The organism is Haliscomenobacter sp. (assembly GCF_965225875.1).
Classification (GTDB): domain Bacteria; phylum Bacteroidota; class Bacteroidia; order Chitinophagales; family Saprospiraceae; genus Haliscomenobacter.
In genome coordinates this window covers 979,422-1,037,092 of the sequence record NZ_CBDDBS010000002.1, presented here as the reverse complement: position 1 = coordinate 1,037,092, position 57,671 = coordinate 979,422, and the positions used below count along the sequence as shown (strand labels likewise).

General features: G+C 47.7%; 45 protein-coding genes (2 of these 45 cut by a window edge). 31 read left to right on the top strand and 14 right to left on the bottom strand.

Annotated features, from left to right (window positions below; translation table 11 throughout):
• The 3 genes from ACO08K_RS07135 to ACO08K_RS07125 all read right to left on the bottom strand — a co-directional run.
• Nucleotides 1–340, bottom strand: partial view of a Rid family detoxifying hydrolase gene (locus ACO08K_RS07135; RefSeq protein WP_421798297.1) — the 5' portion only. The gene continues 44 nt to the left of window position 1, outside the view; the window shows 340 of its 384 coding nt (coding positions 1–340); its start codon is at nucleotides 338–340; its stop codon lies off the left edge, out of view.
• Between the two features lie 291 nt (nucleotides 341–631).
• Entirely contained in the window at nucleotides 632–844 is a 213-nt protein-coding gene (gene rpmF / locus ACO08K_RS07130) for a 50S ribosomal protein L32 (protein ID WP_320030924.1), read from the bottom strand.
• 21 nt (nucleotides 845–865) lie between these two features.
• Nucleotides 866–1,429: a YceD family protein gene (locus ACO08K_RS07125; protein WP_421795700.1), complete on the bottom strand. Its 564-nt coding sequence runs from the start codon at nucleotides 1,427–1,429 to the stop codon at nucleotides 866–868.
• Nucleotides 1,430–1,757: 328 nt separating this feature from the next.
• Between ACO08K_RS07125 and ACO08K_RS07120 the strand changes: the two genes are divergently transcribed.
• Entirely contained in the window at nucleotides 1,758–4,778 is a 3,021-nt protein-coding gene (locus tag ACO08K_RS07120) for a gliding motility-associated C-terminal domain-containing protein (RefSeq protein ID WP_421795699.1), read from the top strand.
• Nucleotides 4,779–4,816: 38 nt separating this feature from the next.
• Nucleotides 4,817–5,671 (top strand): methyltransferase domain-containing protein, encoded by an 855-nt coding sequence (locus ACO08K_RS07115; RefSeq protein WP_421795698.1) that lies wholly within the window; start codon nucleotides 4,817–4,819, stop codon nucleotides 5,669–5,671.
• On the opposite strand, the gene ACO08K_RS07110 is transcribed toward ACO08K_RS07115, so the two are convergent.
• Nucleotides 5,668–6,618, bottom strand: coding sequence for a sterol desaturase family protein (locus ACO08K_RS07110; RefSeq protein ID WP_421795697.1), 951 nt, complete (start codon nucleotides 6,616–6,618; stop codon nucleotides 5,668–5,670). The genes ACO08K_RS07115 and ACO08K_RS07110 overlap by 4 nt on opposite strands.
• 311 nt (nucleotides 6,619–6,929) lie before the next feature.
• On the opposite strand from ACO08K_RS07110, the gene ACO08K_RS07105 reads away from it, so the two are divergent.
• Both ACO08K_RS07105 and ACO08K_RS07100 read left to right on the top strand, forming a co-directional pair.
• On the top strand, nucleotides 6,930–9,038 hold the full coding sequence (locus ACO08K_RS07105; RefSeq protein ID WP_421795696.1) for a hypothetical protein: 2,109 nt from the start codon (nucleotides 6,930–6,932) through the stop codon (nucleotides 9,036–9,038).
• A 113-nt stretch (nucleotides 9,039–9,151) separates the two neighbouring features.
• Nucleotides 9,152–10,477, top strand: a complete 1,326-nt coding sequence (locus tag ACO08K_RS07100; RefSeq protein ID WP_421795695.1) for a Gfo/Idh/MocA family protein — start codon at nucleotides 9,152–9,154, stop codon at nucleotides 10,475–10,477.
• A 73-nt stretch (nucleotides 10,478–10,550) separates the two neighbouring features.
• On the opposite strand, the gene ACO08K_RS07095 is transcribed toward ACO08K_RS07100, so the two are convergent.
• The 3 genes from ACO08K_RS07095 to ACO08K_RS07085 all read right to left on the bottom strand — a co-directional run bounded on the left by ACO08K_RS07095 (nucleotide 10,551) and on the right by ACO08K_RS07085 (nucleotide 13,270).
• Nucleotides 10,551–10,802, bottom strand: a complete 252-nt coding sequence (locus ACO08K_RS07095; RefSeq protein ID WP_320031001.1) for an acyl carrier protein — start codon at nucleotides 10,800–10,802, stop codon at nucleotides 10,551–10,553.
• 352 nt (nucleotides 10,803–11,154) lie between these two features.
• On the bottom strand, nucleotides 11,155–12,495 hold the full coding sequence (locus tag ACO08K_RS07090) for a lanthionine synthetase LanC family protein (RefSeq protein WP_421795694.1): 1,341 nt from the start codon (nucleotides 12,493–12,495) through the stop codon (nucleotides 11,155–11,157).
• A gap of 49 nt (nucleotides 12,496–12,544) precedes the next feature.
• A complete protein-coding gene (locus tag ACO08K_RS07085; protein ID WP_421795693.1) occupies nucleotides 12,545–13,270 on the bottom strand; it encodes a TIGR00730 family Rossman fold protein in 726 nt (241 codons plus the stop codon).
• A gap of 235 nt (nucleotides 13,271–13,505) precedes the next feature.
• On the opposite strand from ACO08K_RS07085, the gene ACO08K_RS07080 reads away from it, so the two are divergent.
• Together ACO08K_RS07080 and ACO08K_RS07075 are read left to right on the top strand one after the other, a co-directional pair.
• Nucleotides 13,506–14,483 (top strand): T9SS type A sorting domain-containing protein, encoded by a 978-nt coding sequence (locus ACO08K_RS07080; RefSeq protein ID WP_421795692.1) that lies wholly within the window; start codon nucleotides 13,506–13,508, stop codon nucleotides 14,481–14,483.
• A 69-nt stretch (nucleotides 14,484–14,552) separates the two neighbouring features.
• On the top strand, nucleotides 14,553–15,224 hold the full coding sequence (locus ACO08K_RS07075; RefSeq protein ID WP_421795691.1) for a hypothetical protein: 672 nt from the start codon (nucleotides 14,553–14,555) through the stop codon (nucleotides 15,222–15,224).
• 4 nt (nucleotides 15,225–15,228) lie between these two features.
• Here the strand turns inward: ACO08K_RS07075 and ACO08K_RS07070 are convergent, their stop codons facing one another.
• From ACO08K_RS07070 to ACO08K_RS07060, 3 genes are all read right to left on the bottom strand, one after another.
• Entirely contained in the window at nucleotides 15,229–15,516 is a 288-nt protein-coding gene (locus ACO08K_RS07070; protein ID WP_421795690.1) for a hypothetical protein, read from the bottom strand.
• A 178-nt stretch (nucleotides 15,517–15,694) separates the two neighbouring features.
• Nucleotides 15,695–17,206, bottom strand: a complete 1,512-nt coding sequence (locus ACO08K_RS07065) for a gluconokinase (protein ID WP_421795689.1) — start codon at nucleotides 17,204–17,206, stop codon at nucleotides 15,695–15,697.
• A gap of 31 nt (nucleotides 17,207–17,237) precedes the next feature.
• Complete coding sequence (locus ACO08K_RS07060) at nucleotides 17,238–18,119, bottom strand: helix-turn-helix transcriptional regulator (RefSeq protein WP_421795688.1); 882 nt, start codon at nucleotides 18,117–18,119, stop codon at nucleotides 17,238–17,240.
• 212 nt (nucleotides 18,120–18,331) lie between these two features.
• Between ACO08K_RS07060 and ACO08K_RS07055 the strand changes: the two genes are divergently transcribed.
• From ACO08K_RS07055 to ACO08K_RS07045, 3 genes are all read left to right on the top strand, one after another.
• Complete coding sequence (locus tag ACO08K_RS07055; RefSeq protein ID WP_421795687.1) at nucleotides 18,332–21,526, top strand: SusC/RagA family TonB-linked outer membrane protein; 3,195 nt, start codon at nucleotides 18,332–18,334, stop codon at nucleotides 21,524–21,526.
• A gap of 12 nt (nucleotides 21,527–21,538) precedes the next feature.
• Nucleotides 21,539–23,059 (top strand): SusD/RagB family nutrient-binding outer membrane lipoprotein, encoded by a 1,521-nt coding sequence (locus ACO08K_RS07050; RefSeq protein ID WP_421795686.1) that lies wholly within the window; start codon nucleotides 21,539–21,541, stop codon nucleotides 23,057–23,059.
• Between the two features lie 259 nt (nucleotides 23,060–23,318).
• On the top strand, nucleotides 23,319–24,773 hold the full coding sequence (locus ACO08K_RS07045) for a gluconokinase (protein WP_421795685.1): 1,455 nt from the start codon (nucleotides 23,319–23,321) through the stop codon (nucleotides 24,771–24,773).
• A 31-nt stretch (nucleotides 24,774–24,804) separates the two neighbouring features.
• Here the strand turns inward: ACO08K_RS07045 and ACO08K_RS07040 are convergent, their stop codons facing one another.
• Both ACO08K_RS07040 and ACO08K_RS07035 read right to left on the bottom strand, forming a co-directional pair.
• On the bottom strand, nucleotides 24,805–25,527 hold the full coding sequence (locus ACO08K_RS07040; protein WP_421795684.1) for a hypothetical protein: 723 nt from the start codon (nucleotides 25,525–25,527) through the stop codon (nucleotides 24,805–24,807).
• A gap of 199 nt (nucleotides 25,528–25,726) precedes the next feature.
• Nucleotides 25,727–26,635 carry a hypothetical protein gene (locus tag ACO08K_RS07035; protein ID WP_421795683.1) on the bottom strand — a complete coding sequence of 303 codons (909 nt, stop codon included), beginning with the start codon at nucleotides 26,633–26,635 and terminating at the stop codon, nucleotides 25,727–25,729.
• A 175-nt stretch (nucleotides 26,636–26,810) separates the two neighbouring features.
• On the opposite strand from ACO08K_RS07035, the gene ACO08K_RS07030 reads away from it, so the two are divergent.
• Together ACO08K_RS07030 and ACO08K_RS07025 are read left to right on the top strand one after the other, a co-directional pair.
• Nucleotides 26,811–28,604, top strand: a complete 1,794-nt coding sequence (locus ACO08K_RS07030; protein ID WP_421795682.1) for an ABC transporter ATP-binding protein — start codon at nucleotides 26,811–26,813, stop codon at nucleotides 28,602–28,604.
• 198 nt (nucleotides 28,605–28,802) lie between these two features.
• Complete coding sequence (locus ACO08K_RS07025; protein WP_421795681.1) at nucleotides 28,803–29,258, top strand: DUF3276 family protein; 456 nt, start codon at nucleotides 28,803–28,805, stop codon at nucleotides 29,256–29,258.
• Between the two features lie 217 nt (nucleotides 29,259–29,475).
• Here ACO08K_RS07025 and ACO08K_RS07020 read toward each other — a convergent pair whose 3' ends face one another.
• Nucleotides 29,476–31,572 (bottom strand): hypothetical protein, encoded by a 2,097-nt coding sequence (locus ACO08K_RS07020; RefSeq protein ID WP_421795680.1) that lies wholly within the window; start codon nucleotides 31,570–31,572, stop codon nucleotides 29,476–29,478.
• A 170-nt stretch (nucleotides 31,573–31,742) separates the two neighbouring features.
• Here ACO08K_RS07020 and ACO08K_RS07015 point away from each other — a divergent pair, with 170 nt between their 5' ends.
• The 3 genes from ACO08K_RS07015 to ACO08K_RS07005 all read left to right on the top strand — a co-directional run bounded on the left by ACO08K_RS07015 (nucleotide 31,743) and on the right by ACO08K_RS07005 (nucleotide 35,757).
• A complete protein-coding gene (locus tag ACO08K_RS07015) occupies nucleotides 31,743–33,032 on the top strand; it encodes an asparagine synthetase B (RefSeq protein ID WP_421795679.1) in 1,290 nt (429 codons plus the stop codon).
• 151 nt (nucleotides 33,033–33,183) lie between these two features.
• Nucleotides 33,184–34,470, top strand: coding sequence for an asparagine synthetase B (locus ACO08K_RS07010; RefSeq protein ID WP_421795678.1), 1,287 nt, complete (start codon nucleotides 33,184–33,186; stop codon nucleotides 34,468–34,470).
• Between the two features lie 141 nt (nucleotides 34,471–34,611).
• Entirely contained in the window at nucleotides 34,612–35,757 is a 1,146-nt protein-coding gene (locus ACO08K_RS07005) for a S1C family serine protease (RefSeq protein WP_421795676.1), read from the top strand.
• 85 nt (nucleotides 35,758–35,842) lie between these two features.
• Here ACO08K_RS07005 and ACO08K_RS07000 read toward each other — a convergent pair whose 3' ends face one another.
• A complete protein-coding gene (locus ACO08K_RS07000) occupies nucleotides 35,843–37,648 on the bottom strand; it encodes a M61 family metallopeptidase (RefSeq protein WP_421795675.1) in 1,806 nt (601 codons plus the stop codon).
• A 261-nt stretch (nucleotides 37,649–37,909) separates the two neighbouring features.
• Here ACO08K_RS07000 and ACO08K_RS06995 point away from each other — a divergent pair, with 261 nt between their 5' ends.
• From ACO08K_RS06995 to ACO08K_RS06915, 17 genes are all read left to right on the top strand, one after another.
• Complete coding sequence (locus ACO08K_RS06995) at nucleotides 37,910–39,508, top strand: gliding motility-associated C-terminal domain-containing protein (RefSeq protein ID WP_421795674.1); 1,599 nt, start codon at nucleotides 37,910–37,912, stop codon at nucleotides 39,506–39,508.
• A gap of 327 nt (nucleotides 39,509–39,835) precedes the next feature.
• On the top strand, nucleotides 39,836–40,282 hold the full coding sequence (gene mraZ / locus ACO08K_RS06990) for a division/cell wall cluster transcriptional repressor MraZ (RefSeq protein WP_421795673.1): 447 nt from the start codon (nucleotides 39,836–39,838) through the stop codon (nucleotides 40,280–40,282).
• Between the two features lie 108 nt (nucleotides 40,283–40,390).
• Complete coding sequence (gene rsmH, locus ACO08K_RS06985) at nucleotides 40,391–41,326, top strand: 16S rRNA (cytosine(1402)-N(4))-methyltransferase RsmH (RefSeq protein ID WP_421795672.1); 936 nt, start codon at nucleotides 40,391–40,393, stop codon at nucleotides 41,324–41,326.
• 66 nt (nucleotides 41,327–41,392) lie between these two features.
• Nucleotides 41,393–41,722: an FtsL-like putative cell division protein gene (locus ACO08K_RS06980; RefSeq protein WP_421795671.1), complete on the top strand. Its 330-nt coding sequence runs from the start codon at nucleotides 41,393–41,395 to the stop codon at nucleotides 41,720–41,722.
• A 43-nt stretch (nucleotides 41,723–41,765) separates the two neighbouring features.
• Nucleotides 41,766–43,895, top strand: coding sequence for a penicillin-binding protein (locus ACO08K_RS06975; protein WP_421795670.1), 2,130 nt, complete (start codon nucleotides 41,766–41,768; stop codon nucleotides 43,893–43,895).
• Complete coding sequence (locus ACO08K_RS06970; RefSeq protein ID WP_421795669.1) at nucleotides 43,892–45,373, top strand: UDP-N-acetylmuramoyl-L-alanyl-D-glutamate--2,6-diaminopimelate ligase; 1,482 nt, start codon at nucleotides 43,892–43,894, stop codon at nucleotides 45,371–45,373. The genes ACO08K_RS06975 and ACO08K_RS06970 overlap by 4 nt, the downstream gene beginning before the upstream one ends.
• Before the next feature lie 161 nt (nucleotides 45,374–45,534).
• Nucleotides 45,535–46,803: a phospho-N-acetylmuramoyl-pentapeptide-transferase gene (gene mraY, locus ACO08K_RS06965; protein ID WP_421795668.1), complete on the top strand. Its 1,269-nt coding sequence runs from the start codon at nucleotides 45,535–45,537 to the stop codon at nucleotides 46,801–46,803.
• A gap of 4 nt (nucleotides 46,804–46,807) precedes the next feature.
• Nucleotides 46,808–48,136 (top strand): UDP-N-acetylmuramoyl-L-alanine--D-glutamate ligase, encoded by a 1,329-nt coding sequence (gene murD, locus ACO08K_RS06960; protein WP_421795667.1) that lies wholly within the window; start codon nucleotides 46,808–46,810, stop codon nucleotides 48,134–48,136.
• Between the two features lie 72 nt (nucleotides 48,137–48,208).
• Complete coding sequence (locus tag ACO08K_RS06955; RefSeq protein ID WP_421795666.1) at nucleotides 48,209–49,348, top strand: FtsW/RodA/SpoVE family cell cycle protein; 1,140 nt, start codon at nucleotides 48,209–48,211, stop codon at nucleotides 49,346–49,348.
• Entirely contained in the window at nucleotides 49,349–50,455 is a 1,107-nt protein-coding gene (gene murG / locus ACO08K_RS06950) for an undecaprenyldiphospho-muramoylpentapeptide beta-N-acetylglucosaminyltransferase (protein ID WP_421795665.1), read from the top strand.
• 9 nt (nucleotides 50,456–50,464) lie between these two features.
• Nucleotides 50,465–51,838 (top strand): UDP-N-acetylmuramate--L-alanine ligase, encoded by a 1,374-nt coding sequence (gene murC, locus ACO08K_RS06945; protein ID WP_421795664.1) that lies wholly within the window; start codon nucleotides 50,465–50,467, stop codon nucleotides 51,836–51,838.
• Between the two features lies 1 nt (nucleotide 51,839).
• Nucleotides 51,840–52,628 carry a cell division protein FtsQ/DivIB gene (locus ACO08K_RS06940; protein ID WP_421795663.1) on the top strand — a complete coding sequence of 263 codons (789 nt, stop codon included), beginning with the start codon at nucleotides 51,840–51,842 and terminating at the stop codon, nucleotides 52,626–52,628.
• Nucleotides 52,629–52,849: 221 nt separating this feature from the next.
• Complete coding sequence (gene ftsA, locus ACO08K_RS06935; RefSeq protein WP_421795662.1) at nucleotides 52,850–54,214, top strand: cell division protein FtsA; 1,365 nt, start codon at nucleotides 52,850–52,852, stop codon at nucleotides 54,212–54,214.
• Between the two features lie 42 nt (nucleotides 54,215–54,256).
• The gene (gene ftsZ / locus ACO08K_RS06930; RefSeq protein WP_421795661.1) at nucleotides 54,257–55,717 is read left to right on the top strand and encodes a cell division protein FtsZ; all 1,461 of its coding nucleotides are present in this window, start codon (nucleotides 54,257–54,259) and stop codon (nucleotides 55,715–55,717) included.
• Between the two features lie 207 nt (nucleotides 55,718–55,924).
• The gene (locus ACO08K_RS06925) at nucleotides 55,925–56,467 is read left to right on the top strand and encodes a hypothetical protein (protein ID WP_421795660.1); all 543 of its coding nucleotides are present in this window, start codon (nucleotides 55,925–55,927) and stop codon (nucleotides 56,465–56,467) included.
• Nucleotides 56,464–57,045, top strand: a complete 582-nt coding sequence (locus ACO08K_RS06920; RefSeq protein WP_421795659.1) for a hypothetical protein — start codon at nucleotides 56,464–56,466, stop codon at nucleotides 57,043–57,045. The genes ACO08K_RS06925 and ACO08K_RS06920 overlap by 4 nt, the downstream gene beginning before the upstream one ends.
• Nucleotides 57,046–57,096: 51 nt before the next feature.
• A protein-coding gene (locus tag ACO08K_RS06915; protein ID WP_421795658.1) for a hypothetical protein crosses the window boundary here: on the top strand, nucleotides 57,097–57,671 show its 5' portion. 1 nt of this gene lie beyond the right edge of the window; only the first 575 of its 576 coding nucleotides appear in the window; the start codon lies at nucleotides 57,097–57,099; its stop codon straddles the right edge of the window (only 2 of its three bases are visible, at nucleotides 57,670–57,671).

The following is a 57,671-nucleotide window of genomic DNA, read 5'->3' as shown; positions in this document are numbered from 1 at the left end:
TGGGTAATGCGCTCACCTGCACCAACTCCCGGGCCGGGGCAGTAGCTTCATCAAAATAGGTGGCATATACCGCATTGATGCGGGCAAAATTATTGATGTCGGTTACAAAAACCGATGCTTTGACGATGTCCTTGAACGAAAGCCCTGCTTCTTCCAGAATGGCCTGGATGTTCAGCATTACCCGGGTGGTTTCTGCCTCAATACTATCAGTGATGAGGACACCCGTAGCTGGATCCAGGGCGATTTGGCCAGAGGCGTACAAGGTGTCATTGTGGATGATGGCCTGGCTGTAAGGGCCAACCGGATCGGGAGCCTTGTCGGTTTTGATGATTTTTTTCATGGACGTTAGTACTTCCACGGGCACATCCGTGAGGCCCACGGCTAAAGCCATGGGTTGGGTTATGTGATGGCCTCCCACGGATGTAACCCACGATTTAAATCGTGGGATTCCCGTGGGGTGGCGGGGATCGCGTGCGCTGCCGTACGCAACCCATGGATTTATCCGTGGGGGCGCACACATGGGATAGCCCATGGATTCATCCATGGGGATACAAGAAAAGCCCCACATCAAATCAACTGATGGGAGCTATTTTCTTATGGTCTCCATGGACGCGTCAGGTTGTTGAGCGACTTATTGTTGCTCTTCTTCCTGTTCTTGTTCTTTTGACTGGATAAACATCTTGCCGCGGTAGAACATGTTACCTTCCGCGTCGAAATAAGCGCGGTGCATCAGGTGCTTCTCACCAGTGGTTTTACAAGTAGCTACGGTTGGCGCAACCGTTTTAAAGTGCGTTCTACGCTTATGCTTTCTCTGCTTCGATCCTCTACTCTTGGGATGTGCCATCGTTCCAAAATTTATCGGGAATCAATCCCGTTCGTTAGTGTTATTAATATTCAAATCTTTGAGGGCGCTCCAAATCGGATTTTCACCGGCTTCTGGATTGTCCTGGGCATCGGTACTGTCGACCAGGTTTTTGCTCAACAAGTCGAGCATTTCCCGGTTGCATTGCCGGTAATTATCCGCTCCACAATCGTACGTTCGGGTCATGGGGATTGCCAGAATGATGAATTCGTAGGCAAACGTTCCAATGTTCAACTCCGAAGATTCAGGGTGGATATAAACCACTTCATCGTCTTCTACTTCGTTTTCTTCACTGAGTTTGACGATCAATTGTTGGTGATCGGCAATCGGAAGATCAATTTCGGCCAGGCAACGGTCACAATCCGTACGGACGGTTCCAGCGAAGTCAAAATCGAGCACAAAGAGCGTTGGTTGTTTATCCAGTATAACTTTTAAAGAAAGTTTTCCATCTTGCACCGGCGATTCCGGAAACTCGGCAAAAAACTCAGCCCCTACCTCATACTGGAACTCGTGTACCCCATTACGCAAACCCTTGATTGGTAAGGAAAAAGGTATGAGCCCGTTCATTGTTAAAGAACTTTTGTCAAAAGTGTCCGCAAAGATAAGTGTTTTTAGGAAAAAAAAAACTGAAAATAAACTTAATCTAAGCTTAACACTTTGAAAGTCGAGTTCAACGTTGGAAAGGGAGCCTGAGCGCATGCCTAAAATATTTTGTTTTGCTACAAATGGCCCGATTTAGGGTGAATTTCGTTCTGAAAATGCTCATGTAGCGCTGCTACACTCCGCTTTTCGTGCCTCATTCACCCTAAATCAGCCTCATTTTCGCTTAAAACAAAAATACTTAGACCTGCGCTAAAACTTCCAGTCTCCCAAATCCTATAAACTATTTTGTTCCATGAAACCATTAGCCGTACGGCCACTCCTAGTCACTGCACTATTTTGTATACAAGTGTTTTGGATCAAAGCACAAACCCGTCTGGAACCAGGCGACCTGGCCATTATAGAGGTCAACGCCAACAACGCTGCTTGCAGTGGAACTCCGGTTGATCGCATTAGTTTTATTTGTTTCAAAGACATAACTGCCGGTACCAGTATCGACATTACGGACAATGGCTGGGAGCGTTTAACCACAGGCCGCTGGGGAAATTCGGAAGGTTTTGTTCGAGCAACCCGCAGCGGGAACACCATTCCGGCAGGTACTGTGATCACTTTTGAATTCCCTCCGGTAGGTAGTACAACTTACCGCGCAATTCTACCGGATGACACCTGGAATTTTAGTGCTCAGGGGAGTACGAATGCGGCCAATCTCAATTCGGGCGGTGACCAGTTTTACTTTATGCAAGGGGGAATCTGGAACCAGGGAACCGGGACAGCGGGTAATTTTAACCACGACGCAACGTATACTGGTGGGCGGATTCTGTTTGGCTTCAACACCAAAACACAATGGCTCAACACCAACACCTCGCAAGATTCCAAATTACACCCCGATGTAGCCAGCTGCTTCAATATGGCTCCAACGGGCAATGGGACCGACTTCATCGCCTACAATGGCCTTACTACGGCAACTACTCAGTTGGAATGGATTTCGCGGATTGCCAATCCTGCCAATTGGCAGACGGCAAGCTCCTGCACAAATTTGCCCCCCATTCCCCTGCGTTTTGCGATTGCCAATAGCGGCATTGAGTTAAAATGTACCACTTGCCAGGGTTGTGACACCATTGATGAAGTGCTGCGGTTGACCCTGCCAAGTACAGGGGGCCCTTTCATCCTGGAATACAGTGATGGTTTGGATACCTTTCAGGTTGCACAAGCTCAAAACAATGATTCGATCTCCATCAGGGTAGGGGAGACCACCACCTTTTTTATTGTTTCGGTCACCGATGCCAATGCTTGTCCAATTTATTCCAATTTTGGCCGACCTACTACCGTAACCGTTACTCCAGGGGTAAGCATTCAACCCATTGTTGATCCAGTGGTGGCTTGTACCAATGGCAATGCCCAGGCCACCTTCGCGCTGAGCGCCCTGGATGGCCAGATTCGGGGCAATACGGGATTGGTGGTGCAATGGTACCAAGATCAAAATCTGCGCGATACCATCGTCGACCCCGATCAATTCAGCTCTGGTGCTACAACTGTTTATGCGATTACTACCGATGGGGTATGCCGCAGCCGGGCCATACCAGTAGTGCTGCAATTGGCCAACCCGCCTAGCCTGGTGGTGCCAGCAGGGGATACCCTCTGTGGCGGGACTTGTACTCGCTTGCCGCTTTCTTTTCAGGGCAAAGCACCATTTATTTTGGGTTTTATTGTCAATGAGGGGGGGAACATTCAACCGGATGGTCTCGTAGCCAATACCAACCAGGATTCGCTGGTGTTTTGCCCTTCACGTACCGGGACAGCAAGTATCCTTTTTTCTTCCATCATCGATGGCAATGGCTGCCCGGCACTCATTGATGAAATGGTCAATATTTTGAATCAGGAAAGTGATACTACTCTGATTCGCCGAGACCTGTGCCAGGGAGAACAACTCGTCATCAATGGCCAAGTGTACAATGAAAGCCGCCCACGTGGGATCGAATTTTTATCCACTACCGCGGGTTGCGATAGCATCATCTCAGTGGATTTGCGCTTTTCTCCCCGACCAAATGGTACATTGAGTGGCGATACGACCATTTGTGGCGGAGGAGCTGGCAATTTGCGCTTTCAATTGAGCGGAGGCAGCCTTTTTAATCTGATCATTACCAATGGGAGGGATACCATTCCTTTTAACAATGTAAGAAATGGGACGGTACTGCCCGTTATTTTGTCTAAAACTTCAACTTTTACCCTACTGTCTGTAAAAACAAGCACAGGTTCTTGCGAGGCGACCCCCAACAGTTCAGCAACCATTACCATCAGCGAACCCATCGCTACGGCACGCGCTACCACTAACTTTGGCCGGTACAACATCAGTTGTTTTGGCGCGGCTGACGGCGCGGCAATTGCAGAAGTAAAGGGCGGTAAAGCACCTTATCAGTATACCTGGAACAACAACCAGAATACCCAGAGCATCAGCAACCTTGGGCCGGGAACCTATCAGGTGGTGGCCAGAGATAGTGCTGGTTGTGAGGCGCTACCCGTAAGTGTTACCCTAATCGAACCCGATTCATTGCGCTTTCAATTTGCTTTGGATACAGCAGTTTGTCCCGGGCAAAAAAATCAATTGCGGATTCTGAACATCACAGGAGCAGGTGGGCCATATGCGTATTCTTTGGATGGGGCTGCTTTTGCTCCTTTTAGAGGGCCGCTCACCATTTCTGACCTGGCTTCGGGCAATCGGACCTTGCGAGTCAGTGATGGCAACAATTGTATTGCTACCAGAAATGTCCGGGTGCCCAATTCTTCGGAATTGAGCCTGGATCTTGGCCCCGATCGCAGTATTTTTGCGGGGGATAGTGTTTTGATCAAACCTCAAATCAATTTTATACCCAGTTCGATCACCTGGCAACCTGGCACCGGATTTCAAAGTCTGGATTCAGCTGGCATCATCGCTCGACCGACTGCTACGACTGTTTTTCAGTTGACGGTAAGGAGTGCCAATGGCTGTGTGCTGCGCGATAACTTATTGGTTTTGGTGGAAAAGCGCCTGCGCATTTATGCCCCCAATGCCTTCAGTCCCAATGGTGACAACCAAAATGATTACTTCACCTTGTACTACGCTCAGGAAGTTGAAAAAATCAATGTGTTGAGGATTTTTGACCGCTGGGGCAATCAGGTATTTGCTGCCGAGAATTTGAGCAACACCCCCGAGAGCGGTTGGGACGGAATGGTCAATGGCGAAAAAGCTTCGGTCGGCGTGTATGTTTTTGTAGCCGAAGCACTGTTGCGTACTGGGAAAACGGAAATTGTTCGAGGTTCCTTGACCTTGCTGCGTTGAGATGTACTATTTTTACCCTATCAAGCAGAGTAGTGATTATGGCCAAATCAATTTTCCCTACACTTCAATCCTATTACGAGGGTACCCGCTGGGACTACCGCTGGGTATGGGGCGTTCGCAGTACTTATGCGCTGCATTTTGGATATTACGATGAGCAGGCCACCCACCACAAGGCGGCGGTAGCCAACATGAATAAGGTGATGGCCGATTTGGCGGCCATTAAAGCAGGCGAAAAAGTGCTGGATGCGGGTTGTGGGGTAGGGGGCTCAAGTATTTGGTTGGCCCAAAACCGCAATTGTACCACAGTGGGCGTTACGCCCATTGAAAGCCAGGTGAAAGATGCCGTGCGCAATGCCCGTAGGCAAAGCGTTTCCGCACGAACCTCATTTTTGCTGGCTGATTACCGCAAGATCCCTTTTGAAGATGGCAGTTTTGACGTGGTCTGGGCCCTGGAAAGTGTTTGTCACGCAGAGCGAAAATTGGATTTTTATCGGGAAGCAGCCCGTTTGTTGCGCCCCGGTGGTCGCTTGGTTATCGCCGAGTATGTCCGAAAGCAGCGGCCTTATTCTGAAGAAAATGAATTTCAGTTGCGGCGTTGGCTAAACAATTGGGCTATTCCCGATTTAGATACGGTATCCGAACATGCAGCGCATGCCCAAAAAACTGGGTTGGTCGACTTTACTTTTCGCGACATTACGCAGCATACGATGCGTTCGATCCTCAACATCAAAGAGCATGGGTACAAATGGTTGCCAATGGCTCTGTCCCTGAATAAATGGGGTATTGTGTCGGATGTACAAATCAGTAATGTCTGGGGCTCCATTCATCAATACCACGCTTTGGAGAAAAAATTGTGGGGCTATGGTTTGTTGAGTGCGCGCAAACCCAATTAAGGTTGAAGGACTGCATTTTCCCCAAAACCTGCCCTGTTTTCTTCCTTATCCGCCAATCCTTCTTGCAGCTGCCGAGAGGTTTTGGTACTTCCATCATGGCTCCAACCTGGAGGACCAAATACATATCCGAGGCGTAAGCGCCAGGGCAAGTCGCGGTGTTTGACAAAAACATCATTCCAAATGGCGATGTACTCGTGGAAAATAACTTTAAACCAACCACTGTTGTCAGGGGGGGTAACCAGACCATAATGGATAGGCTCGTCGGTTCTTTCGGCTTCATAAGTGCCAAACATTTTATCCCAAATGATCAGTAACATCCCAATGTTTTTGTCCAGATAACGCACATTGGAAGCATGATGGACCCGATGATGGGAAGGGGTCACAAACAACCATTCATATATAGGAATACTTTTCACCGCATGGGTGTGTACCAAAATGCCATAAATCTGGGTAATGGAGAAAGCCAAAAACAAATCTTTGGCTTCAAAACCCAACAAGGGCAGCGGCAAATAAAAAACAAAGCGGTAAATGGGTTCCAGTACCGAAGAACGAAAACCTACCGAAAAATTGAATTGCTCCGAGGAATGGTGGGTCACATGTACTGCCCAGAAAAAACGACAGGTATGCTCGATTCGATGTATCCAGTAAAAGCAAAAATCCTGCCCGATCATCAACCAAATCCAGTACCAAACCGGGTTCTGAATTTGGAATACCTGGTGCTGGTACACATAGTCCAGCGCAAAATAGGTAGGGATTCTCCGGGTCAGGGCATCCACGCCCATTTGACAAATCGTGAGGTAAACATTGGTGAAAGTGTCGCGCCAGGTGTAGACAGGCCTTTCCTGACGATTGCTCAGGTACATTTCGAGCAAGATCAAAAAAGCACATACCGGGGCCGTGAGGGCCACCAGGCCCAATTCCTTAAAGCTACTGCTTAGCTGCTCCATAACAACAACGGGTAATAATCGAGTAATAAAGAGGGACAAAGGTAAAGGTTCCGATTTTGTTGTGCAAATGCGTAGAATGGATAGGCCAATATTAGCGATGTTTTCGTTGAAACATCTGATTATCAGTTATTAGAAAAAAAAATATTGAAATAAAACATTCGATGCCCTTATCTTTAAGGATCGAAAAGTTCCTTCTGAAACATAGTTCCACCTCTATTCTTGAAAGTACCCTTCATACTGGTTTCGCTCAAATCATATTGACCTTATTGAACCATAAGCGATTGTGGTTAATTAGTTAATTGCTGCATACGATGAGAAAACTACTAACAACATCCCTGGGTGGCCTATGGGCTTCTGTGTCATTGGCCTTATTTTGTTGTGGAATCACCCAACTGCACGCCCAACAGAACCACACGATCAATCCTGTACTTCTGGATTTTTTTAGCATCAATGATGATCGAGTTTGTGAAAAAGTGAGACCAAGTGAGGCCACGCATGCTTTATTTCAACAAGCTTACCTATTGAATGCCCAAGGCGGAGCAAACACTCATTTTAATGTAGTCAAAAAACTGATCGTTCCATTTGGTGAAAACCTGATCTTGGAAGAGGACTATGTCGTTTATTCCGAAGGAGACGTACGCATTGATGGCAATATCTTTGGAAAATCCATTGTACAAAGCAATAGATCAGGGCAAAACCTGATCATTTGTGCAGCAGGAACCATTGAAATCAATGGCAACATTCAGTTGAGTGATGGCGGTCCTGGCTATTTATCGGATAAAAACTTCGTTGCCCAAATCGCTCCGTTACGTGGTCAGCTGGCTCAAATTGGGGCAGTTACCTTGGGGTTTTCTGTGACCAATCAAGTGGCTCAATCCATCAATGGAGGCCGCGGGGGAAGCCTATTTTTACAAGCCCCACGAATCATTATCAATGGCCAGGTTAAAGTGGGTAAAGGAGGTAATGGAATTGCTGGTGGCCGGGGCGGCGAGGGAGGATCAATGATCATTTTATACAAACAATTCCAGGCGGGCAGGAAAACTAACCGCTTTGTTGCTGGGAACGGCGGCCAGGGCGGCAACGGTGAAGCCTGGTTCAATATCGATGGTGGTGCAGGTGGGAAAGGTGGTGAAACTTACTTTTTTGCTTGCTCCAATGGCAGTAATGGCAGCAATGGTGCTGGTTCCCCTACCACAGTTGGCGAAAATGGTGGAAATGGTGGCCAGGGGGGCAACAGTAGCGATGGCATAGCTTGCGGTGGCGGCAATGGCGGCAATGGTGGTAGTGGTGGCGTGAATTTGACGACTGGCAACGGTCGTCGAGGTGGTAGTGGTGGCAATGGTGGTGACGGTGGAGTTGCTTTTAATACGGTTCCGGGAGGCTCTGCATTTGCTGGCAATGGTGGTCAGGGTGGCAACGGAGCACAAGGCGGCAACGGCTTTGGTGCGGATAAAAATGGCGGCAATGGCGGCCAGGGCGGAGATGGTGGTGCAGGTGGTTTTGCCATTGGTGCAGATGGATCCACAGGTGGAAGCTGTGCAACAACCACGGGCGGTGACGCTACTGGTGGCAATGGTGGTGATGGAGGACCTGGCGGTGCTGGGGGCTTCGGAACGGGTGCTGGCATCGGTGGAAATGGTGGCCGTGGCGGTGCACGAGGCGCAGGGGGAGATGGAACGGGCGGTAGTGCAGGTTCTTGTACCGCAGTTGCTTGCTCTACCCCACAAGGTGGTACTGGTATTGGTGGCACCAGAGGTGCACGTGGAGCAGGTGGCCCGGGCGGAACGAGTGGGGTAGGTGGGACGACTGGCGCCAATGGGAACCAAGGCTCTAATGTGCCCACCAATGGAACCGGCACCGACGGCAACGATGGCGTATGTATCCTGCCCATCGAACTAACCCAATTCGAGGCCAAACTTCAGGATCAAGGCATTATGGTGACCTGGACAACCGCTACTGAACTCAACAACGACTACATGGCGCTGGAGCGCAGCGCCAATGGCCAAAACTTCCTGGAAATCACCCGCGTCAAAGGCAAAGGAACGACTCAGGAAACCCAGCATTACCAATATTTTGATCCCAATCCGCTAGCTGGCATCAACTACTACCGCTTGAGGCAAGTGGATTTTAATGGCACTACGGATCATTCCAAAGTAGTGGCGGTAACGCTGGATAAAGGTGAATTGATGTCCATATTCCCCAACCCAGCTAAAGACCGCATCAACATCCAAACTTCTTTGACCTTGCTGGCGGAGGAAGTCTTTTTGTTGGATGCCCTGGGCCGGAAGATAAGCCTGAACCTGCAGGGCAGCCCCGGGTGGTACGAGATCAAACTGCCAGCAGAACTACCAGCCGGAAATTATTGGTTGCGGCTACAAGATCGGGCGCAAATCCATCGTATGGTAGTGGTTAGAGAATAAACCCGGTTTTTTCGGGGGGGTAATCTTAAAAAAACGTCAAAGCTTAAGATAAGTGAACTATAACTTATCTTAAGCTTCGTTTTTTAGGGTAAAGGCATATTAAAACATCGATTATGCAACACTCGCGGAGAAAATTCATACAGCAGACTGGTCAATTTGCCCTCGCGGCAGGATTATTCGGCACTTTGCCATTAGAACTCATTGCTGCCCAACGTAACTATATTAGCCCAAATGATCGCATCGGAGTAGGCCTGATCGGCTGCAACGGAATGGGTTTTGTCGATTTGCAATCTTTCCTGAAAAATGACCAATGCTTTTGTGCTGCCCTCTGCGATGTGGACAATAATGTACTTACCCGCCGCAAGGCTGATTTGGAAAAAGCAGGTTTGCCAGCACCAAAATTGTACAAAGCCTATCAGGATTTGTTGGCCGATCCTGCTGTCGACCTCGTAATCATTGGCACGCCCGATCATTGGCATTGTTTGATGTTTTTGGATGCTTTATCTGCAGGCAAGGACGTGTACGTGGAAAAACCCATTGGCAACTCCATCGTTGAAGCCCAAACCATGGAACTGGCCGCAGCGCGCTCGGGACGGGTGATTCAGGTAGGTCAATGGCAGCGCAGTCAACCCCACCTGGAAGAGGCACAACAATTCCTGAGTTCCGGCAAATTGGGTCGTGTGCGCAGTACCAAAGCTTGGGCTTATGTAGGCTGGAAATCCAGTATACCCAAGGCCCCTGACGGCCCTGTACCTGCCGGGGTAGATTACGAACTGTGGCTAGGCCCTGCGCCTAAACGGCCTTTTAATCCCAACCGCTTTCATGGCAATTTTCGTTGGTATTGGGACTATGCCGGAGGGGTGATGACCGATTGGGGCGTGCACATGATCGATACCGTTTTGCAATTTATGGAGCCTGAGATGCCCCATACCATCATGGCTACAGGGGGAAAACTGGGTTATCCCGACGATGCTCAGGAAACCCCCGATACGCTAACCACTGTTTACAATTTTCGCGATTTTACCCTGACCTGGGAACACATGATGGGCATCGGCCTGGGCAACTACAATCGAGGGCAAGGAGCTGCATTCATCGGGGAAAATGGCACTTTGGTGATCAGCCGGGAGGACTGGGAGGTCATTCCGCACAACAAGGCCATTGAAGCAGTACCTTCCCAAAAAGCAAAAAATTCTTTCGGTCTTGACTTACACGTTCAAAATTTCCTGGAGGCGGTAAAAGTGAAAGAGCCCGAGGCCGCAAAAGCCACCATTGGCATTGGTTCCAGGGCCTGTATCGTCAGCCAAATGGGCAATATTGCTTATCGTAGTGGACAAGCCCTGCACTGGATTGCTGAAAAAGGAAAATTTGAGGAGAAAGAAGCGAATGGATATTTGAAGAAGAAGTATGAGAATGGGTATAAATTAATAAGTGAAAAGTGAAAAGTGAAAAGTGAAAAGTGAAAAATTGGCTAGGTGATCATGCTTTTCACTTTCCACTATTCACTTTTCACTCTCAAGCTGCATTTTGCTGCAGGAAAAAACTAGCATCTCGTACCGTATCAATTTTTGCGGCTTGTTCTTGGTTGAGAAAAACGCCAAATTGAGATTCTAATTTTGCAATCAATAAGTCTTTGTCAACCGAGTCTAGGTACAAATCGTCAACGAGGTCAGTGTGGGGGTTAATGCGCGAGGAGGGGATGTTGAGTTCCCATGCTATCAATTCAATGATACGGTCCTCGGCGGTCCATTTACTCTTTTTAGCCATTACCACAGTTTCACAGTTTAGGTGATGAAATATTTGGGTTAACAGGATCTTTAGTAGTTGGGCAAAAACAAGTGATCATTTTTTCTGAGCCAGAGGATTAGATAAGACACTTGAAATGAAACGTTTCCTTATCTAATCCTCTTGCAAAATGATCACTTATTTTTTTTGTCGCCCCTTAGTAAGACAACAGTCTGTAGAATTTGGTTTCTTTATTCATCCAAAATCGAATAAAGAACGAATCCAGATAGCGATAGGTTGCCTGGAAGTGACAATATTTTTGACAAAACCCAACGAAGTGACGCTAAAGCGCGCTGAAATGGCGATTTTCTGCTCTGAATTGTAAACCTAATTTTCAAAAATTGCGGTACGGTTCGTCTGGTAAACGGATGAGTTGTTTTTTACCTTGTTCCAATTCCAACCAATGACAAAGCAGGATGCCAATACCCGCAGCGCCCTGCATGTATCCTGTTTGGGCAGCCAATGCTTCAGGCTCTGTACGGTTTTCGGCCTGTATCCAGCGTAGGCCCTGAGCATCGGAGGTAGCGCGTTTGAGTAAGTCCTGGGTGTGGAGCCAGGCGTAATTGCGGTATTTCTTTTTGCCTTCCATGCGGTACAAAGTCAAAAAGAATTCGGCGACCCCGGCATTGCCACAACACTGGCTTACATTGTTCCAAAAACCTGGCGTGCGCTCTTGTGGGATGGGCGATTTTAAGAGGGTTGTTATCGCAGCCTCCCAAGGTTTTTCCCAGGTTTTGCGCTCCTTTTTATAGGAGTTGTACAACACGTAGTACAAGCGCGCCGTACCCACCGGCCCGTGGCAATACCCATAATAAAACAGTTGTTTGCCATCGCCCTCCTCGTGGTGGGGAATCAGGCCTTCGGCGTTTTTTAAGGTTTGCAAGTACCGGGCGCCGTTCAGTGCCACCCGCAAATACCGACCCTCCTCCAAAATAGCAAACACCTCCGCTGCAAAATAGGCAACCCCGGCGGTACCGTGGGAGAAATTGGGCATGGTTACTTCCGCTCCAGGCCACATGCGCCATTTCCATTGCTCGGTACTGATGCGTTGGGCGGCATTGATGAGCCAGTTGCAGGTATTGGCAGCCAGTTCGAGGTAGGTGAAGTTTTTGGTTTCGCGGTAAGCGTAAAGCAGGAACAGACCAATGCCGGAATTACCCGCAATGATATCGGTGACGTAGCCCCAGTGGGTCGTTTCACCCCGGGTATCGGCGGCATTGAGCAGCAATTTGAGCACCCGTTGGAAACCTTCGTTGTATTTTTTGTCCTTCGTTGCTTTGTAAACCTCCTGCAAAGTAAATCCTACCCCACATATCCCGGAGAAAAGCCCGGTTTTGCCTTGTGTATCCATCTCACTCAGCTGCTCAGGCAAGCGGGCGAGCAAAAAATTGGCTCCGTTTTTGGCTTCCTCCAGGTATTCCGGCCGATTGGTGGCGTGATGGGCTTCCAGGTAAAACAACACAATACCCGGGATACCACTGTACAAATCCAAACCGATCCGCCCACCACTATCGCCGGGAATTACGGGCCAATTGCTTCCTTCAGCACTGGTTTTGACGTGTTGGTGCAACCACAAATGGATGCGTTGGATGCTATCGGCCAGGCCACTTTGGGCCTGAAGCTGAACGACAAAAAAAAGCAAAGACAGGCCGATGATACTGCTGCGAAGGCGCATTGGCAATTGGTTTTTAGAAATACAATCAAGAGGCTAAACTTTCCCCCGCTTATAACAGCTCAAAGTTCGGCTTTAGTTTATTGGTATGCCCATAAAAGTCATTGATGATTTTGATGACCTCTTCGGGATCGTCGGTGAGGGGCAACAAATCCAGATCGCCGGGCGAGATGTTGTGCTCCTGTTCCTGCATCACTTCGAACATCCATTCTTTTAATCCCGACCAATACTTGGTGCCCACCAGGATCACCGGCACTTTGTTGATTTTTTTGGTTTGAATCAAAGTGAGCACCTCAAATACCTCATCGATGGTGCCAAAACCACCCGGTAGAGCTACAAAAGCCTGGGCGTACTTGACAAACATGACCTTGCGAATGAAAAAATAGCGGAAGTGCAGGTTTTTATCGTTGTCGATGTAGGGATTGTTGTTTTGTTCAAAAGGCAGGCTGATGTTCAAACCCACCGATTTGCCACCATACAAGGTTGCACCCTTGTTGCCTGCTTCCATGATCCCCGGGCCGCCGCCAGTGATGACACCGTAGCCTTCGATGGTCAAACGCCGGGCAATGTCTATGGCGAGTTTGTAATAATTATTGTCGGGTTTGGTCCGCGCAGATCCGAAGATGGACACGCAGGGGCCAATGACGTTCAAGGTCTCGAAGCCCTCCACAAATTCTGATATCACCTTGAACATGGTCCAGGAATTCTGGCCCTTCAGTTCCTGCGACCACTCCTTCATGTGGGGGTGCGCTTGGGTTGTTGGTTTGTTTTCCGACATACGTTTCTGGTCGTTTTTGAAAAGAAAAAGGACGGAAATATAGTTTTTTTTGGGAAATGTAGGTGGGGAAAAGTGGGGAAAGTTTGTATTGAATGTTAAATACCTAGCATTGTCGGCTAGTGGCTTTTAAAGCTTTGCTTCGCTCTTGCACTTACGCGGAATAGTGTTCATTTTGCATTTTAATTGTTATTTAGTTTCACTAATCAACAGCCGGGATCATTTAAAATGAGTTGCTATGCGAAAAATGATTCAACTATTATGCTGTATGGTAGGTGGCTGTTTATTGCTCTTAGCTGAGTTGTCAGCCCAAAATTACTTGCCTTTTCCCACTAAGAATGCGGAATGGAGTAGAGTAGTTACGGTAGTCGGTGACTATGATCCAGTTTATATCACTTCTCACTATGCTCCCAAAGGAGACACTACTATACAAAACAAGATTTTTACAAAGCTATATGTCAGCATAGGTAAAGCATTTAGGATTGACTCTGCACAATATATTGGTGCTTACATCAATGAATCAAACCGCGTATTTTTTATAGACAAAGGTGAGTTCAGCCCAAGGTTATTGTATGACTTCAATCTCCCTGTTGGTTGGGTTGGTGAATCATCACCGAATTGTAACCCCAACGCTCTGAGATGTGTGCTTTTTCGGCTTGCTTCCATAGACACGGTTGTGTATGATGATCAGGTCAGGCGAGCAAGATTTAATTTTGAAATAGGTAGAAAGCCAGACAACGGTGTTTTTATGGGGAGGTACGCCTATTCCTGGGTAGAAGGCATTGGAAGTACGCTCGGCTTTTTTCCTGATATAAGCAATACTATGTTTGTGCCAGTTACCCCTCAAGTCTTTCTAGACTTACTTTGTTTCAAGCAGAATGACACTTTACTTTATACACATCCTCGTTTGTACAAAGGCAACTGTTTTGTGGATATTGTCGATGACGTGAAGACCATAGAAGATCCCAGAGCGATAAACATTTACCCCAATCCTGCCATTGACCAAATTTTTATTCAACATGATTTAAATGTGAGTAAAAGTACTGCAAGTATTCTGCTGATGGATATGATGGGGCGGGTGGTTTTGAAAAGAACGCTGGATGCTTCTCTAGTTCAATTGGATGTTTCGACTATATCTCCTGGTATTTATTTTGTTCAAATTCTTTCAAAAGAAGGGGAGGGGAGCGTTTGCAAAAAGATTATCAAGGTACATTGAGCGTTGCCTTTAGTTAAGCACTCTTCAGCAACTCCTTGTAGACATCAGTTCCATTATCAAATTTCAAGTATGAAAATTGGAATACTTTTATTACTGGTTGATTTGTCAATGAGCAATTTTATATTGGCTCAGTCCGACTCAACATGTGAGGTGACAATAGAGCAGCAGTTCTATTCAGCACAAGATTCTATAGTTGGAACAGAGCTTGGAATTACCAAGATAGGGGAGAATTTCTTCAATTGGGATGGCGTTGCTGCTGTAGTTTCTTTAGATAGTACGCATAAAAAAATCTATTGTATGATGATGGATTTTGTCCTGAATGCTGCGGATACGATTGAATTTCGCGAGATTTGTATAGCCAACATCTACATGAATATGCATACTTGCGAGATCAAAAAAGAGATATTCGCCCAAAATTTTTTGACTAAACCAGTACAAAAATTGATAGCAGAATACCCAGATTATAAAAGAAAGATACGTGGCTTTAGCCATAAAAGAAAGCACCCGTATGAAAATCATTTGCGTCGATATGCTTATGATTTGACCCATGTAGCCCTATCGGGAGACTCATTAGGCATAGAACTACTTTTGTCGCTTAATAAAGACTTTAAACTTTTTCGAACAGGTTTGGATTTGGAAGATTTGATGTGGAACAGAAATATTGTTTATGAACTGGTCATAAGAGAAAAGCCTAAAGACTATGCTAAGCGGTATTGGATATTGAGTCGTATGTGGTATTAGATCACTAAGCAAACTTGCTTTTGTATCGGTCCAAAACAGCGAGTGCTTCTACTTCATTCAAACCCTCAGTTTTTAATAAGCTCACAATTACCTCAGTCACTTTTTCCACCGGACTCTTGACCATCATGGCCATTTTTTCCAATGAAAATTCCTGGAGAGACCAAAGCGTTTGAATGAACTCTTGCTTTTCAAGCTCAATTCCTTCCTCAAGCCCTTGCAAGTAAAGTCCATCTGTTTCGATGTCATAATGAATAGTCATGGCTTCAACTTGAGTTTTTACAATGAGTTCCATCTTTCTTAAACGTGATAAAATTAACAATTGTTTTCCTTAAAAATCCGATCGTAGTTGTTTGCCATAATTCACATTGAGGGCTATTTCAATGCAAATTAGATCATCTCGATTTCCGAGTCACGTCACTTTTTACAACTTTTGACCAGGGCAAATTTCCGCAATTGACCCTACTGATCCATCACTGCAAGCCCACAATCATTTCAAACTCCTCCTCTAACTTCCCACTCAATCGTTCAAAAACCTCAAAATACCGCATGTACAAGTCGTGATTTTGGGCATCAGGAGTATACGCCCCCGTAAAATGAGTACTGGCCGAAGCCTCCTCCAAACCACTAAAATAGCCCATCTGGGTAAAGGCAATCAAAGCTGTGCCTTGCGCAATGCTGTCCACCTGGGTATTCACCTGCACTGGCAAACCATAAATATCGGTCAGGATTTGTGCAAACAACGGCACACTGGCATAAGACCCCGTCATGCTGATGCTGTCGAAAGAACGCTGCGTACTCAGCAGTTTGCCAATGCTGTACATTTCTAACAAAATCCCTTCAACACAGGCCCGCAACAGGTGTTTGGGTTCGTGGGTGATGTTGAGGCCAAAAAATACACCCCGGGCATTGGCATTCCAAATCGGGGCCCGTTCGCCCAATAAATAAGGCAAAAACAACAGCCCCTTGGCCCCGGCGGGTACATACACCGCATCCCGAATCAACTCTTCCCGCACCTGTTCAAATTCCTGCCCCTGATGAAAATTGCCAAATTGCTGGGTGAACCAGTCAAAAGCAACCCCAACGTTGTTGCTGGGCCCGCCTGAAATAAAGTAGTCGTCGGCAAGCAGGTAGTTGAAAAAGCGCTGTTGCTCGTCTACCAAAAACTCTTTGCCCGCTACCCGCACGGCACCACTGGAAGCAATAGTAACGGTTGCCCTTTTGTGGCGGATGTCTCCCGAACCCAAAGTAGCCGAACAGCCATCACTGGAGCCCAAAATTACTTTGGTTGTACTCGCCAGGTGCAAGGATTTGCAGTACTCTTTTTTTAAGCCAACTTCATCAAAATAGATCGAAACGGGGGTGGATAAACGCTCCTTGTCGATACCCGCAAAATTCAGGGATTGTTCATTCCACTTCAATTGATGGATGTCAAAAAGCCCGGTAGAAGAAGCGATGCTGTGATCCACGAGGTATTCCCCCGTCAATTGCAGGATGATGTATTCTTTGAGGGAGATGAACTTATATGCTTGATTGAATCTTTCTGGGTCTTGTTGCTGCATCCAGGCAATTTTGGCCAGCGGCGACATGGGGTGGATCGGCGTTCCAGTAGCGTTGTAAATGCTGTGGCATTCGGGGCTACTTTTTACCATTTTGGACTGCTTGATAGCTCGGTTGTCGGCCCAAATGACGGCGTTCCCCAAAGGGCGGCCATTTTTATCCACCGCCAACACACTATGCATGGCTGCACAAAAGCAGATGGCTTGGACCTTGTATTTTTGCGGGTGAATCTGCTCGTTCAGGAAGTTTTTCAATACGTACAAGGTCGTGATGAATACCTGTTCAGGGTCTTGCTCGCTGTAATCTGCTTGGGGGTGAAAAGTGGGATACGAACCTTTACGCATGCCCAATACTTTTCCACTGAGGTCAAATGCATGGATTCGAACTGCCGAAGTATTGATGTCAATGGTAAGAATACAATCCATGATCGTCGGTTATAACATTAGGCAAAATAGTTCACTGGCTCTTCCGGTACGCACGCGGCGTATAACCCGTCAGTTTTTTAAAAGTTGAAGAAAAGTGCTGTGAGGAGTAAAACCCCGTTTCGAGCGCAATCCGCGTCAAACTGTGGTTGCTCTGCCGCAATAACTTGATGGCTTCTGCAATCCGCAGATTGATGAGGTAATGCAAGGGGGAGAATCCTGTAAACACTTTTACTTTTTCCGTAAATGCGGTAGTGCCCAAACCCACCAGGCCCGCCATTTCTTCCACGGTCCAGGGATGAGCGAGGTTACTGCGCAAGGTTTGCTCCAGCTTCATGAAAATTTGCGGGAAATCTCGCCTGAAATTTTCGGCCTTGCTCAGGTGTCGCACCATTTCGATCAACAACTCATCCAGCAAATGATTGACCCTTGTACGAAAGCCCATTTCTTGCTGCATGATTTCGTATTCAATGCTTTGCAATATCGTAGCGCCTGCCCCAAAGCGGGTCAACACTGGCGTTTTGTTCATGGCCAGGATTTTTCCCATAACCCCTTGCTCCGATTCAGAAATACCACTCCAAGCACCCAATTGTAACTTTCCCTGGGCGTCAAAATATTCAGGTTGAATGCCGATCCAGGTCAGTGCGCCAATATCCATGACCCCTTTAGTGCTGCCAATTGCTTGCCAGGGGCAGGCCAATGCAGTATCTCCAGGGAAAAGGGTGTAACCTTGTCCTGCAATGTTCCAATCGAATTTTCCTTCGGTAATCAAACCCACCCTGAGCTCGGAATGGGTTTTGATGTTAAATGAATTTAATTGTATGTTCTGGACTTTAAGTTTTACTAAATCAGTGATGTAAGGAAAATTTCGAAGTTGTTCCGCCTCGCCTTGTTGCAACAACAATAAGTAATTCATAGTCGGCTTCAAAAAGATCTTGTGCACTGCAAGCAAGCTTGAGTACATAAAATCCAGCTAGCTTATCAAAGCTAATTTCCAACAAAAATAAGTCAAACTTTGGGCAAAAAAGTACAAAATTCGCCGCCACGCATATATGGAAGTTAGATTGTTTCGAATCCAAGACATTTGTAACGAATTAATACGCACTTTTAAAACCTAATCATCGGATCATGGAACAAAATCAACTCATTGGTCAGCTCTGGGCTAGTAGTTTCCCCAGAGGCGCGTTACTTGCCGGCTTATTTTTATTTTTTGCAAATTTTCTCGTCGCTCAAACAATTACTGGAACCGTTAATGACAATTCGGGGGTTGGTATTCCCGGGGTCTTGATTCTGGTAAAAGGTACCACTCGCGGCACAGTTACCGAGGTGAATGGCACCTTTAGTATTGCTGCCAGTAGCAATGATACCCTTGCTTTCAGTTCAACGGGCTTCGCTACCGTTTATGAAAGGGTAGGCAATCGGACCCAAATTGTAGTAACCATGCAAGAATCCATTCTGCAATTGGATGAAATGGTTGTTACAGCATTGGGTATCCGCAAAGAGTCCAAAAAGTTGGGCTATGCCACCACTACAGTTGGAGCGGAAGCCCTTACCGAGAACCGTTCGTCCAACTTTATGAACACCCTGCAAGGTAAAGTTGCCGGGGTGAACATCTCTGGATTGGGTACCGGACCTGCGGGAACCTCCAAAATTCGGATTCGGGGCCAGTCTTCTATTTCTGGCCAAAACAACCCGCTGATCGTAGTCAACGGGGTGCCGATTGACAACACCAACTTTGGTACCAACCCTGGTAATGCTGCTGCCGACAACTCCATTGGGGTACGCGGAGGTGGAAATACCTCGGATGGTGGCGATGGTTTGTCCAGTATCAACCCGGATGACATTGAAAGTATGACCATCCTGAAAGGTGCTACTGCTGCGGCACTTTATGGCTCTCGGGCAAAGGATGGGGTCATCATGATCACCACCAAATCAAAGGGGACTGGTAAAGGTATCGGGGTCACTTTTAACTCCAACTATACCAATGAAACGCCACTGGATTTTACGGATTATCAGTACGAGTATGGCCAGGGCGAAAATGGTGCCCGCCCTACTGCACCCAACCCTACCTCAGGCCAGTGGTCATTTGGAGAAAAGTTTCAACCCGGTATGACCCAGGTTTTGTTCGATGGGGTAACAGTGCCTTATGTACCTGTTCGGGATCGGATCAGAAAGTTTTTCGTAAATGGTTCTAACCTGACCAATACCTTGTCTCTGGCCACTGGCGGCGATAAAGGAGGATTTAATCTTTCTTTTTCCAACATGGACAACCAGGGGATTGTATCCAACAACAAATTCAACCGCAAAACCATCAACATGGGTTTTGGCTACGATTTGTCCAGCAAAATCAGCTTCTCGGGTAACATCAACTACTCCAACGAGTACAACCGGAACCCACCGAATATTGCCAACCAGGACAACTCTATTCCTACGGCAGTATACAACATGGCTAACTCCATGCCATTTGATTTATTGGATGAAAAAAAATACGACGCTGCTGGAAATGAATTTGTGTATTCTCGTTTCCGCAACCGGACCAACCCTTATTGGACGATTGCGGAACAGTTCCAGAACATTCGTCGCGATCGCCTCTTTGGCAACCTGGCCGTTAAGTACAACCTAACCCCCTGGTTATTCGTTCAAGGCCGGGTAGGCCAGGATTACTGGTCTCGGGATCAGGATTTCAACAACTTCCCAACTGGCCATGCTTCCTTGGCAGCTGCCCCCGCAGGCTTTGTGAATGGGGTGTACACCCAGGAGTCTCGCCGTTTCCGGGAAACCAACATGGATATCCTCCTTTCGGGTACCCGTACCTTTGGCAAATTTGGTCTTGACTTCAATGTCGGAGGTAACCAGATGTACCGCCGTTCCGATTTGAACTCAGTGCAAGTAACTGACTTTGTAGTGCGTGACTTGTACACCGTAATGAATGGCCGGGTAAAAGATCCGATTTATGGCCTTTCTGAGCGGGCAGTTAACTCTGTGTATGGCTCTGCTGAGTTTTCGTACAACCGGATATTGTATGTGAATGTAACCATGCGGAATGACTGGTTCTCTACCCTTTCTGCCGATAATCGTAGCATTAGTTATCCATCGGTATCGGGTAGTTTCATCTTCTCCGAAGCATTTGGACAAGCGCCAAAATGGTTGAAGTTTGGTAAACTTCGTGCAGCCTATGCTGAAGTAGGTAGTGACACCGACGTTTCTCCTTATGCCAACAACCTATTTTACGGCATCAACGCGAACTTGTACCCGAACCCATCCGGAGCAGGTCAACCAGTTGGTGGCTCACAAGGCCTCACTTTGCCCAATGCCGGGTTACGCCCAATGCGCGCTACGGAGGCTGAAATCGGGCTTGAGTTGAAAATGTTCGACAACCGGGTTTCTCTGGACGCAGCAGTGTACCAAAAAATCACCAATGACCAGATCGTATCTGCTCAGGTTTCCGACGCTTCCGGCTTTACGAACACCTTGATCAACTCTGGAAAAAGCCGCAACAACGGGGTGGAAATGTTGCTGAACCTGGTACCCGTACGCACTTCCAATTTCCGTTGGGATCTGAGCTTTAACGGATCGTACAACATTACCAAAGTATTGAGCTTGTTGACTGATAAACCAGGGGAACGCATCACCGTAGGTACTCACGTGTTCAATGGTGAACTTCGCCAGGTGGTCGGTCAGGAAATGGGACAAATTTATGGTTTCGGTTTCCGTCGTGATGCCCAAGGGCGTATCGTATATGGTGGCAACGGAATTCCATTGCGTACCACCGACCTGATTTCTTTTGGTTCTGCCTTGCCTAAATGGGTTGGCGGTATCAACAATGGATTTACCTACAAAAACTTTAACTTTTCTTTCCTGGTGGACTTCAAACTGGGCAACATGATGCTGTCTGGGACCAACTTCAACGCAGTACGCCATGGTTTACATAAAATGACCTTACCTGGACGTGATCAAGGTGGTATTGTAGGGGCTGGAGTAAACGAAAAGGGCGAAACCAATACCGTGAAAGCCAACGTGCAGGATTATTGGTCGGTAGTACGTTCTCTGGCTTTGATTGAACCCATCGTATACAATGGTGGCTACTGGAAGTTGCGCCAAATCACTGCAGGGTACGACTTTGGCAAACATCTGCCTGCTAATTCCGTCATCAAAGGTTTAAAACTCAGCTTTGTAGCCAACAACGTTTTGATGCTCAAAAAATGGGTAGACAACATCGACCCAGAAACCTTTGGTTACAGCTCTGACAACCTGGTTGGTATGGAATCCACCGGCTTGCCTTCTACCCGGAGCATTGGCTTCAACCTCAATGTTAAATTCTAAAAGAACCAGCACATGAAAAAGAACTTTCGCTATACTCTTCTCTTATTGTCGATGCTGGCTATGGCTGCTTGTGATGAAGGTTTTGACGACCTCAACATCAACAAAACAGCGGCCACCAGTGTCAATCCGGTCTTCTCTTTGAACAATTCCGTGATCAATGCATCATTTGTGGCAACTACCGTACAATATGAGATCGGGATCGTTCAGCAGATGATCTCTCCCAACTCGGGGGTACTTACTGGTGCCAATTTTAACCAGGACAACCGCGATGCGACCCAGGCTTCCTGGCAGCGTTATTACCGTTCTACCATCCGCTTTGCAGTAGACGTTATCCTGGCAACCAAAGACCAGCCTACGCGCAGCAACTTGTACAACATGGCTCGAATTTGGAAAGCGCATGCCATGATGGTGATGACGGATACTTACGGAGATGTTCCATATACCGAAGCGGGCAAGGGTTATACCGACCAGGTACTTTTGCCTAAATATGACTCTCAACAGTCTATTTATACGGACATCATTAAGGAGTTGACCGAGGCAACTGCGGCTTTGGATGCAGGCAAAACCATCGAAACAGCCGATGTACTTTATGGTGGCAATATTACCCAATGGAAAAAATTGGGCAACTCCCTGCTCCTGCGGGCCGGAATGCGCCTGGTGAAGGTAGACGCTGCCTTGGCCCAATCAACGGTGGCAAAAGCGGTACAAGGGGCCTTGATTGACGCCAACGCCGACAACTGCGTCATCCGCCACGATCCCAACTACGTAAACGGGATCGGACAAATGTTGAATTCAACTGAAGCCAATAACTTTTACTTGGCCAAACCTTTTGCAGATCATCTGAAAAACACCAGTGACCCTCGTTTGGGTGCAATTGCAGTGCGTTATGTAGGGGTCAAATCGGGGTCCGAACAAACCCCAGCCAAGGCCAACATCGATCCAGCTGTACAGGTGGGCATGCCGCTTGGTTTAGATAACAGTACCGCTGTAGCTCAAGCTACCAAAGATGGTTTGGCCAGTTTCTACGATTATTCGCAGGTCGACCGCACCCGGATGGTTAAAAACACCGCTCCGATGTTTTTGGTTACTGCTGCTCAAACTCAATTGTTGCTAGCGGAAGCCATCCAAAGAGGCTGGGCAACCGGTAACGTTGGGCAAACATTCCAAAAAGCTGTTCGTTTGCACATGGAGCAGTGTGCTTTGTATGACGCCAAGTCGGCTATTGCCAGCAGTGCTATCGATGCCTACCTGACCGCCAATCCGTTTGATGCCAGCAAAGCTCTGGAGCAAATCAATACGCAGTACTGGATTGCTTCCTTCCTGAACGGACCTGAGGCCTTTGCCAATTTCCGTAGAAGTGGATTCCCTGTACTCACTCCGAACCCTTTCCCTGGCAAAGCCATTAAGGGTGCCTTTATCCGCCGATTGACTTATCCTAACTCCGAAATTTCGGTTAACAAAGCCAATGTCGATCAGGCAGTTGGCCGCCAGGGCGCCGATGACCTGGATAGCCGCGTTTGGTGGGATAAGTAAGATAGGGTGTGAGTGTGGGTGTGAATGTGTGGGTGGTTTGGGGTAACCCAATGTGGCCGCACAACATCCAATGTAGGGGCAACCGCAAGGGTTGCCCCCATATTTCGCAATTCAATTGAATCAAATAGTGTTTTGTCCGAGGAGGCTGTTCGGTTAAAAAATCGCAGATGGTATTTTTTTACACCGAATGGCCTCTACTTTCCCTAACTCTAATAACTTTACCGCCTTTAGATTTTTCGGAGCAAGTTCAACTGTAAAAATGGTTCATTCATACATCGGCATTGACATTGGTACTACTGCGACCAAAGCGGTGGTTTTTTCTCCAGTGGGGCAGGTTTTGTACCAAACGAGTCGGGAATACCCCATGTATCACCCCCAACCCACCTGGAGTATTCAAAAACCAGAGGACTTGCTTCATGCAGTAACGGACTGTTTGCAGGAAGTAAATCAACGTTTTCCAGAAGCCAGTTTTATTAGTTTTAGTGCAGCGATGCACAGTTTGTTGTTGTTGGATGAAAAAGGCAAGCCCCTGACGGATTGTTTGTTGTGGGCAGATAACCGCGCTGCAAACCAGGCCGAAAGATTAAGGGACTCCGAAGAAGGACCATACATTTACCAAAGAACAGGTATTCCATTACATACCTTTAGTCCCTTGACCAAATTGTGGTGGTTCAAAGAGGAAGCACCGGAAGTCTTTCAAAAAGCGCACAAGTTCATCAGCGCCAAAGAATACGTTTGGCAACACTTGACCGGAGTTTATCAAGTTGATACTTCGATGGCCTCAGGCACCGGGATGCTGAACCTGGAAAGTCTGGATTGGGACGAGGGAATTTTGAAAGACCTGGAAATTAGACCTGATCAACTTTCAGCTGTTGTCCCCTCCACTTATTTCACCAAAAGTTTAGATGGGCAATATACCCTGGTCATTGGTGCCGGGGATGGGCCTTTGGCCAGTTTGGGCACCGGTGCTATTGGCGCTGGTAAAATGGCCTTGACCATTGGTACCAGTGGCGCCATCCGCCTCCCCGTTCGTGGACCTAAAATGGACCCGGAAATGCGTACCCAGTGCTACCACCTGATCGACGATCAATACCTGAGTCTGGGTGCAGTCAACAATGGCGCAGTGATTTTGCAATGGCTGAAAGAGAATGTCTTGCGCAGCGAAGCCAGCTATGAAACTCTGTTTGAACAGGCTGCTACGGTACCTGCGGGGTCAGATGGTTTGTTGTTTGTACCCTATTTGTTGGGGGAAAGAGCGCCCATTTGGGATGCCAATGCCCGGGGCTGCATGTTGGGTTTGAGCATTCAGCATCGCCAGGAACACTTTGTACGCGCAGCGTTGGAAGGCATTGTGCTAGGGTTGCGGCATATCGCCGAAGTGTTGCTTCCCACTGAAGCGGATCGGGCAAATGTGGAACTCTGCGCCAGTGGTGGTTTTGCCAAAAGTGAATTGTGGGTACAAATTGTAGCTGACATATTTCAGATGCGGGTCATCCTTGCCGAAACGGTGGAAGGTTCTGCCTGGGGAGCCGTGTTGTTGGGCTGTAAAGCACTGGGCCTGGATTGCAAGGAGCAAGCAGGGGAGGAGCAGGTTTTTGAACCCAATCCAGCGAATGCAGAGGTTTATGCTGCGGCGTTTGAACGATTTCGGGAGGTGTATCCGATGTTGAACAATCTAAAAAAGGTAGGTAGTTGGGAACTTACCCCTCAATAGGCTAAATTCCCAACAAAATTACCATCAAGACTTACTTACACGTCTTCGCATATTCAAACACGTGCTGCTCAATATCCGCCCATTTCGGATCTTTGCCGTATTTGTTGAACAAATCAGCACAATCTTCAAACAGGGGCTTGAATTCATCATCATAATCGGCTTTTTTCAAGCGGTAAGCAGGTGCATTACCTTTGGCAACATAATAAGACTTTTCGTCGCCACCGGTTACCTGAATGCCACCTACGGCCATACCACCCGTTTCAGCAGCCAATGGATCAAAATACACTTTCAATTTTCCACTGAAGGAGGGATTGACCAATTGCAGCAGTAAATTACTCGTCTTTTTACCTATTCTCACCGGAGCTTGTTCAAAAAAGACGTAGCCTTTGCCAATGATGTCTTTGTCCAGATCAACATTGTCCCATTGGGTTGCATCATTCAAAAAGTCGAGGGTTTTGCCCAGTTTGTCCCAGCCAGAGGGGGGGAGGTACATGTGTTTGATTTCCGCGGGCTTCAGTTTGCGTTTTTTGCTGGAGCCGTCTACATTTTCCAACACCACTTCTTCGATCAGGCCTTTTTTGCGATCCAGGTCTTTGATGTTGCCCTGCAATTGGGTCCCGTCCTGTAAAGTTACATAGGCGGTTTTTTTGCCAGAAAAACTGAAGGTTCCGGGTTGGAATTTCTGGGCTTGTAATACGCCAAGGGTGGTGCTGAAGGTCAAGACGACCAGCACAAGTTGAATAGTTAACTTCATGTTTAGTAAAGATTTGTATGTAAACTGGTTAATGAAATAAATTAAATGATAATCGGTTGAAAATGAATCATTTGCACACTGAATCAGTTAATTGTAAAACGATCTGTAAAGCAAGTCTCAAAATTAATATCCTTAAGCGTAAAGCTTTTTTGATACGGCAAAGCTCTACTATTTTTTTGATTTAACAAACTATTTTTACTCAAAAAACATCCCTCGCAATTTTGTACCTACTTTTATGCTGCATCATCCACTGACGGGCTTTCTGAAGGTCACCATCTCTCCATGACCTAACATCTTTTTGTGTTTTTATAGGGAAAGCTTCCAACGACTGAGCGAGGTAGTACAGCCCAAAACTGGCATAGGCCTCAGCTCCAGTGCAAGGATCATCGGGGAGGCTTTTCGTTGAAAACAATAAATCAGAAAAGACTTTGATGGTCTCGGGCTGGCGAATATAAGCCAGGACTTCGAGTAGCCTTAAATTGTCCAACAAAACGTTCGGACTGAGCTGTTTAATAAAGTATTGAATAGATGCCTTATCCCCCATACGCGCCAAAGCCATTCTTGGTGCTTTGGAAAAATCGGGATTTTCGTTAGATACCAAGGATTTAAATTTTGGAACAAGCTCTTTTAAATCCAGCATACCTGCAATCAAAATGAGGTCAGAATCAAAATTGGAAACCAATAATTTATCGACAATTGCTTTTCTAACAGAAGGGTCAAAGTATTTCACCTCAAATTTTTGCAGACCACTTACGGCATTGTAACATCCATAATTCAAGCGCATCGAATCGTGGCAAAAACTCAATAATTGGTGAATGACCTGGGTTTTGACAATCGAATCCTGAGTATACATCCCCAAATCGGCATACAAATCTGCAAGCTCTCTTTGCAAATCCCTATGATCAATCTGACGATAGACTTTTGTTATTTCCTGCACATTTTTTAACTCAAAAGATTTGTCCTTAATTGGCTCAAAAAGGGAGTAAACCCTACCGCCATCAAGGAGCTTATTGAGGTCTCTACCTAACCTATTCAAGGTTGTATCGGTTTGGGCAGGAAGAAAAGAACAAAGAACGACCATTAAACAAAGGAGTATGGGCTTTTTCACAGGGATACATTTAGCGTGTTCCATTTGTAGATGCAAAGCGGTCTATATTTGGTGTTTGTATAAAAGGATTTAAGCCTTTATTTCTTTTGCCACTCCTGCAACCAAACTCCCCATTTGCGGGTTTCCAACTTATTGTGCATCTTTGTACACTCGAACACCCGCATCCTGATTCAACATGAAGCAATTAGCTTACCTGAACAAGTATTTTTGGAGATACCGTCGGCATTTTTTTCTCGGCTTTTTGTTTGTCTCCCTGTCCAATTACTTCCGGGTTCTACAGCCCCAGACCATCCGTGAGGCACTGGATTTGGTCGTAGAAAACCTGTACCTGTACCGCGTTTACCAGGGGACAGCACTTGAGGGTGAGTTCTTTGCGATGCTCGGGCAACAACTGTTTTACTTTGGCCTCCTGGTTTTGGTGCTGGCTGTAGTGATGGGTTTGTTCATGTACTGGATGCGGCAAACCATCATTGTAATGTCCCGTTTGATGGAGTACGACATGCGCAAGGAAGTGTTTGCCCACTACGAAAAACTCGACCTGGCCTTTTACAAGCGCAACAACACGGGCGACCTCATGGCTCGTATTACCGAAGACGTGAACAAGGTGCGGATGTACCTGGGGCCGGCCATTTTATATGGTGTCAACCTCGTTTCTCTGTTCATTTTGGTCATTTCTTCCATGCTGGTGGTCAGCCCGGAGTTGACCTTGTATTGTTTGATTCCATTGCCTTTTTTATCCTTGTCGATTTATTATGTGAGCACGCTCATCAACCGGCAGAGTGAAAAGATTCAAAAACAATTGGCGGTACTCAACAGTACGGCTCAGGAGGTTTATTCGGGGATTCGGGTGGTCAAGTCTTATGTGCAAGAAGCACCAACAGTCAAACATTTTGCCGACCAAAGTGATCGGTTCAAGCGTCAGTCCTTACGCCTGGCGTTGACCAACTCCTTGTTTTTCCCGCTTATGTTGTTGCTCCTTGGGATCAGTACGCTGTTGGTGGTTTATTTTGGCGGTATGCAGGTGGTCAAAGGCACCATCACTCCGGGCAACATTGCCGAGTTTATCATTTATGTCAACATGTTGACCTGGCCCGTAACCGCCATCGGCTGGATTGCCTCGATCGTACAACAGGCGGCGGCCTCTCAAAAGCGCATCAACGAGTTTTTGAAAACTCAGCCCAGCATCACCAATATCGGCCACAATACCGAAAATCTGAAGGGGGAAATCGAATTCCAAAATGTAACTTTTACCTATCCAGATACGGGCATTACCGCTTTGCAAAACATCAACTTTAAACTGGCCCCCGGTCAAAAAATGGCCATCATTGGGCGTACTGGGGCGGGAAAAACCACCATTGCCGACTTGCTCCTGCGCATGTACGACGTAACTGAGGGCCAAATTCTGCTGGATGGGCAGGCTCTAGCAACCCACGACCTGGCCAAAATTCGCCAACGCATTGGTTATGTGCCCCAGGATGTGTTCCTCTTTTCAGATACCATTTCGGCCAATATTGCCTTTGGGAAAAGGGATGCGCCGCAGCCTGAAATCGAAAACTTTGCCCGCTACGCCTCCGTGTACAACGATATTATGGAGCTGCCTCAAGGTTTCGACACCATGGTGGGCGAACGTGGGGTGACGCTCTCTGGTGGGCAAAAACAACGGGTATCCATTGCCCGCGCCCTCATCAAACAGCCGGATATTGTGATCCTCGACGACTGCCTCAGCGCGGTGGATACCAATACCGAAAAACAGGTGCTGGAATATTTTACCACCGCCCTGGCCAACAAAACGGCCATCATCATTACGCACCGGATTTATTCCCTTTTGCAATTTGATCAGATCATCGTGATGGACGGTTCCAGAATTGTAGAAGCTGGAACCCACGAAACCTTACTCCAAAACAAGGGCTATTACGCCGATCTTTTTGAAAAACAAACCGAAGAGGTTCCTGCGTCGACCTTGGAATAGCGCGTGTTAATTTTCTGTAAACTCATTTTTTGTTGGCATGGCTAACCCCTTCACCCTTGGGGTTTTATTCGATGTTACTGAACTGCTTCCAGGCTTCGGTAGGGAACTTTTTTTGCGAATTCTTTGATTATTCAGGCAATTACTTACTTTTGTACAGTGGTAATCTTATTTATCCGGTAAATTAAAACATCCAAAGCAGTGGATCACGAGAGAAACCAACGGAGATTTGAGAGCGTGTATTCGAGGAAAATCCGCGCGGGTAAGAGAAGAACGTACTTTTTTGACGTTCGCAAAACGAAGGGTGAAGATTTCTATTTGACACTTACCGAAAGCACTCGTAAATTCAATGGTGATGGCTATGAGCGCCACAAAATTTTCTTGTACAAAGAAGATTTCAACCGTTTTATGGATTCCCTACAAGAGGTAGTTGAATACATCAAAACGGAGCTGATGCCAGAATACGATTACGACGAATTTACTCGTCGGCACGAAGAATACGATGCACAAGATTTTGATGAGCGTGACGATCGCGGCGATGAGGAGTTCGATGATGAGCCGGTCAAAGAACAACGGCCAACTACGCCCCCTCAACCTAGTGCAAAAAAACTGGAACCATCAGGTACTCCTTTTAAGGAAGACGATATGGCTTGGTAATAAACACAATTGATGTGTTTGGATAAAAAAAAGGAGAGCATTTGCTGGTTGGCGAATGCTCTCCTTTTTTTGTACGAAAATCTCAAGCTACAACCTCTAATCTCTAAGATGTTCTAAGGTGCCTAAGGTGGTTCAAATAAAAACTCTTTCGCGCAAGCGCGAAAAGTATGTTTTTTTCTAACCACCTTAGGCACCTTAGAACACCTTAGTAGAAGACTTAATAAGATCCCAAATACCTCCGCAAAAACCACTCCGTAGCAATCAGCAACAACAATATGGCAAACAACCACTTGATATTGATCAAGGATTTGGTGGTAGCATTTTCATAAATAATCGGTTTGACCGTACCCACCGCTTTGATCATGGACGGAATGTCATTCATTTCCGCGGGGCTAACCATTTTACCCCCGTATTCTTCACTCAACAAGCGCAGGAGGCGGTGATCGGCAGTGGTTTCGTACTGTTCGAGTTGGATCGGCTGTACGCTAAACTGGCCATTGTAGCTCAATTGTTCGCCGCCACTATTGACCTTGCCCTCAAATTTGTAATTGCCCACCGGAAGTGTGCCCGCATTGAGGCTATAGGCTTTGCCCGACTTATTAAAGGTATAAGTGTAGTCCTTGCCCTTTTCGCTGGTGATGACCAGGCGTACATCCGGCTCATTGATCAACTCGTAACTTTTGTTGTACAGTTCCGCATCAAAAAACACCTGCTCATTTTCGCGGTAGATGTTTTTGGACACGTTGACCCGGAATTTGCGCTTGTCCTCTTTTACCCCCAGGTATTGGGTCACTTTGCTCACCCAATCGTCGAACAACTCGTGGTTGTCCACATTGAGGAAGTTAAACAAACGCCAGCGCCAGATGCCTTCCGCCAGAAGAGCCCCGGTACGTGCACCATTCTGTTCGCCAAAAACAAACAAGGGGTATTGCGTATCAATCTTGCGAATGCGTTGGTACATCATCACCTGTGCAGAACCACCTACCTTAAATTCCCCGAAAGGAGCCTGAATAGGGGGGTAATTGGCGAACTCGGTTTTGAGTTTGTCTTCCAACAAAAACAAAGCGAAGTTTCCAGCGAAACGCCCTTGTACATCATTGGTATTGCGCCCATCGGTTTGTACCGTGACCAGGTTTTGCACCCGGTTGAACTGGCCATAATCCGTTTGAGCACCGGTGATGAACAAGCGGGGAATTCTTTCCCGATCCAAAGCGGCCAAAACCCCCGAAGCATCCACCCCTCTGCCAGGCAGTTGATGCAAGACTACGTAGTCATAACTGGCAACATTGCCTTTAAAATCCCGGAAGTCAGCCACTTCAACCTGATAGTTTTTATTGGCAGAAATACTCTGGCGAATGGCAGAGATATCGGGGTGGGGCGAATGAGCCAGCAGCAAGATTTTTTGGCGCGCGTCCAAAACATCCACAAAGATGTCCTGACTGTTGTTGTTGCTGGAAGCCTCACCCAAAACTTTGTTGACAACTATTCGGTAGCGCTGCACTCCCGCCTTATCGGCATTGAGGATGATCTCCTTGGTAGAAAAATAATCCTTTCGATCGATATTCAAAGGTTGGGAAGACATCAACTGAGTTTTGCCTCCATCCACTTTGTATACCGAAAGTGAAGTGGTATTTCCTGCACAATTGACGGCTGAAATGTCGACCAAAACGCTGAACTGGTCCCCGAGGTAAACTATTTTATTGTGAAAAACCCGCTTTAATACCAGGTCTTTTTTAGGGGTTGTATCTCCCAAAGCTACTGTAAATACAGGCACAGCCGATTTTTCACCCAAATACAAAGGATTGTTGCCTTCGTTGTAAATACCATCGGAGGCCAGGACAATGGCACCCAGGTTGTCGCCACCATATAAGTCGTAGGTATTGGAAAACAAATCTGCCAGGTTGCTGATTTTGTCCTCGTATTTATCGGGCAGTCCTTCTCGTACCGAGCTCCCAAAAGCAAAGGATTTTACCTCATAGTCATTGCCTAGGTCGCGTTGGAGTCGTTCCAATTTTTGCTGGTATTCGGCTTTATCTTTGCCAATTGCATTCCCTACCGATTCCGAAGCATCCTGTGCCAGGACTACAATGGGTTTGCGGGTGTCGATCTGTTTGTAACGCAACAGGGGCGACAACAAAAAGAAGGCCAGGAAACTTGCCCCTAAAAAACGCAATCCGCTCATCAACCACCGCAACCAGGGGGCCTGGTCTTTGAAACTATTGTCGCGATAATACAAAAGCAGTGCGTAGCCCAGTCCAAGCAACAAGCAAAACAATAAAAACCAGGCAGGGTAAGAAAATGTCAAACGATCCATAATTGTACCTAAATTGTCGGGTTGTCCCCCATGTGGGGTATTTCGAGCGAGAAGTCAGCAAATATAAACGATTTTGCGCTCTCTATAGTTGCAAGAGAAAATTTATTGTTCCTAAGCAACCCAAAGTACCGTAAATTCGTTTTTTAATACGAACTTAAATAAATCTGGCAATGATCAAAAAATGCTTGCTTGTTTTGGGGCTGATTGGAGCAACCCTTGGTCCCCTTAGAGCTGCCTACATGCTACTGCCCATGGAGCCTGACAAGCAGAAGGACCACTTGAAGGCGTATGGCATCACTTTTTGGGTGCTGAACAATGGGGTGGAGGCTTGGTGGCTCCTGAATTACCGGGGAGGAAGTTTTGCCTTTCAGCACAGTAAAGCTTTTGAAAAAGAATGCCTCACCCGAGGCGTTTCTTTTGAGATCGTCCCCGATGCCCAGTTCAATGGGATTCTCAATCAAATTGCCGATCCTGAGGCCAATATGGAGGCCATGAAATTGGAAAAAGCCCCCAAAATTGCCGTCTATACACCTGATATGGATTCCAAGGGCCAGCGCATCCAACCCTGGGACGACGCGGTAACACTGGTACTCACTTATGCTGAAATCCCCTACGATGTCATTTACGACCGGGAGGTAATGGCGGATAAATTGGCCCAGTACGACTGGCTCCACTTACACCACGAAGATTTTACGGGGCAATACGGGCGTTTTTATCGCTCCTTTAGCTCTTATGCCTGGTACCGGGAAAACCAAAGGCGGTCAGAAGAATTGGCCCGCAGTTTGGGCTTCAACAAAGTATCCGAGTCAAAACTAGCGGTGGTCAAAAAAATTCGCGACTTTGTGGGTGGTGGTGGCTTTATGTTTGCCATGTGTTCGGCCACGGATACCTACGATATCGCCCTTGCTGCGGATGGCATTGACATCTGTGCCGATATCTATGACGGAGATGCCGCCGACCCCAATGCCCAATCCAAGTTGAACTTTGGCAATACCTTTGCCTTCAAAAATTTCACGCTGGTGCGAAACCCACTGGAGTATGAATTTTCCAATATTGATGTCGGCCAGGCTCCCGGTCGGGACGTACCCACAGAGCAGGACTATTTTAGCCTTTTTGATTTTTCGGCAAAATGGGACCCTGTACCCACCATGTTGACCCAATGCCATACCCGCACAGTCAAAGGTTTTATGGGCCAAACCACTGCCTTTAGAAAGCAATACCTGAAAACGAATGTGCTCATCTTGGGCGAGAACAAAGCGCATGGTGAAGCCCGTTACATCCACGGCATTTTTGGCAAAGGGTTTTGGACCTTCTACGGTGGCCACGATCCCGAGGATTATCGCCACCTGGTCAACGACCCCGAAACTGACTTGAGCTTACATCCAAACTCTCCGGGATACCGCCTGATTTTGAACAATATTTTGTTCCCGGCGGCGAAGAAAAAAGAAAGAAAAACCTAATATAGTTGAGAAAGTTGAGGAGTTGAGGCTACCGCAGCGACTTAGACCGAGGCCGTGTCTAAGTCGCTGCGGTAGCCTCAACTCCTCAACTCCTCAACTTTCCCCCCATTATTGTTCTCTATTTGTATACACCCTCCAAAATAGAGTAGACATGATTAAAAAATATATCCTTTTCCTGGTGTTGATAGGTGTGAGCCTGGGCCCCCTCAAAGCTGCTTACATCCTGCTCCCGATGGAGCACGACAAACAGAAAGACCACCTAAAGGCATACGGAATCACCTATTGGGTGCTGAATAAGGGTGTCGAAGCCTGGTGGTTGCTCAATTACCGGGGCGGAAGTTTTGCTTTTGAACACAATAAGGCTTTTGAAAAAGAATGCCTCACCCGGGGCGTAAGTTTCGAAATTGTTCCCGACGCCCAATTCAATCTTATCCTGGATAAAATTGCGGATCCAGCGGCCAATATGGACGCCATGAAACTGGAGAAAGCCCCCAAAATTGCCGTCTATTCCCCGGAAGTGGACGCTGCCACGGGCAAAAGTATTCAGCCCTGGGATGACGCCGTAACCCTGGTACTGACCTATGCAGAAATTCCTTTTGATATGTTGTATGACCGGGAAGTGGTAGGGGACAAACTGGCCCAGTACGACTGGTTGCACTTGCATCACGAAGACTTTACCGGACAGCATGGCCGCAACCACCGGGGCTATCGATCCAATGCCTGGTACGAGGAAAGTAAGCTGAGATCAGAAGAATTGGCGCGTAGTTTGGGCTTCAACAAAGTATCCGAATGCAAATTGGCGGTGGTTAAAAAAATCCGCGATTTTGTAGCTGGTGGTGGCTTTATGTTTGCCATGTGCTCGGCTACAGATACTTACGACATCGCACTTGCCGCCGATGGGGTGGACATTTGTGCCGAAATTTATGATGGAGACCCCGAAGATCCCCAGGCACAGTCAAAAATAGATTTTTCAAAAACCTTTGCTTTCAAAAACTTCACCTTGTCAAACAGTCCTTTCGAGCGGGCATTTTCCAATATCGACGTGGGTCGCATGCGCGATGTTTCCCCCGATCAGGACTACTTCAGCCTTTTTGATTTTTCCGCAAAATGGGATCCCGTGCCCAGTATTCTTACCCAATGCCACACCCGTACGGTTAAAGGTTTTATGGGCCAAACCACAGCGTTTAGAAAACCTTACCTGAAGAACAATGTTCTCATCCTTGGAGAAAATAAAGTCCTCAACGAAGCGCGTTACATACATGGTATTTTTGGCAAAGGGTTTTGGACCTTTTATGGTGGCCACGACCCCGAAGATTACCGACACCGGATCGAAGACCCGGAAACTGACCTGAGTTTGCACCCTAACTCCCCAGGATACCGCCTGATTTTGAACAATATCTTGTTCCCGGCGGCGAAAAAAAAGGAACGAAAAACATGACGAAGTTGAGAAGTTGAGAATGTTGAGGAGTTGAGGCTACCGCAGCGAATTTGACACAGGTTTGGTCAAATTCGCTGCGGTAGCCTCAACTCCTCAACTCCTCAACTCCTCAACACTTAACAACTTCTCAACTACAAAACAATGACATCTGGCTTTATGCGCATTTCACTTGCACTCCTCCTCCTGGTCGGTGCCTTTTTTGCCGGCGCAGCTTGGAGAAACAAAGACAACAACGACGAATCCGGCACTGAAGTAGTGGCCAGGGACAAAAAGGGACACAGTTCCTTACCTACCCGGGTCGCGACAGTGCGGGAAGGCATGACCCCGGAAGAATCACATACCATTGATTTGTTCGAAAAAGCTGCGCCCAGCGTATGCTATATCACTACCTCGGTGGTGCGTCGCGATTTCTGGACCCGTAACGTAATGGAAATCCCACAAGGATCCGGTTCTGGCTTTGTCTGGGACCGCAATGGGCACGTCATCACCAACTATCATGTGATTCAGGGAGCCTCCAAAGCTCAGGTTACCCTTGGTGACCGCAGCACCTGGGATGCAGAACTGGTGGGTTCAGCACCTGAAAAAGACCTTGCGGTATTAAAAATCAAAGTCCCCAACAGCAAATTGGTACCTATTCCGGTGGGAACTTCTGAAGATTTGCGGGTTGGGCAATCGGTATATGCGATCGGCAACCCCTTTGGTTTGGACCAAACCCTAACCACCGGCATCGTCAGTGCCTTGGGGCGGGAAATTCAAACGGAAAGTGGCTTCCCTGTGCGTGATGCCATTCAAACCGATGCCGCCATCAACCCGGGCAACTCTGGAGGGCCCTTGTTGGATTCTTCAGGCCGCCTCATTGGGGTGAATACCGCCATTTACAGCCCATCTGGAGCCTCCGCTGGGATTGGCTTTTCAATTCCTGTCGCGGTAGTGCGTTGGGCGGTGCCTGAATTGATCAAGTACGGCAAAATCATGCGCCCCACGATAGGGGTAGAGCTGCTGGAAACTTCCGATATCAAGCGCAACCAATTGGAAGGCCCTCTGGTCATGGATGTGGTGAAAGGTGGCCCGGCCGCCAATGCTGGACTGCGCCCCACCCGCCGCGACGAATACGGTCGTATCGTTTTGGGCGACATCATCATGGCCATGAACAACAAACGGATTGCTACCAAAGAGGAGCTAATCTTGGAGTTGGAGAACTATCAGGCTGGGGATGAAGTTACGCTTACTTTACTGCGGGATCAGCGGGAAGTGAAGGTGAAGGTGCGTTTGGCGGCTTCGAAGTAATTTTTTTTTGCCACAAAGACACAAAGGCACAAAGGCACTAAGGCGATGGCTTCTTAGTGCCTTTGTGTCTTTGTGGCAAAAATAATCAAGGTGAAACCTTCCCATTAACCCAACCCTCATAAATCGCCTGCTGCAATTTCCCCGGGTTGAGCTGTGGACTCATCTGGAAGGAGCGCTCCTTTTTTTTACCCATAATAAAACGCAAATACCGCTTTTCGCCTCCCTGCAGCACAATCAGCTCGATCTCATCTCCGGCAAACTGATCCTTTATCATGTTGGCAAAAGGGAAAGATTTAGCGGGCTCATTGTACACTTCGAGGATGAAATTGCGGCGACGCAATCCGGCTTTCCAGGCCGGAGAATCATATTCCACTGCGGTAACTACGGTACTATCCTTGGCCAATCGGGTAGTCAGCCCCAGCCAGGCACCGGGGACAGCTTTGGGTTCAAGATCGATATTTAGCCCCGCGTAATCGAGGTACTTGGAGTAGTTCAATTCTGCAACAGAATTGACGTATTGAAACTCGGCTTCGAGCGAGGCCCCGGCAATGTTTTCACACACCTGCCGAAATTCTGCTTCGGTGAACCCCCTTTGCTGTTTTAGGTAATACTCCTGGTACAGCGTACGCATCACATCGTCCAGCGATTTTTTGTTTTGGGTCAAATACCGGATGCGCAAGTCAAACAACCAACCTACCACCGGGCCTTTGTCGTAATAAGATATGGTTTTGTTGACCTCGTCATCCCTGCGACCAAAGGGCCCATCACTCCAGGTTTCATAACTGGCCTGTACCAGGTTTTGATACAAACGCCCCGGTTTGTCTTCAAACGCCCGGATGTTGTTGCGAAAAGCCTCCAACAATTCTTCATCGCTGCACAAGCCGGCTCGGCGCAGCAGCAAATATTCGTAATACACGGTTAATCCTTCTGAAATCCAGAGTTGATTGGTTCTGCTGCCTTCATCGTAGTTGAATGGCCCTAATTCAATGGGGCGGATCCGTTTGACATTGTAATGGTGAAAATATTCATGAGCTAAAAAAAACAAGGTACGCAGGCGGTTTTGGGGGCTGTTCAGGCTTTCGCCAGTAAATGAAAAAGTGGTAGAATTGAGGTGCTCAATACCTCCGGCTCCGGGGCCAATGGCAATAAAAGTATAATCCTTGTAGGGAACATCTCCAACTAAATCAGCCGCAGCCTGGACAATTTTTTGCAAGTCGGACATGAATTTGACCTTGTCAAACTGCCCGAGTTTAAGCCCGATAAAGCGGTGCTTTTTTCCGGCCACCTCAAATGCTGGAAGCTCTTCCAAATTGCCGACCAGCAAGGGACTATCGTACAAAACATCAAAATTTGGAGCCATAAAAGTATATGCCTCTTTCGGTACCGCTTCCAGTCCAGTAGCCACCTGTTTCCAGGCAGAATGGGGGTGTACCTGTATTTTTGAGGGATGATTTAAATGCCCATTGGGATACATAAATACACCTCCGGGTAAAATATAGCCCCGTTCTTCATCCAGGTAAGGAGTAGCAACAAAGGAGCGTTGTGTTTTTACGGCATAGCTCAATACGATGCCTCGTTTCGGGTGAGGGATCACCCGCCAGGTATTGTCATTGGTTTTTTCCCATTTTAAAACTTTACCCTTGCTGTCCAAAGCCTGAAATTGATCTACATACTGGGCAAAATCCAGCCGTTGGTAGTACCCTGGGGTCCAAACTGGCATTTTGAAATCAATGCTGGTTTCGCTGAAATTTTTGCATTCCATTTTTACCTGAAAAGTATGGGTGGCAGGTTGATCCATCGAAATATGGAAATGGATCGAACTTGGACCAGCCCAAGCACCGGTACAAGCGCACAAAAGCAGGGCATAAAAACTGCAAATAGTAGATTTCATTGGTATAAATTGTAGTGTTTGTGGGTACAAATAAAAACCCAGGTGCTTATAAGGAGACAAGCCATTTAGACCAAACTAGATCTCGGTAGTAATTCCTACGACCAAATTTAACATTCCTGAACATCAGTTTACCCATTTCCCAATTATTCTGCTATCTTAAATGCTTGTTTGGACAAGCCCTAAAATGGTCAATATGTGTAACCTAAATTAACAGAGTGAAAACCGATTGTGCACCTATTGCACATTCATGACCAACTGCCTATGAGACTGCTTTTCCTTGCCCTTGGATTGACCCTTTTGACAATCGGGTCTTTGTCGGCACAAAATGCCCGGACTGAAATTTGCAACAATGCTATTGATGATGATGGCGATGGGTTTATCGATCTCAATGACACCACTGATTGCAAATGTAAGGTGATCGAACCTGTTTCGCTGATTCCCAACCCTTCATTTGAAGATTACAATTGCTGTCCAACCGATCGCTCCCAACTCAATTGTGCGGTTACCTGGATTCAGGCCTCAGAAGCGACCACCGACTACATGAACAACTGTGGCTGGACTGGACGCTCCAATCTTCCTGCGCCTACTCCTTTCCCCGACGGAGAGGCCATTGTTGGTTTTCGCAATGGAACCTTTGGGCCACAAAACTCAAACCCACAGTGGAAAGAATACACCGGAGCTTGTCTGTTGGGGCCACTCAAGGCCAATACTGCCTATCGCTTCAAATTTTGGATCGGTTTTACCCATGCCATCAACTCACCACCGATGGATGTGGTGTTTTATGGTACACCGGATTGCAAATACCTGCCTTTTGGCAAAGGGAATGAGCGTTATGGTTGCCCGATGAATGGTCCCGGTTGGGTAGAATTAGGTCGAGTATCGGTGGGTGGGGTCAATGAATGGAAACAATACGAAATAAATATTACTCCAAAAGAAGACATTAAAGCCATTGCCATTGGGCCTGATTGTACAGAAATCAGTTGGACAACGGATACTTATTATTTTTTTGACAACCTCATTCTGGATGAGCGGATCAATTTTGAATACGTCATTTCACCCAAAAATCACCCTTGCAATGACAAACACATTCTTAATGTACCCACCATCAATGGTTATACTTACCAATGGTACAAGGAAGGGATCGCACTGCTTGGAGAAACTGGACCAGAGCTGCTGGTAACCAAAGGGGAAGGGGCTTATCAAGTGCGGATTGAATCCTCTAATGATTGTCGGATTACCTCGGTTTACCACCACGAAATTCCCGTGGACGAAACGGCCGTAACCCACAAGATTTGCCCGGGAGCATCTTTTCGGTTCAAAAACAGCACAATCAACAGGCAAGGTGTTTACGTGGAAACCTTTAAATCCATTTACAATTGCGATAGCATTGTTACACTAACCCTTAATCTGGAAGACGATTTGATCGATTCGGTGGAAACCCGGATTCTCGAAGGTGATTTTGTATCTATTGGGGGCATCCACCAAATTCGCACCCCCGGGCGCTATGCCCTCAAAGTTACTTCTACGCTGGGTTGCGATAGCACCGTTTACCTCGATGTTGATTACCTTAAAGTATATATGCCTACCGCTTTCTCACCCAACGACGATGGCGTGAATGATACGTTTGGGCTTTTTGCCAATTCCTCCGAGCTCACCATCGTTTCGCTTCGAGTTTTCGACCGCTGGGGTGAACAAGTGTTCAGCGCCAAGGATTTATCTTCTGAAGCACCCACAACCCACTGGGATGGCACCTCCCGAGGCAAACCTGTTCCTGAAGGCTTGTACGTCTATGTTGTCAACGTCGTGTTAAAAAACGGACGTGAACAAACCCGTTATGGGGAAGTACATTTGGTGCGATAAAAAAAAGTTTAAAATAGTTTCTTAAATCTAAAAATAGTTTATTTTTGTATTGAAAAATACGAAGTACATTCCTATTGTACACCTTATGGGCCAAAATGAATCCAAATCGCATTTTTGTGCCCACTTTTTCCCACAGTAGATCACCCCTGTTTTGTTTGATTTTGTAATCAAAAAAGGTATTTATGTAATTATAGTAGTGACATTGTGGTTTTCGAAACAGGAGAGTGGGAAAAAAGTTGGAAAATTTGGTTAAAAAAGTGGGTAAAAGTGGAAATTTGTGGAAAATGTCCGTAGTTTTGGACACACAAACCTTCTAAAGGTGTATCCATGCGTAAACTATTGGGCGAATTCGAATGCAAGATCGACGAAAAAGGTCGAATGCGTTTGCCCAGCGGGTTGATCAGTCAACTCGGTGAGCGCGAAGCCTACACCTTTGTGATGAACCGGGGCTTTGAGAAATGTCTCATGCTGTATCCCCGAGAAGTATGGGACAAAATCACCGAAGAAATTGACCAGCTGAACTATTACGATCAAGAAAGTCGAGCCTTCCAACGCTATTTCTACCGCGGTGCTCAAGAATTGACCATGGATGACAATCTGCGCATCCTGCTCAACAAGCGCCTCCTCGAATACGCGGGTATCGAAAAGGAAGTCATTCTGATGGCTTACAACGATAGGGTAGAGGTGTGGTCAAAAGAACGTTACGATGAGATGTTGGACGAAGAACCTGCCGATTTCTCAGGCCTTGCCCAACGCGTAATGAGCCCAAGATAGGGTGTGAAGGTGTGAGTGTGTGAAAGTGTGGGTGTGAGGGAGCCCTGATTTGAAAAACTTACGCACCCCATGGATTTACCCGTGGGAGCGCATATACAGCCTCAACCCATGAATTTATTCGTGGGCATGGGCTGGGAGACGAAACATATGGAATACCACAATCCAGTCCTAGCTACCGAAGCCATCGAGGCCCTAAACCTTCAAACATCCGGCACTTACGTCGATGCAACTTTTGGAGGAGGCGGGCATGCTCGCCTGATTTTGCAAGCACTCGGGGATCAAGGCCGCTTGATTGGATTCGACCAAGATGAAGATGCACAACGCAATACTCTGGATGACCCAAGATTTACGTTTGTGCCCCACAATTTCCGCTTCTTGCGCCGCTTTTTGCGTTTACACGGAGCAGAACAAGTGGATGGAATCCTGGCCGATTTGGGGGTTTCCTCGCATCAACTGAACGAAGCCGAACGAGGCTTCTCTTTTCGTTTTGACACCCAATTGGACATGCGTATGAACCAACAAGGGGAGCGCAGCGCCGCCGATGTGTTGGCTACTTATACCGAAGCCGAACTGCAAAACATGTTTGGCACTTTGGGGGAAGTGCGCAATGCTCGAACCCTTGCCCAAGCCATCGTACGCGAACGCCAGGTGCGCCCGCTACGCAGCATTGGCGATTTGTTGGCGTTGTTGGATCCCCTGGTACGCGGGCAACGCAATCGTTACCTGGCTCAGGTGTTTCAAGCCCTACGCATGGAAGTGAACGACGAAGTAGGTGCCTTGCGCGATTTTTTAGAACAATCGCTCCAGGTACTGAAACCAGGAGGACGATTGGTAGTCATCGCCTATCACTCCATTGAAGACCGGATGGTGAAAAATTGCATCAAAACGGGCAATGTTGATGGGCAAATGGAACAAGACTTTTATGGCAACATTGCCCGGCCTTTTGAGGTGCTGAGCAAAAAAGCCATTTTGCCCTCCGAGGCAGAAATAAAAGAAAACCCGCGCTCACGCAGCGCAAAAATGCGGGTAGCCGCAAAATCGTAAGGGCAACCCTGTGTGGTTGCCCCTGCAAGGGCGACCACACAGGGTCGCCCCAACAAAACGAATAAAATGGCAAAAAAATCAGGCATCGGACAATACTTTGAGCTTGGCTTCCTTACCTCGGAACTCATCCTCAAGAACCTGTCTTTTGTCCTGTTTTTGGGCTTTTTGGCGGTGATCTACATTGCCAATTCCCGCTTTGCTGAAAAAAACGTACGCCACATCCAACAGTTGCAACGTGAATTGCGCGAACTGCGTTGGCAATACATGACCCTGGAATCAGAAAACATGTACAACAGCCGCCAGTCTGAGTTAGCAGAGCAATTGAAGGATGAAAACTTTGAAGCGTTTGGGACGCAGCCAAAACGCATAGTAGTGCAAGACAAAAACGATTATTAATCTTTGATTGTTGGGCGTCGCTTCCCACAATCGACAAAACAAAATGATGGAAATCAAGAACGAAATTCTTTATCGGATTTACTTCTTGTTGTTCGGTATTTTCATACCGGCCGCCGTCATTATGGTATACCGCACCATCGTTATCAGTGCAGTACAGGGCGAAGCATGGCGTCAACAGGGTAAGGACAATTATGTGCGTTTTAAAGCCATCGAAGCCGATCGGGGAAACATCCTGGCTTTGGATGGCAGTGTGTTGTCTACCTCCATCCCTTATTTCGATTTGTACTTCGACCCGGTAGCGCCACAGATCAAGGATTTTAATGAAAATATTGATTCTTTGTCTTACTGCCTGGCTAGCTACGTTGATGATACTTACACTCCCGGAGGCTTGCGAGATTATCTCATCCGGGCACGTGCCGATTCCAGCAACCGCCACATCTTGATCAAAAAAGGGGCCACCTTTATTGAAAAAGCCAAAATAGAGCAGTATCCCTTGTTCAATAAAGGTCGTTTTCGGGGAGGTTTGATCGTTGAACAACGCAATGAGCGCCGCCGCCCATTTGGCTTATTGGCCCAACGTACCATTGGTTATGTACGGGAAAATGCCAAACCTGTTGGTATTGAAGGTGCCATGGATTCAATCCTGCGTGGCCAACCCGGTGGACAAATGATGATTCGGGTGGATGCCAGAAAAGACATCTGGTTGCCTTTGGAAGACCTTACCGCCATGGACCCCAAAAGTGGAGACGATGTGCTCACCACCATCGATGTCAATATTCAGGACATCGTGGAAAACGCTTTGCTGCGTGGGATGAATGCGCACGACGCTGAATGGGGAACGGCGGTAGTAATGGATGTAAAAACCGGCGCGATCCGCGCCATTGCCAATTTGGGACGTGGGGAAACAGGTTGGTGGGAATCCTTCAACTACGCCATTGGGTCGTCGGTTGAACCGGGCTCTACCTTTAAAACAGCCACCATGTTGGCACTTCTGGAGGACAACGTGATCAAACTTCAGGATTCGATCAACATCAATCATGGTAAAGCACAGTTTTTTGAACAACTAATGGTAGACGCTTCGACCGAAAGTATCGATTTGGATACCATTTCAATCCAAAAAGCTTTTGAAATATCTTCCAACGTAGGGATTGCCGGCTTGGCTCAGCGTTTTTATGGCTCCGGAAATGGACCTGATCGTTTTATCCGTCGACTCAAACAATTCAATTTGCACTTGCCTTCAGGGGTAGAAATTGAAGGCGAAGCCAATCCTTACTTGAAAGAAGCATTTAGTGAAACCTGGAGTGGTATTTCTTTGCCCTGGATTTCCCATGGCTATGAATTGCGGATCACTCCACTGCAATTGTTGACTTTTTACAACTCCATCGCCAACAACGGGACGATGATGAAACCCTATTTGGTTGCGGGTACTCAACGGTATGGTGAGATTCTGGAAGAGTTTCCACCAACGGTTGTAAAAAGACAGATTGCATCTGCGAACTCGATTCAACGCATCCGCCAACTGTTGGAAGGAGTAGTCAATGATGGTACGGCCAAAAAGCTAAAAACGGATGCCTACAATTTTGCGGGTAAAACAGGTACAGCGCAAATCAACTACAAACGCAGTGGTAAAAACATCCAGATTGGTGGTTACCGGGCTTCATTTGTAGGGTATTTTCCCGCTGAAAATCCTCGATATTCCTGTATTGTGGTGATTCATCGCCCACGTAAAGCCGGATTTTATGGCTCTGATGTTGCGGGCCCAATCTTCCGGGAAGTGGCCGATAAAATCATGGCTACGGGCACCAACCACCAAACCCCAGTCAATCTGGCTGAGCGGCCTCCGATGAAAAGCGAAGCCCTCCCAGGTTTGGATGCGGGTGCCGCCGGGGATTTACGTACGGCTATGAAATACCTGGACCTCCCATTTTACGGGCGTCCCGGAACCGAAATGGCAGTAATCCGCACTCATGCCGATTCTATCCTTTTTCAGGATCGGGTATTGACGGAGCGCGTTGTGCCGAATGTATTGGGAATGACTTTAAGAGACGCGCTGTACGCCCTGGAAAATGCCGGGCTTAAGGTAAGGCTCAATGGGGTAGGGAAGGTGATCAGTCAATCGATACCGCCCAATTCCAAAATACGTGGACAGACGATATCAATAACCTTGCGATGAAAGAAGACATGGATCAAACTGGCAAAACCTTAAAATCATTGCTGCAAGGACTAAAAACTTTGCAGATTTTGGGTTCGACAGACATCGCGATTGAGGAAGTTATTTTTGATTCCCGCAAGGCGGGCCCGAATAAATTGTTTGTAGCCGTAAAAGGAGTGCAGGTGGATGGCCACCAATTTATACCTCAGGTTTTACAAGCAAATACCCGCGCCCTGATTGTGGAAACGATACCGGAAAACGTTCCGGATCAGGTAACCATTGTTCAAGTTGCCAATTCAGCTCAAGCCTTGGGCTTTTTAGCCTCCGCTTTTTACGAGCACCCCTCTCACCAACTCAATCTGGTTGGGGTAACGGGTACGAATGGCAAAACAACTACGGTTACTTTACTCTATGACCTATTTAGTGGTTTAGGCTTCAAATGTGGTTTGCTATCAACAGTAGAAAATCGCATTGCCGGCCAGGTGGTCGCTTCTACCCACACAACGCCCGATGCCGTAGCCATCAACGCATTGTTGGCCCAGATGGTGGAAGCTGGTTGTGAATATGCCTTTATGGAAGTGAGTTCTCATGCGGTCGACCAAGGCCGGATTGCTGGACTGGACTTCAAAGGGGCCATTTTCACAAACATCACCCATGATCACCTGGATTACCATAAAACCTTTGACAACTACATTCGCGCCAAAAAAGGCTTCTTTGACCAATTGTCGAAAAAAGCTTTTGCCTTGGTCAATGTTGATGACAAACGGGGGATGGTGATGACCCAAAACACCGCAGCGACAGTTTACCGCTACAGCTTGCGGCAAATGGCCGAATTTCGGGCCCGCATCATCGAGAACAGCCTAACGGGGCTGCATCTGGACATTGACAATCAGGATTTTTATGGCCGCCTGATCGGTGAGTTCAACGCCTACAACCTCCTCGCAGTGTATGCCACGGCAATTTTGCTGGAACAGGACAAAGTAGACACACTCACCCAACTGAGCCAGCTCAAAGCTGCCGAAGGCCGCTTCGACTATGTACTCGACGCCAAGCGCAAGGTCACCGCAATCGTTGACTACGCCCATACGCCGGATGCTTTGGAAAAAGTGCTGGAAACCATCCAGGCCCTGCGCAAAGCAGACTCCAAAGTGCTGACCGTAGTAGGTTGTGGTGGTGATCGGGATCGTACCAAACGACCCACCATGGCGAAAGTGGCTTGCCAATACAGCGATCAGGTGATTCTGACCAGCGACAACCCACGCTCGGAAGAACCCGAAGCCATCATCCGCGAGATGGAGGCTGGAGTTCCTGCCGAGTCACGCCGCCAGGTGCTGAGTATCACCGACCGCAAAGAAGCCATTCGAACGGCTTGCCGTTTGGCGCAAAGTGGTGATGTTGTATTGGTTGCGGGCAAAGGCCATGAAAAATACCAGGAAATTAAAGGGGTGAAACATCCCTTTGACGATAAGGAAATTCTGAACGAAGAATTTTCGCTTTAGTTTGTTTAAAGGACAAGCTAAAATTGAGGCTTTGTGGATAACTCTTGCGCCACCAAAAGTGGAAAGCAGGGGAGAATTGCTATTTTTGCGGCTTTAAAAGTAAAATAGGGTGTTTGCCAGTTGCTTCAAAACCAACTGGATCCTTACAATCATCAAGACTTATGCTGATTAACTTAGTCGATTGGCTAAAAGCCAATTTTGGGCACTTTCTAGGCTCTGGTTTGTTTCAGTACATTACTTTCCGGGCCGGGGTAGCAATCATTCTTTCCCTGATCATTTCAATGGTGTTGGGCGGACGCATCATCAAGTATTTGCAAAAGCAACAAATTGGTGAAACGATCCGCGAACTCGGCTTGGAAGGGCAGACCTCTAAAAAAGGCACGCCTACCATGGGCGGCGTGATCATCATTTTGGCCATATTGATCCCTTGTCTGTTGATGTCCAAACTCGACAACATCTACATCATCATTATGGTGGTCACAACCTCCTGGATGGCGATTATTGGTTTTGTCGACGACTACATCAAGGTCTTTATGAAAAATAAAGAAGGCTTGAGTGGGCGCTACAAAATCATCGGCCAGGTGGTACTGGGCATCATCATTGCTACGGCGATGATGTTCAACCCCGACATCAAGGTGCGGATGGAAACCAATGCGGCGCAAGAAGCCGGTTTGGCAGAGTCGGATCGAGTCAGCAGTTTCATCTATTCTGAAGAGCCAGATGGAACTGCCGTCCAAAAAGCGGACTACAAAACCAACGTCACCAACGTGCCCTTTTTGAAAAACAACCACCTGGATTATGCCTGGCTCATGCCGGGGGGCCCAGAATCAGACAAAAAATGGCTGTGGTTGTTGTACATCCCTTTCATCATCATCGTGGTAACAGCGGTATCCAATGCTGCTAACCTGACGGATGGAATTGATGGCCTGGCAACGGGGGTTTCGGGAATCATTGGTGCTACGCTGGGCATTTTTGCCTACGTTTCTTCCAACGCGATTGCCGCCAACTACCTCAACATCCTGCACTTGCCAGGAACCGAGGAATTGGTAGTCTTTTCAGCTTGTTTGGTGGGCGCTTGTATCGGCTTTTTGTGGTACAATGCCTTTCCGGCGCAGGTATTCATGGGAGATACGGGCAGTTTGACCCTCGGCGGCATCATCGCTGCTTTGGCTATTTTGCTCCGCAAAGAGTTGTTGATCCCTATGCTCTGCGGGATTTTTGTAGTAGAAAACTTGTCAGTCGTCCTGCAAGTAGCCTATTTCAAATACACTAAGCGGAAGTACGGCGAAGGCCGTAGGATTTTCCTGATGTCACCCCTGCACCACCACTATCAGAAGAAGGGAATGCACGAGGTGAAAATTGTGACCCGCTTTTGGATCGTCGGTATTTTATTGGCTGTGATGACCATCATAACCCTTAAAACCCGCTAGAACCATGAGCCTCGATCAAAAATTGAATATCGCCATTCTGGGCGCTGGCGAAAGCGGCGTCGGAGCAGCAATATTGGCTTTGCAAAAAGGCCATGAAGTATTTGTATCTGACAAAGGTCAGATCAAAGAACAGTACAAAACGGAGTTGAACCAGCAAGGCATTGCTTTTGAAGAAGGCACTCACGACCATGAACGCATTCTGGCCGCCGACCTGATCATCAAAAGCCCGGGCATCCCGGATAAGGCCCCCCTTTTACAGGAAATTTTCCAAAAAGGATTGCCGGTCATCTCCGAAATTGAATTTGCAGCGCGGTATACCCAGCATTTTACCATCGGCATTACCGGAAGCAATGGTAAAACGACCACGACCAACCTGATCTACCATCTACTCGCCAAAGCGGGCCTCGATGTAGCGATGGGCGGGAATGTAGGCAAAAGCTTCGCCCGAATTGTGGCCGAACGCGATTATGTCTACTACGTGTTGGAACTGAGTAGTTTCCAGTTGGAAGGCATTCAGGAATACCGCCCGGACATTTCGATGATTTTGAACATTACGCCCGACCATTTGGATCGCTACAACTATCAATTGGAGAATTACGCGGCGGCAAAGTTCAACATCGTACGGGCACAAGAGACCCGGGATACTTTTTTGTACAATGCCGACGACCCCAATGTGGGCGGGCAGTTACAAAAGTACCCCACCCAGGCTAAACCGCTAGCCATTTCCTCCAGCATGACGGAGGGGACTCGCCTTAAAGTTGGCGGGTTTACATTTGAAATGAGTACAACTCCATTGATGGGGCAGCACAATTACATGAATGCATTGTTTGCTGTGCAAACCGCGCTTCAACTGGGCATTGCGCCTGCTGTAATTCAGGAAGGTTTGAACACCTTCGTAAATGCTCCCCACCGACTCGAAAAAGTGGCTACTGTAAATGGTGTGGAATACATCAACGACAGCAAAGCGACCAACGTCGATTCGGTGTACTACGCCCTGCAAGCCATGACCAAACCCACTGTTTGGATCGTAGGTGGCCAGGACAAAGGCAACGACTACGGGCCTCTGCTCGATTTTGTCAAAGCCAAAGTCAAAGCCATTGTGTGCATGGGACTGGACAATAGTAAAATTGTCCAAAGTTTCAATGGAGTCATCGATACAATTGTGGAAACCGGATCGGCGGTGGAAGCGGTACAACAAGCAACGCGATTAGCGAGCGCTGGGGATACCGTTTTACTTTCGCCCGCTTGTGCCAGTTTCGACTTATTCAAAAACTACGAAGACCGTGGCGAGCAATTTAAAGCCGCAGTCTTTGGAGTGATGAGTGATGAATGATAAGTAATGAGTGATGGGTTGCCCCTTACTCGGAGCGGATTCATCACTCATTACTTATCATTCATCATTACTATGAGCGTTTTTGCGAGAATCAGTTCAGAATTACAGGGGGATCGTTCCATTTGGGCGGTGCTGTCCATTTTGGCAGTATTCTCGCTGTTGGTGGTGTACAGCTCTACAGGTACACTGGCTTATGCGAAAGGTGGTGGCAATACTGAGGCATTCCTCGTCCGGCAAACCGTATTCGTGATGGGTGGGTTGTTGATCACCTATTTCTGCCACACCTTTAATTACATGCGCTTTCACCGCGCGGCTCCTTATTTGTTTTTCATTGCCTTACTCTTACTTTTTTATACCCTGTTTTTTGGGGCCAACATCAACGACGCCCGGCGCTGGGTTGCCATTCCCTTTACTGGGTTGACTTTCCAAACTTCGGATTTTGCCAAAATTGCATTGGTGATTTACGTGGCCCGCTCTATTTCAGCCAAACAGGATTACATCAAAGACTGGAAATCGGCTTTTATCCCGATCATCGTACCCGTACTCATCATTTGTGGCTTGATCGCCCCGGCGGACCTTTCCACGGGCGTTTTGTTGTTTTTTACCTGCCTGATGATGATGTTCGTAGGGCGGGTTGATGTACGTTTTATCATCGCCCTCTTGGTGTTAGGGCTGATGGTTTTTGCACTCTTGATCTTTTCAGCAGATGCTTTTCCCGGATTTATTCGGGTAGATACCTGGTCTTCCCGGATTCGGGATTTTGTGACCAATCCGGATGGAGGTTATCAGGTGCAGCAAGCCAAAATCGCCATCGCCAATGGCGAGTGGTTTGGTGTAGGGCCTGGCAACAGCATTCAACGCAACTACTTGCCTTCTCCCTATTCCGATTTTATCTATGCTATTCTTTGCGAAGAGTATGGTGTGATCGGTGGGGTGATTGTGATTTCAATGTACATCGTTCTCTTTTTCCGCATTACTCGCCTGGTAACCAAGAGTTCCAAAGCATTTGGAGCGATGGTAGCCTTGGGTTTGGGAATATTACTGATCACACAGGCTTTTGTCAATATTGCTACGGCACTACACTTGATTCCTGTGGCCGGGGTTACCCTGCCTATGGTGAGTCGAGGGGGTACCTCCACATTGTTCACCTGTATTGCTTTTGGTATCATTCTGAGTGTGAGCCGATTTGTAGAACTAAACGAAGCAGACTAAATGAAAAGAGATAGTGCACCAAGAATCATCATCAGCGGCGGCGGTACCGGGGGCCATGTGTTTCCGGCGATTGCCATTGCTGACGCGATCGTGGCAAAAGTGCCCGGCGCGCAGATTCTTTTTGTGGGTGCACAAGGAAAAATCGAAATGGAGAAAGTACCCAAAGCCGGGTACTCGATCGAAGGTTTGTGGATCAGTGGATTCCAACGCTCCTTGTCGCTCCGCAATTTGCTTTTTCCGGTAAAACTGGTGTACAGTTTGCTCAAAGCCCGCTCCATTGTGCGCAAGTTCAAGCCACAAGCTGCAGTAGGTGTTGGCGGATACGCTAGTGGGCCACTGTTGGATATTGCCACCCGCAAGGGAGTCCCTGCCCTGATCCAGGAGCAAAACTCGTATGCTGGAGTGACCAATAAATTGTTGAGCCAGAGGGTACAAAAAGTATGTGTGGCTTACGAAGGGATGGAGCGCTTTTTTCCGGCGGACAAAATTGTCCTCACCGGGAATCCGGTACGTCGCTCGGTGGCCCAGGCTACTGATGCTGGTGCTGCGCGCAACCATTTCGGCCTCGAAGCAAACAAACCAACCCTCCTGATTTTTGGCGGAAGTTTGGGCGCTTTGTCCATCAATGAAGCCATGGCGCAAAACACCAGTTTTTGGCAAAACAACCCTGATGTACAAGTGCTTTGGCAATGTGGTGGAAGCCACCATGAGAAATACCAAAACTGTGCAACGGCGCAGTTGCCCAACGTAAAACTAATGGCCTTTATCGATCGGATGGATTTGGCTTATGCAGCAGCAGACGTAGTTTGCTCGCGGGCAGGCGCTTTGACCATCTCCGAATTGTGCCTGGTGGGGAAACCTGCCATTTTGGTGCCCTCGCCCTTTGTGGCGGAAGACCACCAAACGAAAAACGCCCAGGCTTTGGTAGATAAAAATGCCGCGATTATGGTCCGCAATGCGGATACAGTCTCTGCACTTTTACCCGCAGCCCTGGAACTATTGCAAAACGAAACCAAACGCAACACCCTTGCCCAAAATATCCTCGCGCTGGCGAAACCCAATGCTGCTGAGGAGATTGCGGAGCAAGTACTGAGCTTAGTGAAATAATACAACGTTATGCTTGACCTTCAAGACATTAAAAAGCTTTATTTCATCGGAATCGGCGGCATCGGCATGAGCGCCATCGCCCGCTATTTCCTCCAACGTGGGGTAGAAGTACACGGTTACGATCGCACTTCCACTGAGCTGACCCGCGCGTTGGAAGCTGAAGGCATGCATGTACATTATGAAGAAGATTTGACTAAAATTCCAGCAGGTGTTGATCTGGTGGTGTATACGCCAGCAGTTCCGACTAGCCATGCAGAATACCAGCATTTTTTGCAAAATGGCACACCCATCAAAAAACGGGCGGAAGTATTGGGCATCATCAGTCGGGGTATGAAAACCGTAGCCATTGCGGGGACGCATGGTAAAACGACTACTTCCTCGCTTACTGCTCACTTGTTGCGCAGCACCGGGGTAGATTGTACCGCCTTTTTGGGCGGTATTGCCCGCAATTTTGAATCCAATTACGTGCTGGGTAGCAGCGATTGGGTAGTGGTTGAAGCCGATGAGTTTGACCGTTCCTTTTTGCACCTCTATCCCGATATCGCGTCCATCATGTCGATGGATGCCGATCATTTGGACATTTATGGGGACGAAGAAACGCTGCTGAATACCGGCTTCAAGGCTTTTGCCAAACAAATTAAACCAGGTGGTACCTTGTGGTTGCAGCACCGTTTGCAGCATCACTTTGATGGAAATACCGCATATCGGAGCTTTGGTGTGGAAGGTGGCGATTATCAGGCGCACAACATCCGGGTAGAAAAGGGCTATTTCGTGTTTGATTATACCAGTCCCCAAGGGACTATCGAAGGATTGCGCATGCCACTACCAGGGCGGCACAACGTGGAAAATGCCACTGTTGCCTTGTCCATCGCCTTGCAATTGGGGGCTAAAGAGGAGGATGTGCGCAGCGGACTGGCTGCTTTCCGGGGCGTAAAACGCCGTTTTGAAATCATCTACCGCGATGAGGAAACGGCATTTTTTGATGACTATGCGCATCACCCCACTGAGTTGAATGCAGCCATTGGGGCGGCGCGGGAATTGTTCCCCAACTCCAAAATTACTGGCGCGTTTCAACCCCATTTGTTCAGTCGTACCCGCGATTTTGCCGATGGTTTTGCGGAGGCCCTGGACCAACTGGACGAAATATACTTGTTGGATATTTACCCGGCCCGGGAACTACCGATCCCCGGAGTGAGTTCTGAAATGTTGGTACAACTGATGAAGAACCCCAATGTACACCAGATCAGCAAAGCGGACTTGTTGCCAGCCCTGCAAAACAACAAACCTGAAGTATTGCTGACCCTGGGTGCAGGAGACATTGATACCCTGGTGGAACCAATCGGAAATTGGTTGAATAGTACAAAGAAACAAAACAACCCGTAAGATGGCCGAATCGACAAATAAAAACAAGATCACGCGGCAACAGCTCAAAGCATTGGCCTGGATGGCCACCCTGCTGGTGGGAGCGATGGTCGTGCTGTCGGCCGTAAACCACCGCAAAAGTGCAGCAGTAAAGGGGGTAGAAGTGGAAATCAAACCCTTGCCCAATGGCGATTTGCTGATGCAGCCTGTGGACGTAACCGAACTGATCCACAAAGCCTTCGGGTATGAATTCCAATCCCGCTCAGTACGCACCGTGGAAATTGAACGGCTGGAACAGGTTTTGGAAAAAGACCCACTGGTGCAAGACGCCGAAGTATTCCTGGATGCCCGCGATTTTGTGCGGGTGACCGTGACTCAAAGAGAACCCGTAATTCGCATCATCGACAAAGATGGCTGGAATTACTACCTGGATAAAAATGGCATTCGGATGCCTCTGTCCAAACACTTCACTGCCCGGGTGGTAGTGGCTACAGGGAGCATCCCCGTGTATGTGCCTGACTTTTTGGAACGTGAAAAACACTTATTGCGACAATTGTTTTTGCTCAGCACTGAGCTCCGTAAAGACGCATTTTTAAATGCCATGATCGGACAAATCTTTGTGAGCAGCAACGGCGACTTCATTTTGGCCCCCCTGATCGGCGACCAAAAGATTGTATTTGGAAAGTACGAAGATGCACAGGATAAGATCCAGAATCTGAAGATATTTTACCGTGAAGCTATGCCCTACGAAGGCTGGCGAAAATACCGCAGTATTGATGTTCGCTTTCGTGGACAGGTGATTTGTAAGTAGTTGAAAAGTTGAGGAGTTGAGAAGTTTAGGCTGCCGCAGTAACATGGGCGAAATTAACCTAAACTTCTAAACTTCTCAACCTCTCAACTTCTAAACTAACAATATTGAATCCCATTTTACGGAGACAGGATTGCGCTAACTTACTGATAAACGCTTACACAACCCGCTCCGAACTAACCGCCTACATTCCCATTTTGGTGAAAAGGCCAAATTGAACATTCATGATGGAAACAAATGCTCGCAAATCAGACGTGGTGGTAGCCGTAGACATCGGCACGACCAAAGTATGTGCCATCGCGGGACGTAAGAATCAGCATGGAAAACTAGAAATTTTAGGTGTTGGAAAAGTCAACTCTGAAGGCGTATTGCGCGGAGTGGTCTCCAATATCGAAAAAACCGTTAATGCTATTTCTGAAGCAGTCATCGCCGCACGTAGAGGGGTGAACGCCAATTTCGATTGGGTTCACGTAGGTATTGCTGGCCAGCACATCAAGAGCTTGCAACACCGGGGCATCCTCATGCGCGACAACAATATCGTAGAGATCAGCCAGGAGGACATCGATCGGTTGATCGGGGATATGTACAAACTGGTACTACCCCCAGGAGACAAGATCATCCACGTCATTCCACAGGAATACGCGGTGGACAACGAACAGGGCATCCTCGATCCGATCGGGATGTCGGGTGTTCGTTTGGAAGCCAATTTTCACATCATCACCGGGCAAATTGCTGCCTCCAACAACCTGTACCGCTGTGTTGAAAAATCCGGCTTGCGGGTTGCCAACATGACATTGGAGCCCATTGCTTCAGCCATGTCGGTACTCAACGAAGAGGAGCGGGAAGCAGGTGTAGCCCTGGTGGACATCGGTGGCGGAACCACCGACATCACCATCTTCCAGGATGGCATCATTCGCCATACGGCAGTGATTCCATTTGGTGGCAATGTAATCACCAAAGACATTAAGGAAGGCTGCACGGTGATGCCCCAACAGGCTGAAAAACTAAAGGTAAAATTTGGTTCAGCCCTTGCTGACGAAGTATACGACAACCGCATCATCACCATTCCCGGGGTGCGTGGTCGTGACCATAAAGAGATTTCGGAGAAAAACCTGGCCCGGATCATCCAGGCGCGGGTGGAAGAAATCCTCGACTATGTGGTTTGGGAAATCCGCCGTTCCGGCTATGAGCGCAAACTCATCGCGGGGATCGTCCTGACGGGTGGTGGAGCACTGCTCAGCCACATCGAAAAACTCTCCGAATACCACACCGGAATGCCTACCCGCATTGGTCTCCCGATCGAGCCACTGGCGCACGGCTATACCGAGCAACTGAGCAGCCCGATTTACGCTACGGCAATTGGCTTGCTGATGCGAGGCATTGAAGACCGTGAAAAAGGTCGCTTCAATGAACCTGCTACCGAGGCTCCAATAGCGGTGGAAACACCCAAGGAAAACCTGAGCACGCCCAAAGTGGCCAGCGTGGAGGAAGAAGAAGAATCCCGAACAGCACCCGGCGGGCGTTGGATCGATAGCTTATTCAAAAAAACCAAGGAATGGTTCGAAGCGGAACCGGACGCGGATTTATAAACCCAAGAGCATAACTATTAAAGCTCGAAAAATATGCAAGGTATGCTTTTCGATATGCCAAAAAATAAAGGCTCCATCATCAAGGTGTTGGGCGTCGGTGGAGGCGGTAGCAATGCCGTCACACACATGTTTAAGCAAGGCATCGTTGGTGTAGATTTTGCCATCTGCAACACCGATGTGCAGGCCATGGAAGCCAGCTCCGTTCCGATTCAAATTCCCTTGGGTACCGAAGGTTTGGGCGCAGGCTCTCATCCTTCTCGAGGCAAAGAAGCTTGTGAAAGCTCCATTGACGAGGTGCGCAAATACCTGGGTGAAGGCTGCAAAATGTTGTTCGTGACCGCAGGTATGGGTGGTGGAACCGGTACCGGTGCTGCGCCAATCATTGCCAAAACGGCCCGCGAAATGGGTATCCTCACGGTAGGTATCGTGACTTTGCCCTTCAACTTTGAAGGCCGCCGTCGGGTCATGCAAGGTGTGGAAGGATTGTCGGAGCTGCGCAAAAACGTAGACACGATCATCATCATTTCCAACGATAAACTGCGGCAGATTTACGGTAACTTGTCGGTTTCGGATGCTTTCGCCAAAGCGGACAACATCCTGACCACTGCTGCCAAAGGGATCGCCGAAATCATCACGGTTCCAGGTTACGTCAACGTGGACTTCGAAGACGTTCGCACCGTAATGTGCAACTCTGGCATGGCCATCATGGGCACCGCCAGCGCTGAAGGTGATGACCGTGCTCGCCGGGCTGTGGATGAGGCACTGCACTCTCCACTGCTGGAAGAAAACGACATCCGGGGCGCGCGCCACATCCTGCTGAACATCACCTCGGGCCGCAAAGAAGTGACCATGGACGAAATCTTTGAGATCACTGAATTTGTCCAAGAGGAAGCGGGTTATGGTACTGACTTGATCTGGGGTAACTGCTTCGATGAGCGCCTGGGCGACAAACTCAGCGTGACCATCATTGCAACCGGCTTCAATGCACCTTCGGTTGATGAAGCAATTCCGGCCAAGGGCGACCAAAAGATCAAGGTATCTTTGGATGACGACGATGTGCGCCAAAAAAAAGACCTGGGGACTTCTCGCTATGGTCTGAAGGAAATCACTGAATCTGATCCAGATACCCGCAAGGGCCAAAATACCGTGGAGTTCGACAACATCCGCTCCACCATCGAAAAATACCAGCGCAGTAACAAACATGGGTACGATGAGCCTTTTGTAAAAGAGGACCACGATCGCATGGAAGAGGAACGCCGCCGCCGCCAGGAAATGGAACAGCGCCGCAAGGAACGTTTGCGCAGCGAGATCAATCCACAGAAGTTGAACAATCCACAGATGGTCAACAACATGGAGGGTGAACCTGCCTACATGCGCCGAGGCATCCACCTCGATGACGTACCCGCTGCCAACGAACAGGCCTTCTCCCGCTGGACCATCAGCGACGATGAAGAACTCGACATCTCCGAACGCAATGCTTTTTTAGACGATAATGTTGACTAGCGTTATTGTGACGTACTAGTCCTTTTCATTTTTTTCTTTTTTGTTTTCCATCATGTAAGCGACACTTTTAAAATGCCTGGCAAGGGGAACCTTGCTGGGCATTTTGTTTGACGGTGTAACTAGCACCGCTGATAGTTCTCAAAGCTTATGGTGTTTATTCGGAATTGTTTGGCGTTTTTAGCTATTTTTGATTACAATTAAAATCCCGTGAATCACCCACTCCACCTCGACCAAATCACCACCCTCAACGCCCTCGCTCCCGGCTACGCCACCGCCATGCTCGAAGCCGCCGTGGTCTGTATGGATGACCAAAACCACTTATCCGGCACAATCCTCCCCGTCACCATCAACGACCGTGGCGACAAAAACAACATCCAACTCCACTGGACTTTAGAAATTTCGGAAAACATCCGCAAGTCCTACCAAGAACCCAGCCGCACCACCGACTATGGCACCATGTGCATTGCGGTCTTGCTCAGCACTGTTTTGGTAAAAAATTGCAGTGCCGTGGAACCAACCATGGGCAACAATGGTTTTGACTTCTACCTCTGTGATGAAGAGGACGAATACAATTTTTACCTGGCGCGATTGGAAGTGTCGGGTATTCGCAAGGAGAGCAAAACCAATACCGTAGAAAAAAGAGTGGCGATCAAAAAACAACAGACCAAGCGATCGGATAATTCCGGTTTGCCTGCGTATATTTGTGTAACCGAGTTTGGAACTCCAAAAGCTTCCTACGTAAAAAAATGACACAAACAGCACGTCAATTGCGCAGCACCCACCGTCAGGCCAACCTCCTGGCTCAGGAAGCTTGGATGGCCAAGGAGAAAGGACAGTTTGATCGTTCTTTGGATTTGTACCAAAAAGCTTACCAACTGGAAAAAGAGGTTGCTCAAGGTTACCTGGAATTGTTGGATGCAGAACCCACTCGTTCCATCATTCTTAGAAGTGCCGCCGTTTTGGCCAAGGAATGCGGCGAGTTGCGCGAAGCCGAAAAGTGGTTGAGCCATGCCCTTAGTGGGAATCCTTCGGAAGAAATTGCGGCAGAATTGCGCGTTTTGTTCAAAGAAATCAATAAAAAGCACCGCAAAGCCACTGGAACTGTCAAGGTAGAAAAAGGCATCTTGCGTGTGGTAGAAGGAATTTTGGGCATGGTCGATTCCACCAAACACCGCATTGGTGTAGATGCTGCCGATGGCCGGGTTAGAATCCAAGTGCCACAGGAAGCCAACGACATGGTGTTGAAATTCATTGACAACCCGGTGAAGGTAACCTATCAGGTGGAAGGGCGTAGGAAGTGGTTGAAGCAGATTCAAAAGGCAGGTTGAAAGTGAAAAGTGAATAGCGAAAAGTGAAAAGCAAAAATTAAACACCACCATATGATCTCTTCTATCCTTTTTCCCATCATCCTGTTCTTTTACGCCAATCCAGCACAAAAAACGCCCCTAGGCCCTGACCCCGAATTCCTCACCGTTACCATTGACGGAGTAACCTGGACTGCCGAAGATGTCCACGTACCCATTCCCGGCAGTAAATGCCTGGATAGCACCTGCCAACAAGTGCTTTATTCCTGGAAAGAAGCCAAACAACTGGACGAACAGCTAACTGGCTGGTGCTTGCCGACCTGGAAAGATTGGCGCAAAGTGGAACGCCACTTTGGGTCTGGCCTGATGGAAGAATATGGCTTGGTAACGGTAGGTAAAGAGGTCAAAGCAGGCTTGAACATCAACTCATTCCCTGGCGTGTATTCAAAAGGACAGCGCGGTCAGGTGGGCGAGGAGAATGTATACTGGGTTAGACCCGCTAATGAGGTAGTGCAAGCAGATGGAAGCGTGCAAATCTTTCTAAAGCATTTTTATGGCCCGAAATCAGAAAAGAAGGATCAAATTTGGCCCTTTATTTCTGATGCGGAAAGTGGCCTTAAATGCTCGGTTCGGCTAATTAAAGTAGAATA

What these genes read in the sequence shown, in the direction of transcription:
- rpmF (WP_320030924.1), bottom strand. Translation starts at nt 844, where the DNA reads ATGGCACATCCCAAGAGTAGAGGATCGAAGCAGAGAAAGCATAAGCGT.
- ACO08K_RS07125 (WP_421795700.1), bottom strand. Translation starts at nt 1,429, where the DNA reads ATGAACGGGCTCATACCTTTTTCCTTACCAATCAAGGGTTTGCGTAAT.
- ACO08K_RS07120 (WP_421795699.1), top strand. Translation starts at nt 1,758, where the DNA reads ATGAAACCATTAGCCGTACGGCCACTCCTAGTCACTGCACTATTTTGT.
- ACO08K_RS07115 (WP_421795698.1), top strand. Translation starts at nt 4,817, where the DNA reads ATGGCCAAATCAATTTTCCCTACACTTCAATCCTATTACGAGGGTACC.
- ACO08K_RS07110 (WP_421795697.1), bottom strand. Translation starts at nt 6,618, where the DNA reads ATGGAGCAGCTAAGCAGTAGCTTTAAGGAATTGGGCCTGGTGGCCCTC.
- ACO08K_RS07105 (WP_421795696.1), top strand. Translation starts at nt 6,930, where the DNA reads ATGAGAAAACTACTAACAACATCCCTGGGTGGCCTATGGGCTTCTGTG.
- ACO08K_RS07100 (WP_421795695.1), top strand. Translation starts at nt 9,152, where the DNA reads ATGCAACACTCGCGGAGAAAATTCATACAGCAGACTGGTCAATTTGCC.
- ACO08K_RS07095 (WP_320031001.1), bottom strand. Translation starts at nt 10,802, where the DNA reads ATGGCTAAAAAGAGTAAATGGACCGCCGAGGACCGTATCATTGAATTG.
- ACO08K_RS07090 (WP_421795694.1), bottom strand. Translation starts at nt 12,495, where the DNA reads ATGCGCCTTCGCAGCAGTATCATCGGCCTGTCTTTGCTTTTTTTTGTC.
- ACO08K_RS07085 (WP_421795693.1), bottom strand. Translation starts at nt 13,270, where the DNA reads ATGTCGGAAAACAAACCAACAACCCAAGCGCACCCCCACATGAAGGAG.
- ACO08K_RS07080 (WP_421795692.1), top strand. Translation starts at nt 13,506, where the DNA reads ATGCGAAAAATGATTCAACTATTATGCTGTATGGTAGGTGGCTGTTTA.
- ACO08K_RS07075 (WP_421795691.1), top strand. Translation starts at nt 14,553, where the DNA reads ATGAAAATTGGAATACTTTTATTACTGGTTGATTTGTCAATGAGCAAT.
- ACO08K_RS07070 (WP_421795690.1), bottom strand. Translation starts at nt 15,516, where the DNA reads ATGGAACTCATTGTAAAAACTCAAGTTGAAGCCATGACTATTCATTAT.
- ACO08K_RS07065 (WP_421795689.1), bottom strand. Translation starts at nt 17,206, where the DNA reads ATGGATTGTATTCTTACCATTGACATCAATACTTCGGCAGTTCGAATC.
- ACO08K_RS07060 (WP_421795688.1), bottom strand. Translation starts at nt 18,119, where the DNA reads ATGAATTACTTATTGTTGTTGCAACAAGGCGAGGCGGAACAACTTCGA.
- ACO08K_RS07055 (WP_421795687.1), top strand. Translation starts at nt 18,332, where the DNA reads ATGGAACAAAATCAACTCATTGGTCAGCTCTGGGCTAGTAGTTTCCCC.
- ACO08K_RS07050 (WP_421795686.1), top strand. Translation starts at nt 21,539, where the DNA reads ATGAAAAAGAACTTTCGCTATACTCTTCTCTTATTGTCGATGCTGGCT.
- ACO08K_RS07045 (WP_421795685.1), top strand. Translation starts at nt 23,319, where the DNA reads ATGGTTCATTCATACATCGGCATTGACATTGGTACTACTGCGACCAAA.
- ACO08K_RS07040 (WP_421795684.1), bottom strand. Translation starts at nt 25,527, where the DNA reads ATGAAGTTAACTATTCAACTTGTGCTGGTCGTCTTGACCTTCAGCACC.
- ACO08K_RS07030 (WP_421795682.1), top strand. Translation starts at nt 26,811, where the DNA reads ATGAAGCAATTAGCTTACCTGAACAAGTATTTTTGGAGATACCGTCGG.
- ACO08K_RS07020 (WP_421795680.1), bottom strand. Translation starts at nt 31,572, where the DNA reads ATGGATCGTTTGACATTTTCTTACCCTGCCTGGTTTTTATTGTTTTGC.
- ACO08K_RS07015 (WP_421795679.1), top strand. Translation starts at nt 31,743, where the DNA reads ATGATCAAAAAATGCTTGCTTGTTTTGGGGCTGATTGGAGCAACCCTT.
- ACO08K_RS07010 (WP_421795678.1), top strand. Translation starts at nt 33,184, where the DNA reads ATGATTAAAAAATATATCCTTTTCCTGGTGTTGATAGGTGTGAGCCTG.
- ACO08K_RS07005 (WP_421795676.1), top strand. Translation starts at nt 34,612, where the DNA reads ATGACATCTGGCTTTATGCGCATTTCACTTGCACTCCTCCTCCTGGTC.
- ACO08K_RS07000 (WP_421795675.1), bottom strand. Translation starts at nt 37,648, where the DNA reads ATGAAATCTACTATTTGCAGTTTTTATGCCCTGCTTTTGTGCGCTTGT.
- ACO08K_RS06995 (WP_421795674.1), top strand. Translation starts at nt 37,910, where the DNA reads ATGAGACTGCTTTTCCTTGCCCTTGGATTGACCCTTTTGACAATCGGG.
- mraZ (WP_421795673.1), top strand. Translation starts at nt 39,836, where the DNA reads ATGCGTAAACTATTGGGCGAATTCGAATGCAAGATCGACGAAAAAGGT.
- rsmH (WP_421795672.1), top strand. Translation starts at nt 40,391, where the DNA reads ATGAATTTATTCGTGGGCATGGGCTGGGAGACGAAACATATGGAATAC.
- ACO08K_RS06980 (WP_421795671.1), top strand. Translation starts at nt 41,393, where the DNA reads ATGGCAAAAAAATCAGGCATCGGACAATACTTTGAGCTTGGCTTCCTT.
- ACO08K_RS06975 (WP_421795670.1), top strand. Translation starts at nt 41,766, where the DNA reads ATGATGGAAATCAAGAACGAAATTCTTTATCGGATTTACTTCTTGTTG.
- ACO08K_RS06970 (WP_421795669.1), top strand. Translation starts at nt 43,892, where the DNA reads ATGAAAGAAGACATGGATCAAACTGGCAAAACCTTAAAATCATTGCTG.
- mraY (WP_421795668.1), top strand. Translation starts at nt 45,535, where the DNA reads ATGCTGATTAACTTAGTCGATTGGCTAAAAGCCAATTTTGGGCACTTT.
- murD (WP_421795667.1), top strand. Translation starts at nt 46,808, where the DNA reads ATGAGCCTCGATCAAAAATTGAATATCGCCATTCTGGGCGCTGGCGAA.
- ACO08K_RS06955 (WP_421795666.1), top strand. Translation starts at nt 48,209, where the DNA reads ATGAGCGTTTTTGCGAGAATCAGTTCAGAATTACAGGGGGATCGTTCC.
- murG (WP_421795665.1), top strand. Translation starts at nt 49,349, where the DNA reads ATGAAAAGAGATAGTGCACCAAGAATCATCATCAGCGGCGGCGGTACC.
- murC (WP_421795664.1), top strand. Translation starts at nt 50,465, where the DNA reads ATGCTTGACCTTCAAGACATTAAAAAGCTTTATTTCATCGGAATCGGC.
- ACO08K_RS06940 (WP_421795663.1), top strand. Translation starts at nt 51,840, where the DNA reads ATGGCCGAATCGACAAATAAAAACAAGATCACGCGGCAACAGCTCAAA.
- ftsA (WP_421795662.1), top strand. Translation starts at nt 52,850, where the DNA reads ATGATGGAAACAAATGCTCGCAAATCAGACGTGGTGGTAGCCGTAGAC.
- ftsZ (WP_421795661.1), top strand. Translation starts at nt 54,257, where the DNA reads ATGCTTTTCGATATGCCAAAAAATAAAGGCTCCATCATCAAGGTGTTG.
- ACO08K_RS06920 (WP_421795659.1), top strand. Translation starts at nt 56,464, where the DNA reads ATGACACAAACAGCACGTCAATTGCGCAGCACCCACCGTCAGGCCAAC.